Source organism: Photobacterium japonica, from assembly GCF_050337005.1.
GTDB classification, from domain to species: domain Bacteria; phylum Pseudomonadota; class Gammaproteobacteria; order Enterobacterales; family Vibrionaceae; genus Photobacterium; species Photobacterium japonica.
This window is the reverse complement of the sequence record NZ_JAKJSN010000024.1, coordinates 1-57,671: the sequence shown is the minus strand read 5'-3', so window position 1 is coordinate 57,671 and position 57,671 is coordinate 1. Positions and strand designations below refer to the sequence as shown.

Sequence of the window (57,671 nt, the reverse complement as noted above, 5' to 3'; positions counted from 1 at the left end):
CGTCCATACCGTCCGGCACCCAAGAGAAGCTACGCAAAAGCAAGGAATGGGCTTTACGCGATTCAAAGTGCCAGGGATACAAACCTGTGGTACACCTCTGCCAGCAAGAAGTCACCTTCTAGACCAACACCAAATGCACTCGTTTTCCCTCTGCTTTGAATCCTTGCCATCCTGGCGGCGTTTTTCGTATTAATAAAGAAAACGGGGATTCCCACGCAATATGCGAGTGGGCACGCCAATAGCGTGCAATAAAAGCGCGCAAAGGGTAGGAATTTTCCCTTTTAACTGCAAGGTTTTTTGCTAAAAGATCCGCAATTAGGCACCGGATGCACAGAACACCAGCAAACTAATCACGATAAACTGACGTACCGTTTACTTATTTCATCAAATAGTCGTTATCATGAAAACTTCTCACCCATTCCGGCTTGTAAACCACCAGCAAAGTGATCGCCATGCCATTCAGTAATGCCTCTGGGAAAAGCAGCAGCGGTAACAGCAACAGGTAATTGTCGACAATGTACGCCCACGAGTAACCCCCCATTAACCACATCGCCCCGCCCGTCGCCAGTTGGTGCACCACCATCGTCAGGGCACCATTAAAAAACGCAGCGACAAAAAGATAGATAAACAGATGATGCGGCAGGTAGCGATAGGTGAGTTGAAAGACCATAAAGCTCGACAACGCAGGCAACAACACCGTCAGCACCCCGTAAATGCCAGCGTCTGCAACCGGTAATAACCCCATCGCCATCATCAAAGCCATCGGCCCTAATCCCACCCAGCAGGCAATGCGCCAACCATGACAGAGCACCAATACCGTCATGGCCAAGAAATGCACTTGCAACCCATCGCTCAATCCCGCTTCGAGTTGCCACAGCACAAAGATCCCCACCACACTGGCCAGTACCCAATGCTGATACGCTTTCTCGCGCCGAAATTTAGGCCAGAACTCACGGGGAAAGCCCCACGCCAGCACGCCCAACCACCCAATCCAACCGATCATTTGCCATCCAGACATCACACATCCCGCCTCATGTGTTATTAACCCATCCCCCATGTGCTTCAGGGTAGTCATCCTTCCCTTTTCACGCCCAAAATCCCTGTAATAATTAAGAGAGTCTCAGGGCAAGCCCCTAAGCAGACTGACTTCTTCATCACAACGTCATGGGATTGCTGATTTTTAACAAAAAAGAGGGGCAAGCCGTTATCAGATCAATTTTTTTTACCCCTAACCTGATAATCTCAATACCAGCTCAATAGCAAATATAAAGGCCTATCATTATGGAAATGACCAACGCACAACGTCTGATTCTTTCAAACCAGTACTACTTAATGGCTCAGATGGATCCTGAAAACGCAGCAAAATATCAACGCCTTCAAACCATTGTCGAGCGTGGCTATGGCCTGCAAATGCGCGCAATGAGTAAAGACTTCGGCGATCTGCCAGAGCAAGAATGTCGCCAAGTGATCGACTTCATGGAGATGTATCACGCGCTGCAAGAGTCCTACAACATGCTGTCAGAAGAAAACCAAAAGCATGTTGATCACCGTCGACTACAATTCCACGGCTTTGACGCCGCAACAGAAGCACAACTGGTTCACTACGTGCGCTTCCTGACCGCAGAAGAAGGCCTGTACCCGCAGTTTGAACGCTCCGAGCACCACTTCAACAGCCAAGTGCCTATGCACAGCAAATACCAGCGTATGCTGCAAACGTGGCGCAACTGCCCACGTCAGTACCACTTGTCAGCGTCGGAAATTCAGCAAATCCAAAACGCTTAAAACGCATATTTTTATCCACAGCTGGCCTTCATGGGTCAGCTGCTGGCCTACCCTTTATTTTTCTTTTCTTTAAAACCATTCACTTATATCATTTCCCCCCGCACCATAAGTGTGATCTCCATCCAGCAAAGCGGCCATCATGAGTCAAAAACAACTCAGCCCTACGATGAGATCAAAAAAAAGCGCTAACGTCCTAATAAATCAACGTAATGCCGCTAACTTTCGCTATTAAGATCGCGTATTTACTAGTATATAGAACCCTTATTCCTGATTGGCCACTTTTGATATGACGAGATTGCTTCTTGCTGTAGCGCTATTATTTTCAGCATCCTGCTGGGCCAAGCCGACCAATCAGCTCGTTGTATTAACCACGTTTCACCTTGAAGCGATTCAGCCGATCCTCGAATCCTTCAAAAAACACCACCCGAAGATGACGTTCACCATCTTGCACCGACGCGAAACCTCGGGGCTGCGGTTGCTGCAACAAGCCGACCACGATATTGATGTGGTGATCTCCTCTTCCCTGTCGCTGTATGCCACCCTCAGCGAACAAAAACGCTTAGTGCCGCTCAATGAGCTCAATTACGATTCGGCGTTTCAGCAGCAGCAATTTATGCAGCAAACCCTGAAAAATGTCGCCGTCTTTGGTTATTCCGGTTACGGCATCATGTGGAATAACGATTACCTCAAAATGCATGACTTACCGCCACCTGACAGCTGGGAAAGCCTGACGGAGCCGCACTATTTTCGCCATTTGGTGATGAGCAGCCCTGCCCGCTCCGGCACCACGCATATCATGGTTGAAAACATCCTTCAGCAGTATGGCTGGAAAAAAGGCTGGAAAATCTTACTGCAGATCGGCGGTAACTTGTCATCAGTGTCTGCCCGCAGTTATGGCGTCAGTGACACCATTGCCCGTGGGCTGGCAGGCATTGGTCCGATCATCGACAGCTACGCGTATAGCCGACAGAAAACCTTCCCGTTCATTGATTTTAAATACCAAGCCAACAGCCCGCTATTACCGAGCTATGCGGCGGCCGTTGAGAATATTCATCCGTCACCTTACAGTGTGGCGTTTATTCAGTTTTTACTCTCTGATGAGATCCAACAAGACTTGTCCAGTAGCACCATGAACAAGTACGCCTTGAATCAAGCAATGTCTCAACCGTTTGACGTGATCCCCATCAATCAGTTTTTGATGCAACAACGTGCAGCATTGGTCAAGCAACTGTTTGAGCAGACCATTAACCAGCAGTTGATCCGCCTGAATCAGGCTTGGCAGTTGATCCATGAGATCAAAAAACTGCCGCACTTATCACAAGCTGAGCAGCGTCAGTTTAATCTTGCCCTTAAGTTAGCCTCAACCCCGCCGATATCAGAAACCCAAGCCAAAGATCCGCTGTTACGGGAAGCGATCAGCTTGACGAGAACTGACTTTGACACCATGAAGTACACCAATCAATGGCGTCTGCTCATGTCAGAACAACTGGATCAAGCGATTGCCATTTGCGAACGCTTGCTCGATGCCCATGAACGCAGGAGGCGGCCGTAATGCAAAAACGCAATACCATCGGCAACCGCCTGATCGCCTCAATTGCCTTCATGGCGTTTTTGACTATCAGTGTCAGTGTTATCGCCATCGTGAACTGGGAAAGTTTGGATGATCAAATCCAAACCATGGTGGAAAAAAACATGCCCACGCTGCGGGCCAGTTACCTGCTGGAACGTAACACTGCCGGCTTGCAGGCAGCACTGCACTTACTGAGCAGCAACACCGATCCGGTCATGCACGCGGATCTGCGCCAAGACATCAATGACAAGCTGACACAGATCAACACATCCATCGAGCAAACGGAAAAGTTGCGTTTTCACCCCGCGATCAAAACCGAGCTGGATACGCTCGGCAGCAACATCAAGATGTACAGTGATTTGCTCTATCAGCGTAACACGCACCTGTTCGTGCTGGCGCAGACAGAAAACAACATTAAATGGCTGCATCAAGATTTGATTGATGAGTTAACGCCCATCCGCCAAGAAGTGGAGTGGCAGCTCACCCGTATGCTGCCTAACGCCCTCATTTCCAGCACCGTCAATGAAGTGATGACCGAGTTTTCACTGCTTCAGGCCATCACGGTGAAAGAAAACGAATTGCACCAGCTTGTACAGGAAATTGTTCGTCAGCGTAAAGACCGCGATATTCATAACGCGTTCTATTTCATCGGCTACAAAACCGAAGAAGTCAGCAAGATGAGCCAAAACCTGAGCCATTACACCTCAACGGCCTCTTACCGACAGTTGCTACAAGAGCTGATCACCTTGGTCGAGCCCGGCGGCGTACTGGAAGATCAACTGGTGTTGGATAACGAACTGCAACGCCGCATTGGGCTGTACCAAGATAAAATCCAAACACAGCTGAGCTACCAAGAAGCCCTGATCCAATCGTTGGTGGAAGAAGAAGACACCTCTCTGAATGCCCTGAATGATAAAACCCGTGAGGCGATTATCATCAGTAACTTCATCTTGTTTGGCATGATGATCGTGACCCTGTTTTTGTCGGTCATGCTGTCGATTTATTTGGTGGGTCAAGGCATCGTCAAACGCCTGAACATGCTGTCACAAGACTTGTATGCGGTGGCCAATAACCAACACAACGCCACCATACAGGTGACGGGTAACGATGAAATCGGCTTGCTGGGTGACAACCTGCGCCACTTCTGCCGTCAGATGCAGGAAATGCAGCAGAGTAACGCCCTGAACCTGATCAACAACACACAGGCCAGTATCATCACGTGTGATCTGGAAGGGAACATTGAGTCGGTCAACCCCAGCGCGCAGACGCTGTTTGATGGCGTTGACCGTCCCACCACCAAATCGCTGTGGGAACTGTTCAATGCCGCCATGCAACCGCGTTTGCAATCCCTGTTTAGCCAAAACAGCCCTCTGTTCCACCAGCGAGGCTGTAACCTGACCGTGAAACAGCAAACACTGGATAACAATAATCTGTACCTGCGCTTGGATTTCCGCCTGTTCCAACAAGGCACGCAAGATAAAGTCATTATCACCATGACGGACATTACTGAGCAGGAAAATGCCGCCCGTTGGCTGGAAAAAATGGTGCGGGAAAAAACCCACTCACTCACCGGCCGTAACCGTCAGTTGAAAGCGGAAATTGAAGATCGTAAACGGGTGGAAGCAGACTTGCGCGCCACACAGGATGAATTGATCCAAGCGGCGAAAATGGCGGTGGTCGGCCAGACCATGACCTCACTGGCACACGAGTTGAATCAGCCCTTGTCGGCCATTTCCACCCATGTGTTTACGGCCAAATTGGCGCTGGATAAATCGCGCTTAGAGCAACTGCCCGCCAGCCTAGACAAAATTGATAACTTGGCATCACGCATGGGGCGGATCATTGCCAGCCTGAAGAGCTTCTCGAAGAAGCAATCGGCAGACAGCCCGCTCAGAACCGTGAACATGCAGGACTCATTACAACAAGCGATGATGATTGTCGAAAGCCGCGCCAAGGTGCAAAAGACCACCATCGCCAATCAACTCACCCAGCCCATGCACTGTTTTGCTGACCAAGTGCAGCTAGAGCAAGTGTTGGTTAACTTGCTCGTTAACAGCTGTGATGCTGTCGCCGGGTGTGACAAACGCGAAATTACCATTGAATCACTTCACAGTGAGGCCGGCTATTGCCGCCTGGCTGTAAGCGACAGCGGTCACGGATTTGCCGCTGAAATTATCGAAAAACTGTTTATCCCATTTACCACAACCAAAGAAGTAGGTCTCGGACTCGGCCTGAGTATCTGCCGCTCAATTATGAACCGTCTTGACGGGAATATTTTCCTCGCCTCAAACCTTTATGGCGGTGCAATGGTCGTGTTGGAGTTGAAAAATCATGATAATGAATAACGATATTGAAGTCTTAATTATTGATGATGACCAGGATGTCCTCGAGTCTTATCAACAGCTGCTTGAAATGTCAGGCTACAAAGTACAAGCCATTACCGATCCGACCTTGGCGACCTCGATGCTACACCGTAATTGGCCGGGCGTTGTTGTCACGGACATGTACATGCCGGGCCTTAGCGGTATGGAGCTGCTCGAGCATATTCAAGGTCTGGACCCAGAACTGCCGGTGATCATGATCACCGGTCACGGTGATATTCCCATGGCGGTCGATGCCGTCAAACGCGGTGCCTTAGACTTCCTGCAAAAGCCGTTGCAACCTAAAGAGTTGCTGGCCTTGCTCGACAAGCACTTACCGGTCCGTAAAGAAAAAATCGGTATTCGTACCGCGATGACGCAATCTGCCAGCGAAGTGCTGCTGGGCGAAAGCCCATTGATTGTCAAAATTCGTGAGAAGATCACCCAAATCGCCCTGACCTCAAAAGACGTCTTGGTGGAAGGGGAAAGCGGCTCGGGTCGTCATACCGTGACCAAACTCTTGCACCAGCAAAGTACCCTGAACAAAGGGCCATTTGTGGTGACGCAGGGTACCTCGATTTCTTGTACGGCGGATCTACAACGTGCCATGATTTCAGCGCGCAGCGGAACCTTGAGCCTGAGTCAGCCTCAAGAAATGCCGATTGAAACCCAGCAGTGGCTATGCCGTTTCTTGCTGGAACAAGAGCGCCAGAACAAGAAAGAAGTGCGCGTATTAGCGATCACCGGTGCCAACCCAGAAGCCCTTGTGGAACAAGAAATCTTGTTACCTGAGCTGTTTTACTTCCTCAGCCAAGTCCGCTTCCAGTTGCCACCACTGCGCCAGCGCGTGTGTGATATTACGCCGCTGTTTAAGTATTTCTTGAAGCAAAGCTGCCAAAAACTGCACAAGACCCTACCGTCTATCGATAAGGCGTACATCAATACGCTGAACCGTCACGAATGGACCGGTAACGTGCTGGAACTGAAAAACGTGGCCGAGCTGTACGCGATCGGGATCGTGAAATTAACCGGTCAAGATCGTACCAAGCCACTGGAACACATGAGTAGCCCACTGGATGACTTGGTCGACAGCTACGAAAAACAGGTCATTGAAGATGCGCTGTACCTGTTTGCGGGCCGCATTAATGACGTGTCGAACTACTTGCAGATCCCTCGCAAGAAGCTGTACCTGCGCATGAAAAAGCACAGTCTCGACAAAGCGGAATACAAAGCACGCGGCTAACCCATCTGATGCTTCGTGCTAACGAATAGGTATTATGCCTGCACAAACGCAACGCCAGCCGCTATCGGCTGGCGTTGTTTTCTCTGCTACCTGTCGGTGTGTAATGATCCCGGACAGCACTCAAGACTTAGTATTCGTAACGTAGGCCTAAGAAAAAATAATCATCATCGGCATCCCCACTGTAGCCACCAGATGTGCCGTTTTCACCATCGCGGAACACATAACTCGCGAAGGCGGACGAACGCAGCGTTAGGCGGTATTGCGCTTCTAACGTGGTATCACTCAGCTCTAGGTCATCGCCGCCGCTGTTGTCCAACCACCGGTAGCCCAAACGCAGCACCCAGTAGTCATCCACGTCATACACTGCCGTGACTTCTGTCACCTCGTCTTTACTCTTGACGTTATTGCGTTTCACTTCATCTTCGGAGTAAATCGCCCCAAGAGTTAAGTCACCAATATAATAGCGCCCGCCAATCCCCCAAACGTAATACTCTTCGTCCGACTCATTCTCGTCATACTGGTAAATCGCTACCGGTGCCAGTTTGCCGTTTTCACCTAAATCAAAGGTATAGCGCAAGGCAATGTTGTAGCCGGTTTTGAGATCTGAGGTGTTATTACCGATGATGTAGGCCACCGCCACATCCAAGTAGTCATAACTGTTTTGGTATTGTAGCGTGCCGTCTTGACGAAACACTTGGGTTGCCGTCGGATCCACATCCGCCACTTGACGAGCGATCGCGATGTCAGACGCAGCGAACACATCGACAATATCGGTGAACATGATCAGTCCCGAAGCCACACGACCGCCAGTAAACGTCCCGTAATGGGCCGCATCAATCCCCGCCCACACATAACGCGCCGTTAATTCATCTTCATCATTGAGGTTATTGGCATATTCTGCCGCCCCGATTTGGTATTCGGCCCACCCAATCACCGAGACCCAATCATTCACGGTTTGGGAGCCCCCAAGACCGAGACGGGCATCAAAACGTCCTTCCACATCTTCCGAGGCTTTATCGGTCACATTGAACGCCAAACGGCCATACACATCGATGGTAGAGCCATCTTCCCCCTGATAAATCGTGCCCGCCTGCGCGAAGCCCGCCATCAATAACGCCGGTAGTACCACTGCCTGTACTGCTTTTGTCATGCTCAACTCCTGTTGTACATTTTTGTTATTCTCCCTCGCAAACGAGAAGAAAAATGTCACCACACGACTCCATGCTGTTCATTGTTATAAGTGCACTTATTGAGTAATGCGTGAATAAAGAGCATAGCGCAAGCTCACAAAAGCGAAACATTACCGTTACATTATTGATGTTGTGCTGGACTTTTTTAATGTGCTTCATCGCCACGACGCCGGGTTGCACCTTGCAGGTGACTTGGCCGAGCGATTACAATACGTGATCATCTTATTACTCCGGTGCTCCTTTATGTCTTACCAATGCCCTCTGTGCCATCAGCCCTTGCAGCAACACGCAACAAACTGGCGCTGTGCCAATAACCACCAGTTTGATCAGGCCAAAGAAGGGTATGTCAATCTGATGCCCGCGCATCATAAAAGCTCAAAGAACCCCGGTGATAACAAAGAGATGATGCAAGCGCGCCGTCTGTTTTTGGAAGGCGGTCACTATGATGCCCTGCGCACCACTGTGATTGAAAAGCTGAGCCAGTACCTGCCTGAGAACGCCGAGCAACTGCTCGACATCGGTTGTGGTGAAGGGTATTACACCGCAGCATTGACCGATGCGTTGAAAGTGGAACACCCGAACCTGACGGTACACGGTCTGGATATTTCAAAAGTGGCCGTCCGTTACGCCGCAAAACGCTACCCACAGTGTGATTTTTGCGTCGCATCGAGCCATCGCTTACCGTTTGCCGAGCAATTACTGGATGGCATGGTACGCATCTATGCCCCCTGTAAAGCCGATGAACTGCAACGCACGCTGAAAGCGGGCGGGATCTTGGTCGCCGTCACACCGGCACCGCGTCACCTCTACCAGCTAAAAGCGATGATTTATGATGAAGTGCGTCTGCACGATGTGCCGGTAGAAAGCATTGATGGGTTTGAGCTCGTCGAAGATGCCCAGCTGCACTATGACATGACACTTTCAGGGACTGAAGCAACAGCACTGATGCAGATGACGCCATTTGCATGGAAGACCAGTGATGCCGTGTGGCAGCAGCTGGCGAGCAGCGAGCAGCTGCACTGTGAAGCGGACTTTGCGATCCGCGTGTACCGCCGCTTAGCGTAACCGCCGCTCCATAACGCAAACCTGCATCAGCAACACCCGATAGCCGGCACACTCTGCTGCCGGCATATCCCCCTCCCCGTGCATCACACACCTTCGCTATACTTAAGGTTTGGCTGCTTTATGCCTTTTAATGACGGGAAATCACGATGCGAACATCCGTTTTACTGCTCTGTGCCGGGATCACCTGTGGGCTCGTCGGTTGCAGTGCCTCCCCCACCCCGATTAAAGCCACCGCGACGAAAACCACACCGACACCCCAATCTCAGCCCCTACCGTCGACCTTATACGATTACACGATCCACCCGCCGTCTTCCTCTCAACACGCAGAGGTAAAAACAGAAACCAAGAGTCAAGTTCAGGCTCAATACTGGGATGTCACCACATTAAGCCACGCAGTGAAAGACGCCGATATCGTCCTCGTTGGGGAGTGGCACGGCCACCCCGCCGTGCACCTGTTGCAAGCCCAGTTGCTGGCGGCGCTGTACCACTCTGATCCCAACATCACGGTATCGATGGAGCAATTCAGTCGCGACAAACAGCATGTCATCAATCAATATTTGGCGGGAGAGATCGGCGAGGAAACGCTCATTCGACACGGTAAGGCATGGCCAAATTATCGCAGCGACTACCGCCCCTTGATTGAGTTTGCCAAGCAACACCAGCTGGATGTGATTGCCGCCAATGTCCCGCGTAGCATTGTGCGTTGTGTGGGAAAAATGGGCCCCGACTATCTGGATCGCCTACCACCCATTGAACGAACGTGGGCGGCACAGCGACTCACCCTTGAGAGAGATGCGTACCGTGACGCCTTTGAAACGCTCATGGCTCCTGGGGCAAACGGGGCTCACTCACGAACGCAAACCAACAATCACCTGTTTGCCGCGCAAACCACCTGGGATGACACCATGGCAGAAAGCATGGTTAACCACCTCGCGCAATTTCCTTCGCGGCAGATCCTCCATATCGCGGGGCGTTTTCATGTCACCCAAGGGTTAGGGCTCGCGTCACGGATCGCCGCTCGCAATCCTGCCTTGTCGGTGGTGATGATCACCCCGGTAACCACAGAGACGCCCTTGCCTGACGGCGCGCCTGATTACACCTTTACCGTACAAGCCCTGCCTGTGCGCTACATCAACGAAAAAGAAATGCAGCAAGCCATGGGGCAACGGGTTCACCCCACGTCAATCAATGCGTGTCGGGATAAATAATATCGAGGTACAGGATGTGCGAGATGCGAGATGCGAGATGCGAGATGCGAGAAAATGATAGGTCAAAGGACATTGCCGACAAGGCCCCAGATAGAGAGAACCCCACCGGCGGCCAAGCTTGTGGGGCTCAAAGAGAGAGACAGCTATTATCTCTGAAAACCATTATCGCCATCACACCTGACTCTCGCCTGAATAGCGTGAAGGTATACCGTTTCCCCGAAACAACCAGAGAATGCAACGTGAGATTCGCGGCAAGCGAAAATATGAAGTAACATACCCGTATCCCGGCATAATCGGGGTTCTTTTGACTTTAGGAAGACGATGAAAAAAACATTTGCTTTAACTCACCCAAAAAAAGCGGTTCCACGCGTTGTTGAAGCCGTAAAACACGAAGTAAAAAAATACCTTAAGCGTGAGCGCAATAAGCAGCTACCTGCAGGTGCAGATTTTTGGGATTTTGACTGTCGATTTGGCCATACCGAGCAGGAAGCAAAGGTGATTCACGTTAAGGAAATCAACAAACTTATTGATGAAGTTGAAGCGCTTGCTTTGACGTCTTTCTATCTGGAAATCTTGGCAAAGCCAGCTGTTCGCCAGAAGAGACTCGATTCTGAGAGCGATTTCGAGTAATCCACTCGACGGTCTGTCATGCACAAAAAAAGTAGCCTACGGGCTACTTTTTTGTTTTTGGCTCAGAAGAAAGCACACGCGTTTGCATGCGCCGTTTAGCCATCACAATACGTGTATCGTGCTTAACGCCGACAAGCCGGATACTTAAAACCAGCGCTCCAGCGCGCCTTTATCGAGTTGCTTGAAGGCGCGGTTTAAGATCTCCGCCAATTCCACATAGCGCGGTCGAGCACGCAGGGGCTGCAGGGCGTACCCTTCACGAATAATTTTATCGTGAATTTCACGGCACCAGTTCGCCAAGGACGGCGGCAAATCGGTCCGGCTACGCTTACCCAACCACCATAGCCCTTGTAGTGGCATACTCAATGCAAACAACGCCATCGTGATCGCTTGAGGCAACGCATCATAGTTATTGAAGGCCATCTGGCTCAGCACACTCAGCACCGCCACCGCAGGCATCACACGAATCGCAAAGCGTGTCGCTTTGATGTAGCGCTGCTCGGGAAACAACAACGCCAACTCTTTACGCATCGGCCACGTCGCCATGTAATCCTGCCCATGACGAAAAGACTGCCAAATCGAGGTTTGTTGACTCATAACCCACCAAGTATCAAAAAAATCAGTAAAAATTCAAAACGGCCAATAACAAACTTGATTCAAATTAATTTTTTCTAAAAATCTTTTTGTTATATTGCGCCACAATCGCTATCCTAGGCGCGCCTACATGTATTGTTGCCTGTAATTTCTGTTCTGGCAACCGAAGGCACCCTCATGGATTGCCCAAGATCTGGGTTACTCGATCTTTAATTATACGGATATAACACGAATTTGACCCTGAGTAGAACGCACTTTTCAAAGTCGACTATTCTCTTGGGGTAATTTTTATTTAGTTGAATATCAACTTTCAGACAGATTATAGGTAGTCACTCATGTCTAAGCTGGTTTTAGTTCTTAACTGCGGTAGTTCTTCTCTTAAGTTCGCCGTTGTTGACGCAGTAACAGGTGAAGAGCACCTGACAGGTCTTGCAGAATGTCTGCACCTTCCAGAAGCACGTATCAAGTGGAAACTTGATGGCAAGCACGAAGCACAGCTTGGCAACGGCGCGGCTCACGAAGAAGCACTTGCGTTCATGGTTGACTCAATTCTTGCGTCTAAGCCAGAACTATCAGAAAACCTAGGCGCGATCGGTCACCGTATCGTTCACGGTGGCGAGCAGTTCACTAAATCTGCACTGATCACTGATGAAGTGCTTAAAGGTATCGAAGACGCTGCAACATTTGCACCGCTTCACAACCCTGCACACCTAATCGGTATCAAAGCAGCACAAACTGCATTCCCAGCACTGAAAAACGTTGCTGTATTCGATACTGCGTTCCACCAGACTATGCCTGAAGAAGCGTTCCTATACGCACTTCCGTACAGCCTATACAAAGACCACGGCATCCGTCGCTACGGCATGCACGGTACTTCTCACCTGTTCATCACGCGTGAAGTTGCAGGCCTACTGAACAAGCCAGTTGAAGAAGTTAACATCATCAACTGTCACCTAGGTAACGGCGCATCTGTTTGTGCAATCAAGAACGGTCAATCTGTAGACACGTCTATGGGTCTAACGCCGCTTGAAGGCCTAGTAATGGGTACGCGTTGTGGCGATATCGATCCTGCGATCATCTTCCACCTACACGACGCACTAGGTTACTCTGTTGAGCAAATCAACAACATGCTAACTAAAGAGTCTGGCCTACAGGGTCTGACTGAAGTGACTTCTGACTGTCGTTTCGTTGAAGACAACTACGGCCAGAAAGAAGAAGCAACACGTGCAATGGACGTGTTCTGCCACCGTCTAGCTAAGTACGTAGCGGGCTACACTGCTACGCTAGAAGGTCGTCTAGACGCAATCACTTTCACCGGCGGTATCGGTGAGAACTCTGCACCTATCCGTGAGATGGTACTTAACCGTCTAGCTATCCTAGGTGTTGAAGTTGATAGCGAAGCAAACCTAAAAGCACGCTTCGGCGGCGAAGGCATGATCACGACGGCAAACAGCCGTGTTCCTGCAATGGTTGTTTCAACGAACGAAGAACTTGTTATCGCAGAAGATACAGCCCTACTAGCTGAAATCTAATCAACGATAAATGTTGTTCAACGGCTGGCTTCGGCCGGCCGTTTTTTCATGGTGACCATTTTATTGGCTCAACCATGCATCGCTTTTGAGGTGTTGTTCAATAACGGTATCACTACCTTTATTAAACAGCACTGTATGTTCAATAGTTGAGGAATTCACAGTGTCCCGTACTATTATGCTTATTCCGGTTGGCGCCGGTGTTGGTCTTACCAGCGTAAGCCTTGGCGTACTTCGCGCCATGGAGCGCAAAGGTGTTCGCGTTTCTTTCTTCAAGCCTATTGCTCAACCACGTCACGGTGGCGAGCAACCGGATCTGACAACCACTATCATCACTGCTAACAGTGACATGAAAGTGGCAGAACCTTTCTCAATGGCATGTGCTGAAGAACTTATCCGTAACGATAAGAGCGATGTTCTACTAGAAGACATCGTTGCACGTTTCAAAGAAGCGACTGCAAATGCAGAAGTGGCGCTAATCGAAGGTCTAGTACCTACGCGTAAGCACCCGTTTGCAAACCAGATCAACTACGAAATCGCGAAAACGCTAGATGCGGAAATCGTCTTCGTTGTTGCGCCTGGTACTGACAACGCAGCACAACTTAAAGAACGTATCGAAGTAGCATGTTCTAACTTCGGCGGTACTAAGAACAAGCAAATTTCAGGCGTTATCGTTAACAAACTAAACGCACCTGTTGATGCTGAAGGCCGTACACGTCCTGATCTGTCTGAAATCTTTGATGATGCAGAAGGTACTGTACCTTCTCATGTTGAAGTGATGCAGGTATTCAACTCTAGCCCTATCCGTGTACTAGGTTGTGCACCTTGGAGCGCAGAGCTGATCGCAACCCGTTCTACGGACATTGCTAAGCACCTAAACGCTGAAATCATCAACCACGGTGATGTGGCGACACGTCGCATCAAGAGCATCACGTTCTGTGCACGCTCTATCCCACACATGGTTGAACACTTCCGTCCAGGTTCTCTACTTGTGACGTCTGCTGACCGTCCTGACGTTATCGTTGCGGCATGTCTTGCAGCAATGAACGGCGTAGAAATCGGTGCCCTACTGCTAACTGGCGGTTACGAGCTACCTAAGCCTGTTCTTGATCTTTGTGAGCGTGCGTTTGAAACAGGCCTACCTGTTATGACCGCACAAGGTAACACTTGGCAGACGTCTCTGAACCTTCAGAGCTTCAGCCTAGAAGTACCAGCAGACGATAAAGAACGCGTTGAAATGGTTAACGAGTACATGGCTAGCCACATTGATGGCCAGTGGATTGAATCGCTAACTGAAGGTTCGACTAAAGAGCGTCGTCTAAGCCCTCCTGCATTCCGTTACGAACTAACTGAACTTGCACGTAAAGCGGCTAAGCGTATCGTTCTTCCTGAAGGTGACGAGCCACGTACAGTAAAAGCTGCGGCTATCTGTGCTGAGCGCGGTATCGCGGAATGTGTGCTTCTTGGTAACCCAGAAGAAATCCGTCGTGTTGCTGAGCAGCAAGGCGTGGTGCTAGGTGCTGGCGTAACGATCATCAACTCTGATGAAGTGCGTGAAAACTACGTTGCTCGCCTTGTTGAGCTTCGTGGCGCGAAAGGCATGACTGACGTTGTTGCACGTGAAAAACTTCAAGATTCTGTTTTCCTAGGCACCATGATGCTAGAAAACAACGAAGTTGACGGCCTGGTTTCAGGTGCGGTTCACACGACTGCGAACACGATCGTTCCGCCGTTCCAGATCATCAAGACAGCACCTGATGCGTCTATCGTATCATCTGTATTCTTCATGCTACTGCCAGACCAAGTATTGGTTTACGGTGACTGTGCGATCAACCCAGATCCAACGGCTGAGCAGCTTGCAGAAATCGCTATCCAGTCTGCTGACTCTGCGAAAGCATTCGGTATCGAACCACGTGTTGCAATGATCTCTTACTCTACCGGTGAATCTGGTAAGGGTGCAGACGTTGATAAAGTACGTGAAGCGACCAAGCTAGCGCAAGCTAAGCGTCCTGATCTGATCATCGATGGTCCACTTCAGTACGATGCTGCAATCATGGAAAACGTGGCGGCTTCTAAAGCACCTAACTCTCCAGTTGCAGGTAAAGCGACCGTATTCGTATTCCCTGACCTAAACACAGGTAACACGACGTACAAAGCGGTACAGCGTTCAGCTGACCTTGTTTCTATCGGTCCAATGCTTCAGGGCATGCGTAAGCCGGTGAACGACCTTTCTCGTGGCGCACTGGTAGACGATATCGTTTACACCGTTGCACTGACTGCGATTCAGGCAAAACAAGCGGAAGACGCTAAGTAATTTCGATTACTTAGCCGTTGAATAAAAACGCCTCCGCTTTTGCGGGGGCGTTTTTTTATGCTTTTCAAACGCACAGTGCAAAAATCACGCAACGCCCCATCTGTTGCGTGAAATTTTGTTACATCACACTCAAGCACACTTCTGACCCCCTTCACATTCCCTTCTCAATGATTTTGCGAAAACGTTAATTAATTGTATTTTTTGAACGTAACCAGCAATTTCTCAGCATGATATGCTTTATAACCAAAACAGTATTGATTTCATCCATTTTACTTTTTTGTTTATAAACACTCTTCTCAAGGAGGATAATCATGTTCTGGATCCATCTGTTAATGCTGTTGACGGTCATTTTGATCGGTATTCGTTATGGCGGTATCGCCTTTGGTCTGCTTGGTGGCCTTGGCGTGTCGGTCATGACGTTTGTCTTTGATATTGCCCCAGGGAAACCACCTGTCGGTGTGATGCTGATCATCCTTGCGGTGGTGGCCGCGTCAGCCACACTGGAAGCGACCGGTGGCCTAAAACTGATGGTGAAGCACGCCGAGCGTTTGCTGCGTAAACACCCAGAACATGTGGTGTTCTTAGGCCCACTGTGTACCTACACCCTCACCGTGTTGGTCGGTACTGGTCACTCTGTGTACCCGCTATTGCCGGTCATTTATGATGTGGCGTACAAGAAAGGGATCCGTCCAGAGCGCCCAATGGCGATGGCCACCGTCGCCTCACAAATGGGTATCACCGCCAGTCCGATTGCCGCTGCGGCCGCTGTTGTGATGGCCACAGCCATGAGCAATAACATCGATATTAACCTGATTGATGTGTTAATCGTGACGATTCCGGCCACCTTAGGTGGCTTGTTGATGGGCTGTTTATGGAGCCTAAAACGCGGTAAAGATCTGGATAAAGACCCAGAATTTCAAGCACGTCTGCAAGATGAGACCTTCCGCAACAGCCTGATTGATGTAGAACAAGAAACCTCTGCAGAAGAAGAAGCGGCTCAACAGCGTACCGCGACCAAAGGCTTGGCAGTGTTCCTGCTGGGTATTCTGTCGGTCATCATCATCGCCCTGTTCAGCAAACAATTGCTGCCAAAAGGCGTGGGCATGTCGGTAGCGATCCAGTTCCTGATGCTGTCTGTGGGTGCGGTGATCTTGTTGGCGACCAACATTTCACCGAAGAAAATTGTCAGCAGTAACGTGTTTATTGCCGGTATGAGCGCGGTGATCACCATCTTTGGTATCGCGTGGCTCAGTGACACCATCATTGGTCACCATAAACCGTACTTGGTGGAATTGGTCAGCGGCATGGTGAACATCTACCCGTGGTCGTTTGCCTTTGCCATGTTCTTTGTGTCTGCCTTCCTGAAGAGCCAAGCGGCGGTACTGACCATCATGTTGCCATTGGGCTTTGCGCTGGGTATCGATCCGGCGGTACTGATCGGGGTGATCCCAGCGTGTTACGCGTACTTCTTCTTCCCGTTCTACCCAAGTGACTTGGCGGCGATCAGCTTTGACCGCTCCGGCACCACGGCGATCGGTAAGTATGTGCTTAACCACAGCTTCATGATCCCGGGCTTCATCGGCGTCGGTGTCGCCACGGTACTGGGTTACACCATTTCAATGATGGTGAACTGATCCCTCTCACTCAGACTGCGCCACACCGGCGCAGTTATCTGACATTACACGCATAAAAAAGCCGCTGCACAAAGGCAGCGGCGAGAAGAAAGACTCAAATCTTTAAATAATAGTACTAACAAAATACAGTCAGTAAACGTAGAACGCAGTGATAAAACCGAACAATCAAAACAGGGTCATCAAAAGATGGCAGTCAGTCGCTAGCACACTACTGCCCACCGTCTTTTACACACCGATTGTCGATTTACTTACCACGCAAATAAATCATCCAATAGCCCATACCCACAAAGATACCGCCACCGATAATGTTACCGAGGGTCACTGGGATAAGGTTATTGATCACAAAGTTACTCAGGGTGAGATCAGCAAAATCCGCCGGATTCATGCCGCTCATCTGCCAGAATTCTGGGCTGGCCAACGCTTTGATACCGATCGCCATTGGCACTTGGAACATATTCGCAATGCAGTGCTCGAAGCCTGAAGATACGAACATCGCTACCGGCAGGATCATCACTAAAATCTTATCTGTCAGTGTACGGCCACTGAACGTCATCCATACTGCGACACACACCAAGACGTTACACATAATGCCTAGCGCAACGGCCTGAAGAAATTCGTGGTGCAATTTGTGCTGGGCGATTTTCATCGCATTAATACCCACCGCGCCATCACCTGACATGTACTGCTTGGTCATCAACATCAAACCCACCAGCAACAAGGCGCCAATCAGGTTACCGATATAGACAATACCCCAATGTGCCCACAGGCTTTTCCAGCTGATTTTGCCACTGGCACGTGCCACCAAGGTCAATACTGAACTGGTGAACAACTCACCGCCCGTGATCACCACAAGGATCAAACCCAAGCTGAACGCCAAACCACCAATAAAGCGTGACATACCCCAAGCCATATCACCGGCACCGGTCGTCACCGTGGTATAGAACACAAAGGCGATACCAATATGCATACCCGCGGTGATGGCCAAGAGGAGCGATTTCATGGGATCTTTGGTGGCCTTACTTACACCTACCTCTGCCGCTTTTTCCGCCATTTGAGGGGGTAATAAAGAATCAAATTGATTCTGATGCATAATCGTTGATACCTAACACAAATTGAGACATAAAAATGAGGAGGCCGGATAGTGAACCTTATCCAGAGAAAATTCAAGGCTCTGCCAAAGCATAAACTCGAGATATTCGAGGTAAAACCTCGGAAATACCGAATCAACAAAACACGTCATTTTTCAAAAACATTTTACTAACACGAAACAAACGTCATTGATAAAAAATTGCCACACAACATTGCTTTTTGTGACACAAGTCTTAGTCGGTGCATTCAACCGATGAAAACCACCCTAGCCGACTGTCGTCTTTTTACGCTAAGGTAATGCCCTCCGTTGGCATTTTGTACTCACCGGACAGTATATGGATATACTCAGCGCACTCGGGCTTTTCTTTGGTTCTCTGGTTGCCAACACCTTGGCATCGTTATCCGGCGGTGGCGCTGGGCTGTTGCAATTTCCGTTACTTATCTTCCTCGGCCTGCCTTTTACTATAGCCCTTGCGACACATAAAGTGGCCAGCGTCGCATTAGGATTAGGCGCCGCAATCAAACACATCCGTACTGGCAGCTTAGATTGGCGCCTGACAAGCTATGTCATTGCAGCGGGCATGTTGGGCGTCATTGTTGGCGCCAATGTGATTTTATTCGTGCCCAGTCGCATTGCGGAAGCATTACTGGGGGGGATGATTTTAGGGTTGGGGATCTATTCCGTGTGCAAACAATCTCTCGGCCAAACGGCTATTCCCCGTCACCGCAATACGGCCGGATTACTGTTGGGTGGCATCGGATTGGCAGCCATTGGTCTTCTCAATGGTTCGCTAACGGCAGGCACAGGGCTGTTTGTAACGCTGTTTTTAGTGCGTTGGTTTGGGTTTGATTACAAGCAAGCCGTCGCGCTGACACTGGTCAGTGTCGGACTGTTCTGGAACGGTATTGGGGCAGCGGCAATGTATGCCGCAGGCGCGGAGATCTACTGGCCATGGATCCCGGTATTGTTGTTAGGCTCATTATGTGGCGGTTATTTAGGCGCGCATTGGGCGACACAAAAAAGTAATACGGTGATCAAACGCTGCTTCGAAGTGCTGACCTTGCTGATTGGAGTCAAGCTTCTGATCGGGGTCTAAGTTTCGCGGCCGGCATCTCCCATCACGAGCGAGCAACAGGCATAAAAAAGGCGAGCATCGCTCGCCTCTTACAACATTGTGTGGCGACTGTCTGACACTTACGCCGGTAAGTTAACCGAACACAGTACATCACCGTCAAACGTCACCACGTTCAGTGTGTTGTCTTCAAGCAGGCCGTAACTGGCTTTACCGTCACCACGCGGGATCGTCACCGACCCTGGGTTAAACGCGTAATACTCGCCTTTCTGTTCCGCAACCGGAATGTGTGTATGGCCGGACACAATCACGTCTCCCGCACGCAAGCGCGGGTGCTTATCACTGTTGTACAAATGCCCATGAGTCAAAAACAGACGTCGACCGTTCGGCAGCAGTACCAGGTTGTAGTCCGCCATCATCGGGAAATCAAGCAGCATCTGATCGACATCGCTGTCGCAATTACCGCGTACCGCTGTGATATTTTCCGCATACTGGTTCAGCAATTCAGCCACATCAACGGGGGCATAACCGGCAGGTAAGGCATTACGCGGGCCGTGATTTAACGTATCACCCAGCAGGATCAAATGATCCGCACCACTTTGTTCAAACGCAGCCAGCGTGCGACGTGTACTCTCGGCACAACCATGAATATCGGAAGCAAAAAACAGTTTCATGTCAGTCTTACAGTAGTCAATCAAGATACGCGCATCGTACACGGAAGCCTGACACAATGCCACGCTGCCTATGATTCACTGCCCACCGCTCTGCAAATCGGTAGCCAGCATCGGTCTCACCTCCCACTTTACCACACTGAGGTATAAGCACTTTTTTCACAATGCGTTATGATTTCGTCAATCGATCCCTTGGCTATACTCGTATATAGCCAAGTACCTCAGCGTGACACACGGTAAACACCCCGTCGAGGCCACATGAGGAAGTCAGCAGTATTGAGGGGAACAGGATGAAACTATTAGTGACTGGCGGTACCGGCTTTATTGGCTCTGCGCTCATTCATCAACTTCGTGACCATGACATCACGGTATTAAGCCGCGATCCGGCCAACGCCAGCTTATCGCTGGGCGAACAAGTCAACGCCATCACAAGTTTGGATCAATTTGACAACTTGGATGACTTCGACGCGGTGATCAATCTCGCGGGCGAGCCCATCATCAATAAACGCTGGACAGCACGGCAAAAAGACACCATTTGTCGCAGCCGTTGGGGGATCACTCAACAACTGGTCGATAAAATGCAAGCCGGCACCCAACCGCCGCACACGTTTATCAGTGGCTCGGCGGTCGGTATTTATGGCGACCAGCATGACACGGTGATCGATGAAGACTTTGTCATTGAACAGCATGTGTCTACCCACAACTTTGCTCACCATGTGTGTCAACGCTGGGAGAAAATTGCCGGAGAAGCCACCAGTGACGCAACCCGCGTGTGTCTGCTGCGTACTGGCATTGTGCTCGGCCGTCATGGCGGTGCACTGGCCAAAATGCTCCTGCCGTATCAACTCGGAATGGGGGGGCCAATCGGTAACGGCAAACAGTACACCCCGTGGATCCATTTGGATGATATGGTCAATGCCATCGTCTTTCTTTTGCATACCCCCACGGCCAACGGCGCATTTAACCTGACTGCACCTGAGCCCGTGACGAATAAAGCGTTCAGCAAAGCACTGGCACACTCGCTGCACCGTCCACACCTATTGTTTACCCCGCCGTTTGTCCTGAAGTTAGCACTCGGTGAGGCGGCATCCCTGTTGCTGGAAGGGCAAAATGCGATTCCTGCCAAACTGGAAGCCGCCGGCTACATATTCCAGCACCGTGAGATCAACGAAGCGCTACAAGATATTCTGCGCCACGCTTGAACAGGCAATTCCCAATCAATAAAAAACAAAAGCAAAAGCGGCGATGTTCACCGTCTTTCAACAGTTAGCACACCGCCGTTTTTATCTTTTGCATCAAGCTTTATACGTTGCCACCTATCGTTGCAACGGCAACAACAGCTGTCGCAACATAGAGCGGATAATGATCACCACCAGCAACAGGGAAAGCAATGGCACGCCGACCCACACCCACGGATGCGCCGTCACGGGTAATTCAAACCCCCATGTCACTAACGCAGCCACCACCGATTCAGCTCCAATCGCAGCCATGATCCCCGCAATTAAGGCCATAAGGCCGTATTCACCCCACACCGTTGCTGTGATCCGCTTTCGGCTTGCCCCCAAGGTCCGATAAAGCTTAATTTCCATTTTACGCTGCGCCATACTCAGTCGTAACAATGTCATGACTAACAACAGCCCACTCACAACCCCCAGCCCTGCAAGCACCGAGAGTGAGAGGGAAATTTGCTGCATAATGCCCTGAATACGGGTCGCCATGGTGCGCAAGTCAAGCAAACTCACCGTCGGGAAATCACGACCAAGTTGGTTAATCAGCGCTTCCTGTCCGGCTTCAATGCGGAAACTCACCAGCCAGGTGGCAGGCAACGTTGCCATGACATCCGGCGTGAAAATGAAGTAGAAATTCGGCCGCATATTGCGCCATTCCACATCACGAAGGTGTGTCACGTTGGCAGAAAAAACCTGACTATTGACACTAAACGTCAGCTGATCACCGAGTTGGATCCCCAACCGGTCCGCAATACCGCTTTCCACTGACACCCCGCCCGCTTGTCCCCATGTACCGGCCACTGTCGTGTTGTGCACCGGTAAGGTTTCCCGCCAGGTAAAGTTCAACTCACGCCGCAGTGACTCGTCTCTGACCTCTGGCGCCTCAGCCTTCGTCGTCTCTTTTACGCGTTCAGCCTCCTGTCCACTGTTCATATTCTGTGTGTCGGACGCTTTGTCTGCTGCAGTTGAAGGCGATGAAGAAGGTAGTAAAGCGTCATCATTGATATGGGTGATCCGCCCGCGGATCACCGGATACCCGTCAGAACGCATGACCGCATGGGTATCCAACGCCGCAAGGTAATCGGCCTGTTGGTCTGGGCTGATATTTAGCGCAAACACGTTCGGCGCATCGCTAGGCAAGGTTTGCTGCCAATCAGAGAGTAAATCACTGCGCAACAGCCAAATCACTGTCAGTAACATCAACGAACAGGTCAGTGCGGCTAACTGTGCGCCTGTGGCGAAAGGACTACGGCTGATCCGACTCAATGCGAGCTGCATCGACGCCCCCCAACGCCCCCGTTTCAGTAACGCTACCACCATGACACCGAGTAATCCCAGCACGCCCATAAGCACTGCCAAGCCCGCCAGCGTCACCCACATCAGGCCATTGTCCCCAAACCACCACAGTGCGGCGGTAATAGGAAACAATAACAACAAATACCGGCGCGGATTCAATGGCACCGCCACTTGCGGCTGCATTACGGCAATGGCGGGCGCTTCCACCAACTGCCACAACGCGATCCCCATGGCGGGCAACGCCACGAGTAAGGCCACCAGCACACTGACTACAAACGGCGTGATCCCCACGCTAGGCAGCGCTTGTGGCAAGATCTCGCCCAATGGCAAGCGCAATAAATACTCTAACCCACTGCCAATGGCACCACCCGCCACGGCCGCCAACGCAAACAACATCACCAATTGTCGCGATAACCACAACCACAACCAACGGCGACTGGCCCCCAAACTTTTCATCATGGCGACGGTTTCACGCCGCGTCGACACATAGTGCAAACATGTCAGCACCAAGGTGGCGGTCGCCATCATGATGACCAAGATAAGGGTTAATGATAAATATTGGCGGGATTTTTCCAGAATATCCCCAGTGCGCCCCTGCGTGGTTTCACTCAGCCAGCGATCACCGGCAGCCAATGGCACCGTCTCCTGCAAGGCGGTTAATTGTGCCTCATCCCCTTTAAAGTACGCCCGATATTGCACCCGACTGCCCGGCTGAATGGCGCCGGTGTGGGCTAAGTCATCGGCATGGATCAACACCGCAGGCATTTGACTGAAAGGGTTAAACGACAGTTCAGGCTCTTGCACGATCTCGCCGCTGATGACTAAATCCGCATCCCCGATGGCCAGCGTATCGCCCACCTTCACCTGCAGCAGATCAAACAACCGCGCCGCCAACCATAACTCACCAGGTTGCACCTGATGGCGCACCCCGTTCGCCGTTCGCAAGGTCAATTCACCCCGCAGCGGAAAAGCACTGTCGACACTTTTCACGCTCACCAACTGCATGGCGTTATCACTGAAGGCCATGGTGCCAAAACGGGTTTGGACCGAAGTTTGCAGGCCTTGCTGCTGTGCTTGGGTCAGCAAATCAGGCGGTAACGGGTTAGCCGATCGAAAGACCCGATCAGCGGCAATCATCGACCGGCCCTGATCAACCATGACCGCTTCAACCCGCATTACCAACGCGCTCAAGGCAAACACACAGGCAATAATCAAGGTCAAGGCGACGGCCACAGGCCATAGCTGTCCTTGCCACAATTCACGCCAACTCCACTTGGTTAATAACCCACGATAAACCGGTCGGGGCGAGTCGGTCGGGGTACTGATCTCGGTCATGCGGCCACCATGCTCCCACCCTCAAGGGTCAATGTGCGGTCACAGCGTTGTGCCAATTGCGGATCGTGGGTCACCAATACCAAAGTGGTACCATGATCGCGATTTAAAGCAAACAGCAATTCAATCACGGTGGCTGCGGTATGCTGATCAAGGTTTCCCGTGGGCTCGTCGGCAAACAAAATATGGGGACGAGTCATGAAAGCACGCGCCAACGCAACCCGCTGTTGCTCCCCGCCGGATAATTGAGACGGTAAATGGCTTTCTCGCCCCGCTAACCCCACTTGGGCCAATAACGCGTGTGCCCGTGCTTCATCGGCCACCTCCCCCTTGATCAGGGCGGGCAACAACACGTTTTCCAACGCGGAGAGCGAAGGGATCAATAAGAAACTCTGGAATACAAAACCAATAGAGGCACTGCGCAGTGCTGCACGGGCTTCGTCATCCATGCTGGAAATACATTGCCCCAATAATTCAATGCGTCCTTGCGAGGGGGTATCGAGCCCGGCCAGTAACGTCATCAGGGTCGATTTGCCCGCCCCTGAGACACCAACCAACGCAATCGCTTCGCCCTGCTCGACCTCAAGCGAAACATCCTGCAGAATGGTCAGTGACGACGATGCTGTCGTCACCTGTTTGGATACAGAGACCGCCTTAATCACGGATGTAGACATGATACGATTCCTTTCAGTAATGCTTTTTGTGATCTTTTCGTCGCAAAGTGTTGCAGCGACCCTTGTGGTATTGGGCGATAGCCTCAGTGCCGGTTATCGCATGGCCGCAGAACAGAGCTGGCCAAGCTTGCTGCCAGCGCAGCTGCAAAAAAAAGGACACACAGTAACGGTGATCAACGCCAGTATTTCGGGTGATACCACCGGTAACGGGCTGGCTCGCCTTCCCGCCCTGCTCACGACCCATCAACCGGATTATGTGATGATCGAGCTCGGTGCCAATGATGGCTTGCGCGGGTTTCCTCCCTCAACTATACGCAATAATCTGGCCAACATGATCACTCAGATCAACGCGGCAGGGGCCAAACCCTTGCTGATGCAGATAGTTGTACCGCCAAATTACGGCAAACGCTATAGCGCCCACTTTGCCAATGTGTTTCAAGACGTGAGTGACGAGATGTCAGTCCCGCTGCTGCCCTTCTTCCTTGAACACATCATTCTTCGCCAAGAATGGATGATGGAAGACGGCCTGCACCCGAAAGCAGATGCACAACCGTGGATTGCCCAATTCATGGCGACAGAAATGGCGCCGCACCTGTCATCCCATGTTCAATCACGCGCTGCCAGCGCACCGTCTGACTTACCCTAGGAATACACCATGACCACCACGCTTTTACTGACAGGTTGCAGTACCGGGATCGGCTACTATTGTGCCCATGCGCTTCACAAGGCGGGCTATGTGGTGGTGGCCAGTTGCCGTCAACCCGAGGATGTCGCGCGCTTACAAGACGAAGGCTTGCTCTGTGTGCAGCTTGATATGGATGATGAAACCTCCATTGAGCAAGGCTTAGCTGACGCACTGATCCTGACTGGCGGACGACTGGATGTGTTGTTCAACAATGCCGCTTACGGGCAACCCGGCGCATTGGAAGATTTGCCGACCGACGCACTGCGTCAGCAATTCAACAGCAACTTTTTTGGTTGGCACCACCTCACTAAAGCCGTAATCCCCCTGATGCTCAAACAAGGCCATGGCAAGATTGTGCAAAACAGCTCAGTACTGGGACTGGTCGCGATGCGCTACCGCGGCGCGTATAACGCCAGTAAGTTTGCCCTTGAAGGCTATACCGATACCCTGCGCTTAGAGCTGTCAGATACCCCCATTCATGTCAGCCTGATCGAACCTGGGCCGATTGAAAGCCAATTTCGCGCCAATGCAAAAGCCCGCTTTGAGCAGTACATCGATATCAACACCTCACGCCATCACGACAACTATCTGCAGACCTTGTCTCGGCTGGGCAAAGACACCCCGTCCAATGCGTTTACGCTAGGCCCCGAGGCCGTATTTAAACCATTACAAGCGATCATCAACAGTGCCCATCCGGCCCCGCGATACTATGTGACGCAGCCTACTTACCTGTTTGGCTTCTTACGCCGCATTCTCCCTACGCAATGGCTCGATAAACTGCTGAAAAAAAGTACCTAACTCACAGCGTGTCTATTTTTCAATCAAGCCAGCCATTGTGCTGGCTTTTACATAACTGGCTATTAATTAACAATAAACACAGAAGTTCACGATCAAAAAGACAGCATATCACCACGTCTAATTAGCAAAAACAGCGCGTTGATTTCACCCTGTAAGAAATTCCCCGAAAAAACAAAGAAACGTCATATTAGTGTCACATACCAAGGTTATCTTAATCAGGTAAGCTGAAAGCGGTCCCTACCCTGCGTTCACTTGCCCCCTGAACAATAAAAACATTAACAAAACAAAATAAGGTGTAGTCATGACATTGCGCCAAATTAATCTTCTCTGTGTCTGCGTGACACTCGCATTAATGTTGACGTTTCAATAAAAAAGGAGAGCACGTGCTCTCCTTTTTTATTTCCTGATACCGTTCACACCTTCCTCATCACAGATACCTTGAAATCCTGCACGTCTCCCCCCATAACTAGTGATAATACTGACCTTTAGGCATTGTCTATATCGGTTTCCTATTCCATCCACGACCACTGCGCAGGGAGTGAAGATAAATCCATGTACGAGCCACTTGCTATCGAACTGAACGAACAAAACCTTCAACAGGTCATTGAGCAATCAATGCAAACGCCCGTGGTGATCAGCTTCTGGGCGCCATCCATGCCAGAAACCCGGGAAATCAATCATCTGCTTGAAAACATCGTGGCGTCATACCCGGGCATGCTGACGATGGCAACCCTGAACTGTGAAGCACAACCGATGGTTGCGGGTCAATTTGGCGTACAAAGCTTGCCAACAATCGCCCTGTTTAAAGACGGTCGTCCTATTGATGGCATGGCCGGTCCGCAAACCGAACAATCACTGCGTGAGATGCTCAAAAAATACCTGCCAAGTCAGGACGAACTCGCGTTAAAAGACGCCTTAGAGAAAGTCGAAAATCAACAATATACCGAAGCCCTGACCTTACTACGTCCCCTCACCGCGACCTTTGGTGAACACGCGGTAGTCAAACTGGCCGTGGCCGAATGTCTGATTGAAACCAAGCTGTATGACGAAGCGGAAGCCATTCTGGCCACCGTTTTAATGCAAGATCAGGATGCGAAATACAAAGGATTAATGGCGAAGTTAGAGTTGCACAAACAAGCGGCAGATTCCCCTGAGATCCGCTTGTTAGAAGAGAAATTGGCGGCAGAGCCAACCAACCTTACGCTGGCATTTGAATTAGCCGTACAGTACAGCCAAGTGGATCGTGCGGAAGAAGCACTGGAGCTACTGATTGGCCTGCTACGCAAAGACCTGAACTTTGCCGACGGCAATGCGAAGAAAACCATGATGGATATTCTCGCGGCGTTAGGCCAAGGCAATGCACTGGCAAGCACATACCGTCGTCAGCTGTATTCACTGCTGTACTAATACGGTATTAAGCAAAGCAAGCCGCCCCCACTCGGCTCGCTATACATCGGCCGGGAAGCCCGTTCCCGGCCGGTGACAAAATCGGCACAGACGTGATCGCCCACACCGCTATTTTTTGTGTTGGCACAAGCCTTCAATAATGGGACAACTCGCCCCTTCATCACCCGGGCACTGTGCCGTTAATGCTTCCAGCGTTTGCTTCATCTGCAAGAGTTCATTGATTTTTTCATCAATTTCCACCAGCTTCAGCTCCGCTTTTTGCTTCACATCCGCACTGCGTCGCTGTGGATCGCGGGAAAAGGCCAATAATTCTCGGCTCTCATCCAACGTGAATCCCACCAGCCGTGAGCGGCGGATCAAATGCAGTTCATCCACATGTTGCTGATGGTACTGCCGATAACCGTTTGCCGCCCTGTCTGGCGGAGAAATAATGCCTTTTTCTTCATAAAAACGGATTGTTTTGGCGGTCAATCCGGTGCGTTGTGCAATGTCACTGATATTCATAAAACTCGCCTTGCCTTTCACGGCAGGTTACAACCGATACTTTCTTTATTATTTGTGCTTCACGCCGGAACCTCAACCCTTTAGCAATAATCAACGGCCACATTGATAAAAACATTGACCTTCCAGTTGATGGAAGCTTTATTATGAGCCATCTTCGTTATCATGCTTTGTGCATAGAGGCGCTATTATGGCTGAATTTACCCTTTCATTAGGCAAGGTACGGTGTATGAACTGTGCCGGAAAAATCCAAGCAGCACTGACTGCGTTACCCGATGTCACGTCCGTTTCGGTGGATACACAACACGCAGTGATCCACGGCGATCTCGCCCCCGACACCGCGATCAACACGATCGAAGAGTTAGGCTATGAAGCAGGCTTTCATTACGAATTGCCGTTGGCGGGGCTTTCTTGTGGCAAATGCGTGGGCAAGGTTAACGCCGTGCTGGAATCAAATTCCGCTGTCACGGACTTTCATACCACGACAACCCATTTATCTATCACCACCCGCCTGAGTCTGGCCGAAGTGGTTGCCGTGATCACCTCGCTGGGGTTCTCCGTACCAGAAAATGTGCCTGAGCATGCGTCTGTGGCCGCTCCAAATACGATCGAGAACGCCGAGGACGAGGCAGCGAAAGAGGCCATCACCCCGCCGACGGAACAATCGGAAGCCGTATCGGGCACGCAAACCCAGCAGTTTATTTTGTCAGGCATGACCTGTGCCAGTTGTGTGGCATCGGTAGAAAAAGCGATCCGTGCCGTTGACGGTGTGAATACCGCCAACGTGAACTTGGCTGAACGCACAGCCTTGGTCAGCGGCGAGGTGGATGCCAGTGCCATTATTCATGCGGTAGATGCGGCAGGCTATGGCGCCGAATTATCGGAAGACGAACAGACCCGCCGTGAACGCCAACAAGTTCAAAACGCCCAGATTTATCGCCAACACATGCGTAATGCCTATATAGGCCTTGGTGTCGGTATCCCGCTCATGGCGTGGGGCGTGTTCGGCGGCAGCATGATGATCACCTCCACCGCCAGCCAAATCGGCTGGGGACTGGTTGGCATTCTGACATTGGTGTTGTTACTGACCATTGGTCGCCATTTCTTTGTGAATGCCTGGAAAGCCTTCAAGCACCACCGTGCCACCATGGACACCTTGGTGGCTCTGGGCACTGGCGCGGCGTGGCTCTATTCCATGTTGGTGGTCATTGCGCCGGATCTCCTGCCAATGCAAGCGCGTCACGTGTACTTTGAAGCCTCCGCGATGATCTTAGGCTTGATCACCTTGGGCCATGCGTTAGAAGCCCGTGCACGCAGTCGTACTTCAAAAGCCCTTGAGCAGCTTATGGATTTACAGCCGCCTACGGCCGTCATTGTGGAAAACGGCGAAGAACGCGAAGTGCCACTGGCTGACGTTCAAACGGGCATGTCAGTTCGTTTATACCCCGGCAGCAAAGTGCCGGTGGATGGCACCATTGTGCAAGGGCAAAGCTACATTGATGAATCGATGCTGACCGGTGAGCCGCTACCCGCGAACAAGCAGGCTGGTGATACCGTGCATGCGGGGACGATAAACCAACACGGTACCCTGCTGTTCACGGCCGAAAAAATTGGTCGCGATACCATGCTCGCGCGGATCATTGAGTTAGTTCGCCAAGCGCAAAGCAGCAAGCCCGCGCTGGCGCGTTTAGCAGACACTATTTCGTCTATTTTCGTCCCGACCGTGATGATCATTGCGGTACTGACCGCCATGGTTTGGTACTACTTTGGGCCTGATCCATCGTCCAGCTACATGCTGGTCACCGCCACCACGGTACTGATCATTGCTTGTCCGTGTGCATTAGGACTCGCCACCCCGATGTCCGTCACCGTGGGGATCGGTCGCGCCGCAGAGTACGGGGTATTAATTCGTAACGCAGAAGCGCTACAAGTGGCCGCAGACGTCGATACGGTCGTGCTAGATAAGACAGGCACCCTGACAGAAGGCAAGCCTCAGCTCGTGACTCAAACGCACTACCACGGCTTCAGCGCTGAGCAGGTTCTGCAATTAACCGCCAGCCTTGAACAAGGCTCTGAGCACCCGTTAGGCCGTGCAATTATCGACGCCGCCAAAGCGGCAGATTTGCCCCTACAACCCGTCGAGCAATTTCATGCCACACCGGGATTTGGGATCTCAGGGGAAGTGGATGGCCATGCGCTGTTATTGGGGAATAAACGCTTGCTGGAACAGCACGGCGTGGATTTTTCAGCATCCGCAGATGATGCTGACACCATCAGTCATCAAGGGATCACACCGATTTATGTCGCCATTGATGGTCAGTTAGCCGGGATCCTCGGGGTCAGCGATCCACTGCGTCATGACTCCATTGCGGCGATTGAACGCCTGCAAGCCATGGGGCTGGACGTAGTCATGCTGACCGGTGATATTGAAGCCACCGCCAAGGCAATCGCTCAACAAGCGGGGATCACGCAAGTCATTGCCGGGGTACTGCCGGATGGCAAAGCCGCCGAGGTACAGCGCTTGCAGCAACTAGGAAAAAAAGTCGCCATGGTGGGTGATGGCATCAACGATGCGCCGGCACTGGCACAAGCAGAAGTCGGCATTGCGATGGGCAGTGGCAGTGATGTGGCCATTGAAAGTGCGCAACTGACTTTGGTGCGTCACTCGTTACATGGCGTGGCCGATGCGATCCAACTGTCTCGTGCCACCTTGAAAAACATGAAGCAGAATTTGTTCGGGGCCTTTATTTATAACAGCCTCGGGATCCCTATTGCTGCCGGTGTGCTTTTCCCATTTACCGGTGCGCTACTGAGCCCAGTGGTCGCAGGCGCGGCAATGGCGCTGTCTTCTATCACGGTGGTGAGTAACGCAAATCGACTACGGTTATTTACCCCGTCAGGCATTACGTCGCCCAGCCGTACACGTTCATCACAGAAGGATGACTAACATGACAGCAATTCTTGGCTTGTTCCTGATTGGGCTTATTATCTGGTGGTTCTGGTTACACCCTGACAGCAGGAAGTAAGCGCTACTTTACGGTTCTGTCCGGCTATCTGGCCGGACAGGTACTGTACATACCCCCTCACGCATTGAATCACAACGCAGACTGCTATACCTTGAAGACTGAATGGTCTTCGCGTCATGTATAAACGGTGATTATGTCTCTCTCTTTTCTCAAGAAAATATTCGCGCACGCTTTCGTGCTTCTGCCTTTTTTCTCTGCACACGCCGCCGCCGAGCCGATGGTCTGGCTGGCCGAAAAAGGCGATCGCAACTTTACCTTTTTAGGGGCTATCCATGTTGGCTCTGCCGATTTCTATCCGCTACCCTCGGCGTTTTTACAACGCTGGCAACAGGCGGATGCGCTGGTGGTAGAAGCAGATATTCTGCAACCGTTCACCCCGACGCTCGACCCCACCATTCCCGCCACACAACGCTTATTGTCATCCGCAGAGCAACACAACCTGAGCACACTGGCGAATAAGCTCTCCCTGCCCAGCGAGCCACTCTTGCAATCACCCCCTTGGCTCAGTGCCATTACCCTGCAAATGACCATGGCGACACAAGCGGGCCTCTCCGCAGACAAAGGCATTGATGTCACATTGCTTAAACGCGCCAAAGCCCAGAAGTTACCGGTAATGGAACTCGAAAGCCTCGCGCAACAAATTCGCCTGCTGGAAACGCTGGACGATCACGGTAAAGATTTACTGTTAAGCACCATCAATGAATGGGATGACATGCAATCGCAACTCAACTGCTTGTTAGCGGCCTGGAAAGCCGGTGATGAGCAACAACTGCTAGAGTTAGTCGATGACAGCCAATATGACGCGCACACCGACGATGTATTGATCAAGAAGCGTAATCACGACTGGGCGACACAGTTAACCCATGCGCCCGCGTATCAACACGGGAATTTTGTTGTCGTCGTCGGCGCCATGCACCTGTTCGGCAAGCAAGGCGTGCCTGCTCTGTTGGCACAGCAAGGGTTTGACGTTTCCTTGCTCACTCAGGGCACAAACGTTCACTGTAAATAACACGCGACCATCAGACAGCGAGCACCACCATGACGTTATTGGATACACTCGACGATAGACAACGCGGACGGGTTTACACCCTACTCGGGGTCATGATTTTAAGTTTCGACAGCCTGCTCGTGCGCCTCATTGATGGCCACGAGTGGACCTTGATATTCTGGCGCGGTCTGTTGCCTGCCATCGTGCTGTTCACCGTGCAATGGCACCAAGATCGCACTGTCATCATCAAGCATGGTTTGCGTCCGGCCCTCAGCACCCTGCTGGTCGCACTGCTGTTTTCTGCCTCCACCATCTGCTTTGTGTTTTCCATCGACAGTACCGAAGTCACCAGTACCTTGGTCATCGCCAATACCGCGCCGATGATCACCGCCATTCTGGCGTTTTTCTGGCTGGGAGAACGATTAGATAAAGCGACGATGTTGGCCATTGTTATCGCGGTCGGCGGCATCTGGCTCGTATTTGCCGGTCAAGCCAGCCCTGCCGAATTAAAAGGAGATACCTTCGCACTGGTCACCGCCGTTTCCATGTCGGTGTATCTCATCATGCTCCGCAAGACAAAAGCCCAATATGCAAACGTCTTTTTGATTTACGCCGGCTGCTTTACCGCAATCATTTCGCTATTGGCTGGCGCTCAACCCTTTTCACTCTCATCCTCCGAAGCCCTTTACACCGTCTTACTGTGTGCGGGTGTCGTGCCATTTTCACTCTTGCTGATCTCCCTTGGCCCCAAATACCTGCCAGCGGCTGAAGCCAGTTTGATCTTGCTGCTGGAAATCCTCTTCGGCCCATTACTGGTCTGGTGGTTTCTCGGCGATGCCCCTTCCAAAGAGGTCGCGATGGGCGCGGCAATCATTGTTGTGACCTTGGCTGGCCACACCTTGTGGATGTCGCGGCAAAGCCCAAAAGCGTAATAAATCAGTAAACACCAACACCCAGAAAGCAAAAAGCCTCGTCATTTCTGACGAGGCTTTCATGTAAAAAGTGGGCAGAGAATAAGGGATATATCCTAAACGGCGTAACTCACCGACATACATAACGATTTTTGCAAATAACAGATGTAAAAAAGCCCCAGTCTTTCGACTGAGGCTTCGATTAAATATTTGGGTGTATGTTCGGTGAAGAGGCCGCGCTCGAAATAAATCAGGACCCCCCGACCCTCTGGTCCGCCTCTACCCAAGATCAGAGATGCGCAACCACACTCCGCTACTCACCGACAAACATAACGCTTTTCACAAACCACTTTCTGACAAACGTAAAAAAGCCCCAGTCTTTTGTCGGGGGCGCCCAGCCTGGGCTTCAATAGTATTTTCAAGGTTGTGCTCGGAGAAGAGGCCATGCTCCGAATCAATCAGGAACCCTTGACCCTCTGGTCCACCTCTACACACGATCAGAGATGCGCAACCAAACGACGCTATTCACCGACATCCGTAACGGTTTTCAAACGCCCTTTCGACAGACGTAAAAAAGCCCCAGTCTTTCGACTGAGGCTTCTAATAGTGGTCGGTGAAGAGGGATTCGAACCCCCGACCCTCTGGTCCCAAACCAGATGCGCTACCAAGCTGCGCTATTCACCGACATACATAACGGTTTTTRCAAACCACTATGTTTAATAGTGGTCGRTGAAGAGGCCAAGAAGTTCAAGGAATAAGAAACTCCCGACCCTCTGGTCCGCTGTTACCGAAAAGCAGAGATGCTCTTCCTAACTGCGCTATTCACCGACATACATAACGGTTTTRCAAACCACTATGTTTAATAGTGGTCGGTGAAGAGGGATTCGAACCCCCGACCCTCTGGTCCCAAACCAGATGCGCTACCAAGCTGCGCTATTCACCGACATACATAACGGTTTTTRCAAACCACTAYGTTTAAATAGTGGTCGGTGAAGAGGGATTCGAACCCCCGACCCTCTGGTCCCAAACCAGATGCGCTACCAAGCTGCGCTATTCACCGACATACATAACGGTTTTTTCAAACCACTACGTTTGATTCTGCGTCGATGATGAGGCCAATTGAAGTTCAAGGAATAAGAAACTCCCGACCCTCTGGTCCGCTGTTACCGAAAAGCAGAGATGCCCTTCCTAACTGCGCTATTCACCGACTTGCGTAAAAAGTTATTAAAACTGATTACTTGCCGACAACATCAACGTTGCCGAGGTCGCTTATATTACTCAGCCGTAGAAATTTGGCAAGTGTAAAACCCGTTTTTTTCCATTTCACGATTCAATTGCTCGAAGAAGCACCAATGAAGACGAAAAAACGATCAGCGCCACACACGCAAACACCAAATCGCTACAAACTCACCACCATTGATCCAGATCATCGCAACAAAAATGCATCATTCGTTATGATTGCCCTCATTGTCGCGTACCAAAGGAGTTATTATGGATTTTTGGCTAGACCTGCTTTTCGGCAACGCCGTGGGCCTTTCATCAATGATCGTCATCTTTGGGGCGTTAGGCTTAATGCTATTTTTTGGCGGTTTCTTTGTCTACAAAGTGCTGTCTGCTCCGTCTCCTCACTAGCACCATTTCGTCAAGCCACCTGCTTGCGCCAGGGTCAACCTGCCAGTGTTGATTCTGGTTTTATTTTTTCTATCTTCAAGAAATGGGTATAATTACAACCCTGTACACCCACACCTTGAATGATCATGTCTGATAATGATGAACGCGATATCTTTCGTGAAATGATGGCGGATGTCGCTCCTATCCAACAAGATACCGTCACACTTTCTGCTCAACACCACACCACAGAGGCACAGCTTGCGCGTCGTTTGGCAGCGCAAACACTCTCTGACAGTGATTCTGACTATTTATCGCTGGATTATGCCAACATGGTCAAACCCGATGCGTTGATTGAATTCAAACGTGACGGTGTGCAAGAGGGGGTATTCAGAAAGCTGCGACTGGGGAAATATGACATCCACGCGCGGCTTGATTTACATCGTAAAACCCTGAGAGAAGCGCGCGATGAAATGCTTCACTTCCTACGCCAATGCCAGCGTATGGATATTCGTACCGTGATCATCGTGCACGGTAAAGGCGAAAAATCCAATCCCCCCGCAATGATGAAAAGCTATGTCAGCACATGGTTGGCGCAAATCGGGGATGTCATGTGTTTCCATTCCGCCTTACGCCAACATGGGGGCAATGGTGCGTTGTATGTCATGCTAAAGAAGAGTCCAGAAAAGAAGCTGGAAAACCGAGAGCGCCACAGTAAGCGCCAAGGCTAGCGTACAGCGAGAACTAATCGACAAAAAGGAGCCTGAGGCTCCTTTTTTGATTCCAATGCCGAAGCCGCCAATCGACGCTATGCCTGCATCACGACACGTACAGCCAATAAAATCAAGACAACGCCAGAAAGGCGATCAATCAACTGGGCTTTGGTGCGTAATTTATCGAGCACGCGTGGGTTAGACAGCACAAACGCAATCAAGGTGTACCATAAACCGTCCACCAACAATGGCGTGGCGACAATAATGGCACGGCTACTGAACTCGGTGCCAACCGCCACAAACTGGCTGAACAAGGCCAAAAAGAACAGCGCCAACTTCGGGTTCAGCAATGAAATCATCACGCCATCACGCGCGGCTTCAAGTAAGGTGCTTGGCTGACCCGCCGCTAACTTCGCAGCGACACCGCCTTTTGAACGCAATGCATTCACGCCTAAATACGCCAGATAACCCGCACCGGTATAAGTGATCACATCAAATAACATTGGGGACTGCTGCAGGACTAAAGCTAGCCCGAGTAAGGTCAGTAAGGCATACACGCCCACACCCATCGCGTGTGCCCATGACGTGACCAACCCATGAACGCGTCCCCCCGATAAACTGTGCTTAGCAACCACCGCCAAACTTGGCCCGGGTGACATTGCACCGAGCATACAAACCATTAATAACGAAAGCCAAACCGTGAAAGTCATTGCCGTTCTCCTTAAGTAATGGCGCTACTGTAGCAATGACGCACTATTCGTGGAAATCAAAAGAAATCATCGTGGCAATGCATTAAAATCATAGCCTATAGATAGGATTTACATGGAATACATAGAATCGCGCAATACCGTCAGAATTTGTTCCCGCGACCAGCGGTGTGCGGGGTCGGCATCATAACGCGGGTGCCATAGCAACCAATAGCGGTGCTCTGTCGTCACCAGTGGCATAGGTTTATAGCTCAGGGGAAAATGTGCTTGCATGTTATGGGCAATATGCTGCGGGATCACCATCAACATATCCGTTCGGCAAACCGTATTAAACGCGGCACTGAAAAACGGGACGGATAAACGTACCTCTCGCTGCAAACCCAGTGCGCGCAATGCACCGTCTACAAAGCTGTCTTTATCCCCACCTGCAGACACCTTAACATGAGGGTACAAAGAAAGATCACTAGCCGAAAGCGCCGGTAACGTCGCCAGAGGATGCTGATTGTGCATCACCACCACCGGAAAATCCGCCCCAATCTGAGCGCCACACAAGCCATCCGGAATAGCAGGCAGCATCGTCGATACCAGCTGAATGTTCAGCTCCGCTAACTGACCAATTTGTGCCGGTTGCCAAAGCTGATAATGCAAGGTTAACGCGGGCGCCTGCTGTCGTAATTGCACCACAATATCCGGTAAAATATATTGTGCCACGTAATCTGACGAGGCCATCACCATTGCCCCTTTCCAGAGTTCAGGACTGAATGTGGGATCCACCAGCAAATCACCGCAATCTGTCAATATCTGATCAATACGCGGTTTAAGCTGGCTGGCTTTTACCGTTAACACCAAGCCATTGCCTTCACGGATCAACAAGGGGTCAGCAAACATTGCCCGCAACTGCGTCAATTGCCGGCTGACCGCTGACTGTGTCAGGCACAAGCGCTCAGCACTGCGACTCACATGACGCTCTTCCAGCAAGATCTGCAGTGTCCGCAATAAATTCAGATTGATGTGATCCATCACTGTCCCTCAGCCACCTTACTCGGTTTGCTATTTAGCAAGTGCAGCAAACTTACCGCCCGTCAGCGTCAGTAAGTCAGCCGGTGCCAATTCGATTTCCAGACCACGACGCCCCGCACTGACACAGATAGTTTCAAGCTGCTCAGCGCTGCTGTCCAAAAATGTTGGCAGACGTTTCTTCTGGCCTAATGGGCTGATCCCCCCGACGATATAACCGGTGGTTTTCTCAGCCAAATGGGGATCGGCCATGTCGGCTTTCTTCCCCCCCGCTGCTTTCGCTGCTGCTTTCAAATCCAGCAGGCCAGCCACAGGTACAATCGCCACGGCCAGTTTCTTTGGATCGCCGTTCAAGGCAAACAACAAGGTTTTAAATACTTTTTTCGGATCTTGTCCTAATGCCTCTGCCGCTTCTAACCCAAAATTGGTGTTCGCCGGATCATGTTGATACTGGTGAATGGTGTGGGCAACTTTCTTTTTCTTCGCAAGGTCAATAGCAGGCGTCATAACAGATCCACTTCTCTATCAAAAAGCCAATATAGCCTAAGCACCTGTTAGCCCCAATATAAAATACCCGCCATATAATCAAAGTAAGGTTACTCACATAAAAGAAATGGACAAACAAAAACGCCTCGGTTAACCCGAGGCGTTTTCTTAGTCGTTACTCTTGCAACTGATGCATGACTTAGCGATACGTCATCTCACCACGAGGCGCAAACGCATTCACGTCAATTGGGCTATTGGCTTCCAAGTATTCTTTCAACACTTCCGCATCCACAAAGCCGGTATTCACATACCCAGGGTGATCGCTCAGTTTCGGATAACCGTCCCCACCAGCCGCATTAAAACTCGGAACAGTCAGTCGATACGTTTCTGCCGGATTCAGTGCTTCATCACCCATTGTCACCTCACTGACTTTCCCATCGTTCACCGTCATCGAAATACCGTAGAACTGCGCATACGCCCCTGAATCCACCGGCTTGGTGGCGACAACATTCAGGTAATCCAACACTTCTGCGCCGGTCATGTCGGTATAAGTCAGGATGTTGCCAAACGGCTGAACGGTCAGCACATCTTTATAAGTGATATCTCCTCCTTCAATGGAAGCTCGGACACCACCGGAGTTCATGACGGCAAAATCCGCTTTTGCGCGCGCCATGTGCGAAGCCGCAATCAAGCGACCTAAATTGGTCTGCTCAAAGCGCACGACATCGCGATCCCCTTCCAACTTCCCGTTAGACTGGGCAATCTTCACATTCAACTGTTCTTGGCCTTGTTCCTGATACGGTTGCAAGAAGGTTTTTACATCGGCATCTTGCGCAATTTCGTCTTGAATAAACACACGCTGTTTAGACCCATCCGGCAAAGTCACTTTCTTCTTCAGGTTCACCGGGATCAGATCATAGCTGACCATGCGCAACTCGCCGTTTTGGAATTCAAAGTCGGCACGGCCGACGTACTTACCCCACTCGTGAGCCTGTACAATCCACGTGCCGTTTTGCTGATCCGGCTGGCAAGCATCGCCTGGTTTAAAATTCTTGTTGTACAGATTCGGGCCTTCCATACACACCGGCTCTTGTGAGTGACCACCCACAATCATGTCCAGCTTACCGGGCTCCATAAAGCGCGCTAATGCCACATCGCCAGGGGCATTCACACCACGCTGACCATCAGCATAGTGACCCATGTGGGTCGCGGCGATGATCACATCTGGCTTTTCCGTTTGCTCTAATTCAGCGATAAGAGCTTTGGCTTCCACTTTCGGATCGCGGAACTCCACGCCGCCGATGTATTCCGGGTTACCGATTTTCGCTGTGTCTTCGGTCGTCAAACCGATCACCGCAATCTTCAGCCCTTGCTGCTCAAAGATTTGGTACGGCTGGAATAAACGTTTACCGGTGGTTTTGTCATAAATGTTGGCTGACAGCATCGGGAACTCCGCCCATGCTTCTTGCTTACGCAACACGTCTAACGGGTTATCAAATTCATGGTTACCCAAGGCCATCGCATCGTAACCCAGCAGGTTCATCCCTTTAAAATCCGGCTCAGCATCTTGCAAATCCGACTCAGGCACACCGGTATTAATATCGCCCCCAGACAGTAACAATGACGTCCCCCCTTCGGCAGCGATCTCGGTACGCAACTGATCCAATAAGGTTTTTCTAGCCGCCATACCATACTCACCATGGTTGTTCTGCCAAAAGCGGCCGTGATGGTCATTGGTATGCAAAATGGTGAATTTATAGGTTTGATCCGCTTGCCACACAGGTGCCGTAACATCAGCGGAGCCCGCACACCCTGTTAATCCCGCCAAAATGGCTGCTGCCAGCCCTGCTTTAATCCAAAAATGCTCTGCCATGAGTGGCTTATCCTTATTGTTTGAACGTTGCTTTTTATTATTTATTCTATTTTACGTAACAGTGCCAATCGCACTAAACAGCATCCGAGATTCTGTTATCGGGATCACCTTCCCACTCTATCCACAACGAAAAAAGCCCCCACTTCGACGCCGGTATCTTTTCTATCGACGTAAAAAAGCCCCACCGAAGTGAGGCCTCTTGCTTTTTCAAACGTAGCTTCAAACGTGACGTAAGGATGAACCATTACGCAGCAGCAAGCTTACTCGATGGGTGCTTCAAGAAAATGGCAACAATGGCTGCCACGGCCAAGAACAAGCAGTAGTAAGAGTGCGAGACCACCTCAAGCGGTGACAAGCTGAAAACGGATCCCAGCAACAACGCTTGTGCTCCGTAAGGCAACAGCCCCTGTACCACACAAGAGAAGATATCCAACAAACTGGCTGAACGACGCGGCGTGACGCCATTTTCTTCCGCCAATTCACGTGCCACACCACCCGAGACAATGATCGCAACGGTATTGTTCGCCGTACAGCAGTTGGTCATACTCACCAAGCCCGCAATACCCAATTCACTCGCACGTAGATTCTGACCTTCACTGTGCTGCTTACTGAACAGGCGGATCACACGGCTCACCAATTGTGTCAGGTACGCCAAGCCACCCTGACGGCGCATCAGCTCACCCATACCACCGATCAGCATCGATAACAGAAAGATTTCCTGCATGTTGCCAAAGCCTGCATAAATGTCTTTGCCGTAGGTGGTCAGATCGTACGTTTCAGTCGCAATCAGACCGATACCACCAGCAAGGACAATCCCCAAGCTCAACACAACAAACACGTTCATACCCGATACCGCCAACACCAAGATGGTGATATATGGCACGACTTTTAGCCATTCAATCTGGGTGGTCGCTGGCAAGTCCGTTGGTGTGCTGCTGAACAAGAATAGCGCCATCGCGGCGATCGCGGCAGGCAACGCGATACGGATATTCTCGCGGAACTTGTCTTTCATCTGACAACCTTGAGAACGGGTTGATGCAATGGTGGTATCAGAGATAATAGAAAGGTTATCACCAAACATAGCGCCACTCAGTACCACACCCGCAGTAAGAGCGACGTCCATTCCTGCGGTTTGGGCAATGCCCAACGCCACAGGTGCCACAGCCGCAATCGTCCCCATTGAGGTGCCCATTGCGGTGGCAATAAACGCAGAAATCACAAAGATCCCCGGCAGGATCATGCTCGCAGGCAACATGGCAAGGCCAAGGTTCACCGTGGCATCCACACCACCGGTCGCTTTCGCGACTGAGGCGAAGGCACCTGCAAGCAAGTAAATCATACACATCGCAATGATGTCGCTATGACCGACACCACGCAAAAATTGCTCAATCGCTTTATTGAGTTTTTCTTTACTCAACAAAATCGCCACGACCACAGCAGGCAATACGGCGACTGGCGCGGGCAATTGATAAAAGGCAAAATCAACGCCTTGTAATGTCAAGTAAACCCCTACACCAATAAAGAGTGCAAGGAATATTCCCAGAGGGAGTAAGGCCAAGGCCGACGGCGAAGGCTCTGTTGCTGATGGTTGTGTTTTGTTCGACATGATGACTACAGGACATCTATTGTAAATTGATGGCTTAGACTAATTGTTGCTGCTATCGCAGTCAACTTATAGACGTCTAAACATCTAAAAAAGACAATCCATTCCAACCATTTTCACTTCAACATTGTGCATTTCTTCTACCAAAAAATGACTGATTACACGCTACAGAAAAAAACGATAAATGTGTCTTCGATCACACTAACATGAAAAGTACACATGCATACAAGGAATACCTAGCACTTACCCGTGCGAAAATCCCTACAAGACTATACCATCCAGTGCAAAATTCCCCACAAGGATAAAAAAGAAGCTATGACGCTGACCTTAAAACAAAAATTGATCGGTGCAAGCCTGTCCGCTGTGGTCATTATGGCCTCAGCTCTGACTTGGATCGCAGCGGGTCAACTGTTTGAACAAAACCGTAATGGTATTTATGCCCGCGCAGATAGCCTGGCCGATGCCGCCAGTGCTGGCATCACGGATTGGGTGAAAATTCGCCGTAATATCGCCTCTGCGTTCAATCCTTATAGCCAAGCCACTGACAAAGTGCCTTACCTGCAACAGGCACGTAATGCCGGTGGCTTTGACGACATCTACTTCGGCACACCCGCTGGTGACATGTACCGCTCTCACCCAGAACGTAACCGCGCCGACTACGATCCTCGTACCCGCCCGTGGTACCGTGATGCCCAAAGTGCCCGTGAGCAAATCATCACCAACGCTTACCAAGATGCCATCACCAACGCGCTGTTGATCACCATTGCTGAGCCACTATATAAAAACGGCAATCTATTGGGTGTAGTCGGTGCTGACGTATTGATCGATCAACTGATCAACGATGTGATCAACCTAGATGCCGGTAAAAATGCCTATGCGATGCTGATCAACAAGCAGGACAGCACTTTTCTTGCCCATCCTAATCAGTCCCTGCTACTGCAACCGCTCAACCATCTGAGCAATGAGCTCAATATCGGCATGATTGAAAAATCGACGCAAACTGGCAGCATCGAAATCGCCCATGTCAACAACCAAGAAAAACTGTTCTATTTTGCCAATGTTCCCAATACTGACTGGGTACTGGGTATTGAAATGGATCGCGCGACAGAAGAAGCCAGCCATGCCTCCCTGTTACGTCAGCTGATCATCACCTCTATCGTGATAACCCTGATCGTCATCGGTGCGGTGGCACTGTTGGTGAACTACCTATTCCAGGATTTGACTCGCGTGTCTGATGCACTGGCAGAAATCGCCACTGGCGAAGGGGATCTGACACAGCGCCTTGACCCACGCAGTAACGATGAAGTCGGCTTGCTCGCCCACAACTTCAACCGCTTTGTGGGCAACATGCATGCGATGGTCATGAAGCTTAACGACGTCTCTCTTGCACTCAGTGCACAAGCACATCAAACCGCATCACAGGCGGAAGTGCGCAGTAAACGCATTCAGCAACAACAAGATGAAATCAACATGGTCGCTACCGCGATCAATGAAATGGCTGCGGCGACACAGGAAATTGCCGGTAATGCTGACAACACCGCGCGTACTGCCGGTGATACTGTCAACGTATCTGAGCATGGCGCGACACAGGTTAACCAAAGCCAACAGTCGATCTCGAGTCTGGCTGGTGAAGTGGATAGCGCAACGGGCGTGATCCGTGAACTCAATACCCATGCGCAAAGCATCAATACAATTCTGTCGACCATTCAGGGCATTGCAGAGCAAACCAACTTGTTGGCACTGAACGCGGCGATTGAAGCGGCCCGTGCGGGCGAGCAAGGCCGTGGCTTTGCGGTCGTTGCTGACGAAGTGCGTATCTTGAGTCAGCGTACCCATGCGTCGACCCAAGAAATTCAGCAGATGATTGAGACATTACAGCAAACCACGGGGCGCGCGGTCGGCATCATGGAAGACAGTCGCCGCCTGGCTGAAACCAGCGTGGACGATGCTAACTCCGCTTCTACCAGCCTGTCACAAATCAACAGTGCGGTGACCAACATCAGTGATATGGCCACACAGATTGCCTCTGCCGCGGAAGAGCAATCTTCCGTCACCAGTGAGATCACCCGCAACACGGAAGGGATCCGCGACGTGTCAAATGCATTAGCCCAAGAAGCCGATGCTGCCGCACGACAAGCCGCAGAACTGTCTGAGCTGTCCAACCAGCTACAACAAGAAATCAACCGCTTCAAGTTGTAAGCGCTGAACGTCAGACGTTAAAACGCAAAAAGGCGATATCTGCAAAGATATCGCCTTTTTTATTCACGACAGTCGCGCAATGCTACCAATGATTAAGACCCGTTAAGCGGTGTAATGGTCACACCAAAATCCGATGCCTGATTCGTACCCACAACAAAAAAGGCCATCTCTCCCGCCGTCTTCACCATGACAGGCAAATCACTTGCCAAGACTGAAACCATCCATTGCTTCGTCTTCGGGTCAAAGTATCGCACTAATAACTCCCGGCTCAGCAAAGAGTCGCGGCGGTTCATGCCTCCCTCTGACAAGGTGTTTCCAAGCTCCACCGCTGAAACCGCATACACCACGCCCGGTGCCACCTGATGATGTAAACGCTCACGCCCTAAGACATATCGACGGCTATCAACCCTAAGATCATAAGCGTCTTTTTCTGCTTCAACCGGTTGTGCAACCAACGTTGCTTTGATTTTCTTAATATGTAGTAATTCTGTCGATCCGGTACGACCAATGCCTAACGTCACGCGTCCTTGCCGTAAAGCATCAAGGTATACCGGATCATTGAGCGATAAGGTAATGTTCATACCTTGCGCTGTCGTCGCTTCTGCCGACACAGGCACACCTTTCAGCAGCCCTGTAAATGACTGGTCTTCTGTCAAGGCATTCGCCAACGTGATCTCAACCGTAAAAGATTGAGGATGCTCAATCGCAAGATGCTTAAAATCGAAAAACACCTTGTGTACATCTTCCCACGCCACCGAATCATAACCCACAGGCACAGGCGTCACATAAGCCACCGTCTCAACGAGCGATTCAGTCACTGGCGGCGTAACCGGAGGAGGTGTTACTGGCGGCACAACACTCTCCGATTTATCATCCCCACATCCTAGTAACGTCAGCCCTAAGCCCACGAAAATGAGACAACGTAAGCAAGCAGCCCAACGCACACGTAATGTCGCCATACCATAAGTCATGACATTCTCCTTATGGTATTAGTCCAAATTCACACGTTTAAGCACAACCGTATGACCACCAATGTTTTCCTGTGTATCCGTCACATAGAAAAAACGTACGTGGCCATCGGTATGAACAAACGTTTCTTTACCTTCCACAATGGATTGCACATGGCGGGTACGAGAACGCGGATCCACATAATCCACATTCACGCCGTCAAAGGCTTGATTATCACCATCTGCAGCTGAACCCAATACCGTAAGCGAGTAAGTCACGTCTGCATCAACCGCTTGCGTTAACATTTCGCCCCAACCATTACCCATGGCATGCTTGTTTGCCTCAACAAACACCTTTTCACCGACAACAACGGGCTCACCACAAAAACGGGCGGTAATGTTCTTGAGATACAGCACTTCATCAGAGCCTGTTCGCGCCAATCCTAAATGAATACGCCCTTCAGCCAAACGATCAAAATACTGCTTATCATTCAGGTTCATATAGAAGCCCTGACCAGGATTTAAGCTACTACCATTTGCACTATTTGACCCCTTTAATCGACCAGAAATACTTTGCTTTTCTGTTATTGGGGATACCAATTCCGCTTCCACCCTAAATGAACGAGGGTTCAGTATTTCTTCATAACCAAAATCAAATTGAAAATGGTGGATGTCATCCCAGTTGCGCGTGTTGTAATCCAACTTCAAAGGTGATGAAAACGTAATGGTATGCTCGATCCACTCCGAATCATCCGTTTCCCCCATAAAACAACCCGCCACGGCGGGTAACGACAACACACCACACAGGGGCAATACCCACATCCATTTTTTCATTTTATTCATTCCCAATATGATGAGTGCGTCCTCATCTTTTTATATCGACATTCCATCCCTGCTATTAGCATAAAAACAGAGAGAAACCGTTATTTACGGCCGCCTATAATAATGATCATCACCGAAGCCAAAAAGCACAATTAATCATAGCGTTATCAATAATAAAAGCAGGGCAAATTAAAGCCCGGAAAGGAATATCGAATACCAAAAAGGCATTGAACAATGAACAAAAAAGGCTCACCTTTCGGCAAGCCTTTCTTTATTCAACTCAGGAAAGAGAGGTGATATTAGATCAAACCAAACACAATCGCCGATACGGCCAGTACACCCATGACCAAGACAAAGTAGGTGCTCATATGGCGGCGATACACTTTCAATGCATCAACCTTAAGAACCGCAATCATTGGCATAAGGAACAAAATCATTGCAATCACAGGACCCGAGAGCACTTCCATCATCCCCAGAATGCTTGGGTTCATCACCGCAGCAAACCAGATAGCAAAGAACAAGAAAGCAATGCCCAGCTTATCAATCGCACGTGGTGACAAAGACACCTGCTTTTGCATCATGCCATTCAGGCTTTCACGCGCGCCCATGAAGTGACCCAGGAACGAAGACGAAATCGCAATAAAGGCAATGAATGGCCCCAGCAGCGCAATAAACGGACTCTCGTAGATGTTGGCGAGGTAAGACAGTACAGACACGTTCTGCTGTTTCGCTTCCAGCAACTGCGCTGGCGTCATGCTCAAAACACACGAAAATACGAAGAACAGAACAAACGCGATCAACATGATCGAGGTGCGCTTCAGAATCAGTTCTGATTTCACGCCTGCCTGCTGGCCGTAATGACGACGTTGCGCATGGACAAAGCTTGAAATTGCCGCCGCATGACTAAAGGCAAACACCGACACAGGGATCGCTAACCACAGCGACAAGGTAAAAGCAGGCACGCTCATGCCTAGAGACAGATCTGGCCACTGCCATGATGGGATCAAGTAAAAAGAAAGACCAGCCAAAATCGCCGCCAATGGGTACACAATGATTTCAAAGGCACGCAACATCACACGCTCACCCGCCATCATCACCGCAATCATCAAAAACACCAACAGACCTGACAGCGCGATGCGTGACGGGCTTTCCCAACCGAGCTGATTAACGATAAAACTATCCACGGTATTGGTCAGTCCCACACCGTAAATCAGAAGAATCGGGAAAATAGACAGGAAGTACAACAAGGAGATCAAACGGCCCGCTTTCTGACCAAAGTGTTCTTCAACCACATCGGTAAAATCCGATTCAGGACGAGAAGACGACAGCACAAAACGCGCTAAACCACGGTGAGCAAAATACGTCATTGGACCGGCTAACAATGCCATGATCACCATCGACCAAAAGCCACCCATACCGACGTTAATCGGCAAAAATAGGATCCCGGCCCCGACCGCCGTACCGAAGAGACTCAGCATCCAACTTGTATCGTGCTTGTTCCAGCCGACTGTTTGCTGCGTTTCGCAAACAGGCTGAGTTTCTTGAGATAATGACACGTGACCACCTAGCTATACAAAATAATAATCGGTGGTGAGTATGCATAGTCAGCAGGAAATACTCAAAACGCAGCTGGCAGACTTACGACTTAATACCGGTAGACTCTCTGGGGGTAAAAACCACGCTATCAGTAAAAAGTTAGGTTTAAATATAAAAATAAAGCACAAATGAAGAATAAAACACTGAAATTTTAATTTTAGCGTTTTTTTATAAAAGGAGGGAAATTACTCAATATTGCTCAATAAAACAACACCTCGGCAATCACTTACCGAGGTGCTCATCACTTCTCTGCTGATATCAGCCCACGATGCGGGATGATAGCCAAGCCTGATCAGTTAATTTCAATGGGCTCGAAGCCTTTGATCAAGTCATCCAGTTGCTTCAACTGACGCAAGAACGGCTCAAGTTTATCCAGCGGGAAAGCCGATGGACCATCACAACGTGCAAGATCTGGCGTTGGGTGTGCTTCCATGAACAAGCCCGCAATACCGGTAGCAAGACCAGAACGCGCCAAATCAACCGTTTGCTCACGTCGACCACCTGATGCGGCACCGTTTGCTTCACGACACTGCAGTGCGTGCGTCACATCAAAAATGATTGGGCTACCTTTCGATGCCTTTTTCATCACATCGAAACCTAACATGTCTACGATGAGGTTATCGTAACCGTGCAGGACACCACGCTCACACAGAATGATTTGGTCGTTACCGCATTCTGCAAATTTCTCAACGAGGTTACCCACTTGACCTGGGCTCATGAACTGCGGTTTCTTCACGTTGATCACCGCACCGGTTTTGGCCATGGTCTCGACCAAATCCGTTTGACGCGCTAAGAAAGCCGGCAACTGAATCACATCGACAACATCAGCAACAGGCTGTGCTTGGTGATGTTCGTGGATGTCAGTGATGATTTTCACACCAAAGGTATCTTTCAGTTCTTGGAAGATCTTCAATCCTTCTTCCATACCCGGACCACGGTAGGAATGCACAGAAGAACGGTTCGCCTTGTCAAAAGAAGCCTTAAATACATAAGGGATCCCGAGTTTATCGGTCACTTCCACATACTTCTCACAGATCTGCATAGCAAGATCACGAGATTCCAGTACGTTCATGCCACCAAACAAGACAAAGGGCTTGTCATTGGCTACATCAATATCACCAACGCGAACAACTTTTTGTTCCATCATCTTCTCTCTTTAGATTGTCATCGCCGCTATCAGTGGAAAACCAGCGGCGCTTTGTGGAGTTCTTCGACCTGAATTTTCAACAGCTCTGCTGCGGGATCTTCAGGGCATTGCTCGATAAAATATTCGTAGTCCATGATCGCAGCATGGCTGCAATCCAACTGTTGATAAATATAGCCGCGATCGCGAATTTCATGGGGGTCGCCGGGGCGAAAAGCATCCAACGCCACATCACTGCAGCGTAAGGCTTCAGCAAATTGGTTTTCACGCAAGAACGCACTTTTCATCACCGTCAGCCAACGCGCCAAAATGTCGGTATTGTCTGAGGTCAGGAAATATTCATCCCGCAACTCAGTAAACGGGCCATGGTGACCTTTCAACCACGCGCCCATCATGCGCTTGCTCAGATACTCGCCATCAAACGGGTTGATGTACTGTGTCTCTGCGTCAAACCATTCTACCTTAAGCACAAACTGGGTCGGGAAGCCTACGCCGAATACCGGCAGTTCCAAGCGTCGCGCCAGATACAGAAAAATCGCCCCCAGACTGACTGGGATCCCTTTTTTGCGTTCAAGCACGCGATCGAGATAGATATTCTCTGACGAGAAATATTGCTCGTGATCCCCTTGGAATCCCCACTCACGGTAGAACAGGCGGATCAGCCCCTCAAGGCGTAATTGTGCATTCGGTTCATCCATTAACGCATGCTCAGCCTCTTGGGCTAAACGCGTCAATTGAAGACGCACCCATTCATGGGGGAAGCTCGGCTCAACCGCCGCGGTCATCGCTAATGCGCCTTCAACCAGCGGCATTTCATCCCAGTCTTGTTCGGCAAAATGTAACATGATTATCCCAAGAACGGTGTTTTGGTCATGGCGATCTTGGCAGCGGCCATCAGCCACCCCAACGCACCAAAGAACGCAAAAGTTTTAAAGACTTTATTGCTGCCCATTTTCAGGGTAAAGAAGCCCAATGCAACATAAGCCAACACACAGCTGAGTTTTTGCGTCAGCCATGAACCGGCTTCCGTAAACGGCATAAAACCGGTGATGAAGATCAATGCCACACCGCTTAACAGCAGCACGGTATCCACAATGTGTGGGGTGATTTTCAGAAACTTTTTGTCGTTCAGCGGCGAATTAGCCATCATCAGGCCGTAGCGCACCACAAAAAGCAGCACACTCAGCGCGATCGCTACAAGGTGTAGGTGTTTCATTGCAAAATACATATTCATGTTTTTTATCCCTGCCAGCAGCCCATTGATACACGATCAAGGCCTGCATAATCCTGTGCGGTAGACACCTGCTGGTAACCTAGCGCGTGTAAAATTTCTCTGACAGCAGGCCCTTGTTCAAAGCCATGCTCCATCAACAACCAGCCGCCCGTCTGCAGATGCTCACGGCCTTGCTCGCTGATAATGCGAATATCCGCCAAGCCATTGTCATCCGCCACCAGCGCACTCTTGGGTTCAAAGCGTACATCGCCTTGATCCAGATGCGGGTCAGCTTCATCAATGTACGGCGGGTTACTCACGATCACAGCAAAGCAATCGTCGGCAGTCAGCGGGCTATACCAGCTGCCCGCCATAAAACGCGCATTGGGTATGTGTAAGTGCGTGCGGTTTTCTTCGGCCAGTGCCGCGGCTTCAGGGCGTAAATCAATCCCTGTTACCGCAATATCACGGCGTTCAGAAGCCAATGCCAACGCAATGGCACCGGTGCCTGTACCTAAATCCAGCACCTCACACGGGCCAGCAGGGATTTTATCCAACGCCAGCTCCACCAAACGCTCGGTGTCCGGACGGGGGATCAAGGTGTGCGGTGCCACTTTCAATGGCAGCGACCAAAACTCACGTTCGCCGACAATGTACGCCACCGGCTCCCCTTGCAGACGGCGCGCCATGACGGCGTCAAACGCGGTCAATTGCGTGTCATCCAAGTTTTTTTCGGGCCACGTCAGCAAATAGCTTCGGGGCTTATCAAGCACATGGCACAACAACACGGCGGCATCAATGTGCGGGCTCTCAGAGCCCGCGGCATTCAATTGCTCCACCGCATGCTTTAGCTGGGCGTCAATTGAATGTGTCATTAGTGTTGCTCAGCCATCGCAGCTAACTGATCGGCCTGGTGCTCTTGGATCACTGGCTGAACGAGCGTGTTCATGTCACCTTCCATCACCTCATTTAGACGATAAATGGTCAGGTTAATACGGTGATCCGACACACGGCCCTGTGGGTAGTTGTACGTACGAATACGGTCTGAACGATCGCCAGAACCCAACAGGTTACGACGCGTACTCGCTTCCGCTTCGTGACGACGCTCTTCTTCCGCTTTGATAATACGTGCCGCCAGTACCGCCATCGCTTTGGCTTTGTTTTTGTGCTGTGAACGCTCATCCTGACACTCTACAACCGTACCGGTTGGTAAGTGCGTAATACGGATAGCAGAGTCGGTGGTGTTAACGTGCTGACCACCCGCGCCTGACGCACGGAAGGTGTCAATTTTCAAATCTGACGCTTTGATTTCTGGCAGATCCGCTTCTGGGATCTCAGCCATAACGGCAACGGTACAAGCAGAAGTATGTACACGGCCCTGTGATTCTGTCGCAGGGACACGTTGTACGCGATGACCGCCTGATTCAAACTTCAAGACGCCGTAAGCGCCATCGCCGTTCACTTTCGCGATCATTTCTTTATAACCGCCTTGCTCAGAGCGGTTTTCACTGACCACTTCAATACGCCAGCCCTGACGTTCAGCAAATTTGCTGTACATACGGAACAGGTCGCCCGCGAAGATACCCGCTTCATCACCACCGGCACCGGCACGGATTTCCACGAAGCAGTTACGCTCATCGTTAGGATCTTTCGGGATCAGTAGAACTTGAAGTTCGTCTTCCAGACGCTCGATCTCTTTTTTCGCTTCCTTCACTTCTTCCTGCGCCATTTCACGCATTTCAGGATCGTCTTCATTGGCCATTTCCTCAGCCGTCGCCAAGTCTTCCTGAGCTTGTTGATAAGCCTTGAAACACTGGGTTACTTCCTCCAGTTGTGAATATTCACGGGAAAGCGCACGGAATTTATTCTGATCGCCAATCACCCCTGGATCACTCAGCAGGTGCTGAACTTCTTCATAACGCTCAACCAGCGTTTCTAATTTCACTAAAATTGAAGGTTTCATATGAGTTTCTACTGTGTTCCACTTAGGGCAGAAAACGCTTTTCTGCCTGATTTATTATGAATAACGGATGGGGCTTCCATCAGTTTTTAATGACATCCAACCCTAACGTTTCACGGATCACGGCCAGTTTTTCCGGCTCGCCATTATGGGCGGCTTGTTGCATGGCGCGTGTAGGGGCGTGGATCAGTTTATTGGTGAGTTTATTGCTCAACTCAATCAATACTTTTTCAGGATCCCCGCCATTGGCTAGCGCCTGTAAACTGCGCGCCAACATCTCCGATTTGATCGCATCCGCCTGGCAACGGTATTCACGAATACTGTCTACCGCTTCTAATGAACGCACCCAACTCATGAACGCCGCACTTTCTTCGCTGACAATCGCTTCCGCTTGGATTGCCGCGACTTTGCGTTGCTCACGGTTTTTTTCCACAATGCTGTGGAGGTCGTCCACGCTATACAGGTAAGCGTCTCTGATCTCCCCCACCTCTGGCTCAATGTCCCGCGGCACGGCAATGTCGACCAGCAACATCGGTTGGTAACGGCGGGCTTTAATCGCCTTTTCCACCATGCCTTTACCGATGATAGGTAACGGACTCGCGGTCGAACTGATCACAATATCCGCGCGATGCAAATGCTCGGGGATCTCCGGTAAGCTAATCACTTCCGCGCCAAACTCACGTGCCAAGTTTTCAGCACGTTCCTTCGTACGGTTAGCCACAATCAATCGATTACAACCCTGCTCGACCAGATGACGCGACACTAACTCGATGGTTTCGCCCGCGCCCACCAGCAACACGGTGGCTTCAGACAATGATTCAAAAATTTGTTTCGCGAGTGTACACGCAGCAAAAGCGACAGAAACAGCATTGCCACCAATGTCGGTTTCGGTGCGTACACGCTTAGCGACAGTAAACGTTTTGTGGAACAGTTTTTCTAACATGCCATGGGCAATGTCACGCTCACGGGCATCCGAATAGGATTGTTTCACTTGGCCTAAAATTTGGGGTTCCCCCAAAACCAGTGAATCTAACCCACACGATACCCGCATGAGGTGGCGAACTGCCGCTTGTTCTTCATGGAAGTACAGACTTGGCATGAGCGCTTCTGTACTGATGTTGTGAAATTGGGTCAGCCAGTCGATCATGATACCGGGGCCCGACTGCGCAATATCACAATACAACTCTGTGCGGTTACAGGTCGACACGATCACCCCACTGTTGATCTCGGGGTGTGCAGCTAATTCGGTCAGTGCCTGCTCCATCTTTTCTGGCGAAAACGCAACCCGTTCACGCAAGTCCACAGAGGCTGTTTTATGGTTGATTCCTAGTGCAAGCAATGTCATGGAGACGGTGTACCACTTCGCCGATGAAAAAAGGGTTAAGGGCGGATTTTACTTGATGCCCCAACTTAATTAAAGAACGCAAACCTAATCAATATGGCATAACTCAGTAATTGTTGAGCCATCCCAGGCTCGCGCTGGCCTGAAATAATGTAAAAAAATGCTCATCGCTCAACGTCAAGACATTGGAAATCTGACGCTTTTACCGCTATTGTTTGGCGACAATACCTCATAAAGAAGTGATGCCGATGACGCCACATTTACGGCCTTTCCGCCGCTCCCCTTGGGCGGGTAAACGCCATTTTTACGTTCTTCCTGTCTTAGTGGCGCTCTTGAGTGGGTGTGCAACCCAACAAACCGCCCCGCAACCCACCCAATGGGAAGATCACGAACAAGCGCTGCGTCAACTCGATCACTATCAAGCCAACGGCAAGCTGGGCTACAAAGGCCAACAACGCTTTGGCGCTAATTTGATCTGGGCCACTAACCCCGGTCATGATCATCTGCTGTTAACCAATTTTTTAGGCAGCACCTTGCTCAAATTGGATGCGCGTCCGAATCAGGTCACACTGGTTAACAATGAAGGGAAAACCTTCCAAGGCACCGATGCCGATCGCTTGGTGCAACAACTCACCGGCATCGACTTGCCTGTCACCCAAATGCGCGATTGGCTGATCGGTCTGCCAACGGCGGCTGACACGTTCCAACTCAATCAGGATGGACGCGTGAGCTATCTGGCTAAGCAGATCAATGACAAGCTATGGCAACTCGACTACAACACGTATGATTATTCCACGTCGCCCGCCTTGCCAACCCGCATGGTACTCAGCACCACGGGCGTCAGTATTACCCTTGTTATCCATACTTGGTCTATCAATTAGAGCGCATTATGATCACCCGCACGACAACTTGGCCAGCACCGGCAAAACTGAATTTGTTTCTCTACATCACCGGCCGTCGACCGGATGGCTACCACGAATTACAGACCCTGTTCCAATTTTTGGATCACAGCGACACCTTGACCATTACCGCCAATGCCAGTGACGACATTCACTTGAGTCCGGCAATTGAAGGTGTGGCAACGGAAGATAACCTGATCTACCGCGCGGCCGACCTGCTGCGCCGAAAAGCTGGGATCCAAGCGGGTGCCGATATTCACATTGATAAGATTTTACCGATGGGCGGCGGACTCGGTGGCGGGTCGTCCGATGCCGCGACGACACTGGTTGCCCTGAATTATTTGTGGCAAACCCACCTCAGCACCGACACATTGGCCGAACTCGGCTTATCGTTAGGGGCCGATGTGCCGGTTTTCGTGCGTGGCATCAGTGCATTTGCCGAAGGTGTGGGCGAGAAATTGCAACCTGCAACACCTGACGAAAAATGGTATCTGGTGGTAAAACCTGACGTAAATATCGCGACTGTTGATATTTTCACCCATCCTGGACTAAAACGAGACAGTGAAAAAAAGCCGCTAAAGGCACTAATGACGGGGGTTTACGAAAACGATTGCGAAAAAATCGTCAGATCACTGCACCCCGAGGTTGATAAGGCACTTTCGTGGCTGTTAGAATATGCGCCGTCAAGATTGACTGGCACTGGTGCTTGTGTGTTCGCCGAATTCGGTACGCAACAAGAAGCCAATGCGATATTGAATACATTACCTAACTGGCTCCAGGGATTTGTCGCAAAAGGTGTCAACACGTCTCCTCTTTTGACAGCCTTGAACACACATTCTACGGATAGTCAGTAACTACAACTTGGACGCAACCTGAGGTTTCCACCGTGCCTGATATGAAGCTGTTTGCTGGTAACGCGACACCAGAACTAGCGCAACGCATTGCTGATCGTCTTTACATTTCTTTAGGCGACGCAACAGTTAACCGTTTTTCCGACGGTGAAGTCTGCGTTCAGATTAATGAGAACGTTCGTGGTAGCGACGTATTTATCATTCAATCTACTTGTGCACCGACAAACGACAACCTAATGGAATTGGTTGTGATGATTGATGCGCTTCGCCGTGCTTCTGCTGGCCGTATCACTGCTGTTATCCCTTACTTCGGTTACGCTCGCCAAGACCGCCGTGTGCGTTCTGCACGTGTGCCAATCACGGCAAAAGTCGTGGCTGACTTCCTGTCAAACGTTGGCGTTGACCGCGTTCTAACGGTGGATTTACACGCAGAGCAAATCCAAGGTTTCTTCGACGTACCTGTCGACAACGTATTCGGTAGCCCTGTACTGCTTGAAGACATGCTAGCGAAAAACCTTGAAGATCCAGTTGTAGTTTCTCCAGATATCGGTGGCGTTGTGCGTGCCCGTGCTATCGCTAAGCTACTTGACGACACTGACATCGCCATCATCGACAAGCGTCGTCCACGTGCAAACGTGTCTCAGGTAATGCACCTGATTGGTGACGTTGAAGGCCGTGACTGCATCATCGTTGATGACATGATCGACACCGGTGGCACATTGTGTAAAGCCGCTGAAGCCCTAAAAGAGCGCGGCGCGAAGCGTGTATTTGCTTACGCAACGCACCCAGTTTTCTCTGGCAGCGCAGTGCAAAATATCCGTGAATCAGTGATTGATGAAGTGATCGTAACCGACTCCATTCCATTGACACAAGAAATCATGGATACGGGTAAAGTATCTGTACTTACTCTGTCTGGTATGCTGGCTGAAGCCATTCGCCGTATCAGCAACGAAGAATCTATCTCTGCCATGTTTCAGCACTGATCGCTGAACCGGTAACGAGTATTAACGCCCCGCCTTTGTGCGGGGCGTTTTGCATTCCGCCGACGCCTGCTTCCCTGCCGCTTGCCGTCAACAGGGGTTAAGATATCAATCTCACAACTTTTGGTATAATATGGCGCGCGTTTTAAGCCCCTAAGACTTGAGAGACTAGCGTGAGTAACAACATTCGCTTATTAGTCGGCCTGGCCAATCCCGGTGCCGAGTATGCTAAAACCCGCCATAATGCGGGGGCATGGGTGGTTGAAGAACTGGCCCGTGTGCACAATATTAGCTTACGAGAAGAATCGAAATACTTTGGCCAAACCGGCCGGATCGTCGCCAATGGCCAAGATCTTCGCTTATTGATCCCGTCCACCTACATGAACCTGTCTGGTAAATCCGTGGCGGCACTGGCTAACTTCTTCCAGATCAAGCCAGAAGAGATCTTAGTGGCACATGATGAGCTCGACCTGCCTCCAGGTGTTGCCAAATTCAAAAAAGGCGGCGGCCATGGCGGTCACAACGGTTTGCGCGACATCATCAGTAAAATGGGTAACAACAAAGATTTTTACCGTTTGCGGATTGGTATTGGTCACCCTGGCGACAAAAACAGAGTCGCTGATTTTGTTCTCGGTAAAGCACCAACAAAAGAACAAGACCATATTGACGCCGCCGTGGATGAAGCTGTTCGCTGTATGGATATGTTACTTAAAGACGGCTTAAGCAAAGCGCAAAATAGACTACATTCATTCAAAGCTGAATAACTGTAGCCATATCGAATTTATCTTTTCGGCACGAGCTGCCGGAATGTTTCACCGAATAATCACCAAAAGGGTTTCACACCATGGGTTTTAAATGCGGAATCGTCGGCCTACCTAACGTCGGCAAATCAACACTTTTCAACGCTTTGACTAAAGCGGGCATCGAAGCGGCGAACTTCCCGTTCTGTACGATTGAACCAAATACAGGTGTTGTACCTGTGCCGGATCTTCGTTTAGACGCGCTTGCTGACATTGTTAAGCCTGAGCGCATCCTGCCAACGACCATGGAGTTTGTTGACATCGCGGGTCTTGTTGCGGGTGCATCAAAAGGTGAAGGTCTAGGTAACAAATTCCTAGCTAACATTCGTGAAACCGATGCAATTGGTCACGTTGTGCGTTGTTTTGAAAATGACAACATTATTCACGTTGCTGGCCGTATTGATCCGCTTGAAGATATCGACATCATCAACCTTGAATTGGCAATGGCTGACTTAGATGCGTGTGAGCGTGCTATTTTCCGTCTTGCTAAGCGTGCAAAAGGCGGTGATAACGATGCAAAATTTGAAATCAAAGTACTAGAGAAAATGCTGCCTGTACTAACAGACGGCGGCATGGCGCGTTCAATTGACCTAAGTAAAGAAGAAATCGCAGCGATTGATTACCTGCATTTCTTAACACTTAAGCCAACCATGTACATTGCTAACGTGAATGATGATGGTTTTGAAAACAACCCATTCCTTGACAAAGTAGCGGCACGCGCAGCAGAAGAGAATGCCATCGTTGTTTCAATCTGTGCGGCAATGGAATCTGAAATCGCTGAGCTGGAAGATGCTGACCGTGAAGAATTCCTTGCTGATATGGGCATTGAAGAGCCAGGCCTAAACCGTGTTATCCGTTCAGGCTACGAACTGCTTAACCTACAAACTTACTTCACCGCTGGCGTGAAAGAAGTACGTGCATGGACAATCCCTGTCGGCGCAACGGCACCAAAAGCCGCTGGCGTGATCCACACTGACTTTGAGAAAGGCTTCATCCGTGCTGAAGTGGTTGGTTATGACAACTTCATTGAGTACCGTGGCGAAAGCGGTGCGAAAGATGCAGGTAAATGGCGTCTAGAAGGTAAAGAATACATCGTTCAAGATGGCGACGTGGTTCACTTCCGCTTTAACGTATAAGTCTTTTCGCTCAAAACTTCACCTTTTGAGTCCGTAATCTTCATAAGCCAGCCTTCCCGCTGGCTTATTTTTTACCTATCACCATTCTCACTCACATAACGCATCCCCCTTCCAACCCCTTATTTGCCTAGGTTTTCACCAGCAACACCCTCAGCCAGCATGGCATTCGCCCAGTTCGTCCAAATAAGCACCGAACAAGCGAGTTTTCTCAAGATATTCAAAAAAACTGTTGACGGTTTTGGCTGGGATAAGCATAATGCGCCCCGTTCCCAAGACAACAGCCACTACGGCAAACGGCTTGGAAAACAAGAAAATTTGGCTACGTAGCTCAGTTGGTTAGAGCACATCACTCATAATGATGGGGTCACAGGTTCGAATCCCGTCGTAGCCACCATTATTCTTTTAGGATAATGGCACTGTTTAAATACAGTAAAATGCGGAAGTGGCGAAATTGGTAGACGCACCAGATTTAGGTTCTGGCGCCGCAAGGTGTGAGAGTTCAAGTCTCTCCTTCCGCACCATTCTCTCGATTGAGAGCAGCTTTGAAGAAAAGCAATCTGCAGGTCTATCGCCAAGCGGTAAGGCAGCGGCTTTTGATGCCGCCATTCCCTGGTTCGAATCCAGGTAGACCTGCCACTTTTATTGGTGTTGATTATCATGTATAGTCAGCAACCCATAATGGCTACGTAGCTCAGTTGGTTAGAGCACATCACTCATAATGATGGGGTCACAGGTTCGAATCCCGTCGTAGCCACCATCTTCCTCCTATTAGGAAGATAAAAAAGACTGTTTAAGTACAGTGCAAAATGCGGAAGTGGCGAAATTGGTAGACGCACTAGATTTAGGTTCTAGCGCCGCAAGGTGTGAGAGTTCAAGTCTCTCCTTCCGCACCATTCTCTCTGAATAAGAGAGCTCAGTTTAAGTGCGCTTAAATTGAAAAGTAATCAGCAGCATCCGAATGCGGAAGTGGCGAAAT

General features: G+C 50.4%; 48 protein-coding genes and 8 tRNA genes. 31 read left to right on the top strand and 25 right to left on the bottom strand.

What is annotated here, in order from left to right; all coding sequences use genetic code 11:
* Nucleotides 1-376 precede the first annotated feature (376 nt).
* Nucleotides 377-1,018, bottom strand: a complete 642-nt coding sequence (locus L4C36_RS10885; protein WP_428477824.1) for a hypothetical protein — start codon at nucleotides 1,016-1,018, stop codon at nucleotides 377-379.
* A 263-nt stretch (nucleotides 1,019-1,281) separates the two neighbouring features.
* Between L4C36_RS10885 and L4C36_RS10880 the strand changes: the two genes are divergently transcribed.
* The 4 genes from L4C36_RS10880 to L4C36_RS10865 all read left to right on the top strand — a co-directional run bounded on the left by L4C36_RS10880 (nucleotide 1,282) and on the right by L4C36_RS10865 (nucleotide 6,955).
* Nucleotides 1,282-1,782: a YfbU family protein gene (locus L4C36_RS10880; RefSeq protein WP_428477823.1), complete on the top strand. Its 501-nt coding sequence runs from the start codon at nucleotides 1,282-1,284 to the stop codon at nucleotides 1,780-1,782.
* A gap of 286 nt (nucleotides 1,783-2,068) precedes the next feature.
* Nucleotides 2,069-3,334, top strand: a complete 1,266-nt coding sequence (locus L4C36_RS10875) for an ABC transporter substrate-binding protein (protein WP_428477822.1) — start codon at nucleotides 2,069-2,071, stop codon at nucleotides 3,332-3,334.
* A complete protein-coding gene (locus L4C36_RS10870) occupies nucleotides 3,334-5,697 on the top strand; it encodes an ATP-binding protein (protein ID WP_428477821.1) in 2,364 nt (787 codons plus the stop codon). The genes L4C36_RS10875 and L4C36_RS10870 overlap by 1 nt, the downstream gene beginning before the upstream one ends.
* Nucleotides 5,684-6,955, top strand: a complete 1,272-nt coding sequence (locus L4C36_RS10865) for a sigma-54-dependent transcriptional regulator (protein ID WP_428477820.1) — start codon at nucleotides 5,684-5,686, stop codon at nucleotides 6,953-6,955. The genes L4C36_RS10870 and L4C36_RS10865 overlap by 14 nt, the downstream gene beginning before the upstream one ends.
* 127 nt (nucleotides 6,956-7,082) lie before the next feature.
* Here L4C36_RS10865 and L4C36_RS10860 read toward each other — a convergent pair whose 3' ends face one another.
* Nucleotides 7,083-8,105, bottom strand: coding sequence for a porin (locus L4C36_RS10860; protein ID WP_428477819.1), 1,023 nt, complete (start codon nucleotides 8,103-8,105; stop codon nucleotides 7,083-7,085).
* A gap of 283 nt (nucleotides 8,106-8,388) precedes the next feature.
* On the opposite strand from L4C36_RS10860, the gene rlmA reads away from it, so the two are divergent.
* The 3 genes from rlmA to L4C36_RS10845 all read left to right on the top strand — a co-directional run bounded on the left by rlmA (nucleotide 8,389) and on the right by L4C36_RS10845 (nucleotide 11,048).
* Nucleotides 8,389-9,210 (top strand): 23S rRNA (guanine(745)-N(1))-methyltransferase, encoded by an 822-nt coding sequence (gene rlmA / locus L4C36_RS10855; protein ID WP_428477818.1) that lies wholly within the window; start codon nucleotides 8,389-8,391, stop codon nucleotides 9,208-9,210.
* Between the two features lie 146 nt (nucleotides 9,211-9,356).
* Nucleotides 9,357-10,418: a ChaN family lipoprotein gene (locus L4C36_RS10850; RefSeq protein WP_428477817.1), complete on the top strand. Its 1,062-nt coding sequence runs from the start codon at nucleotides 9,357-9,359 to the stop codon at nucleotides 10,416-10,418.
* Between the two features lie 321 nt (nucleotides 10,419-10,739).
* Nucleotides 10,740-11,048, top strand: a complete 309-nt coding sequence (locus L4C36_RS10845; protein WP_428477816.1) for a DUF6172 family protein — start codon at nucleotides 10,740-10,742, stop codon at nucleotides 11,046-11,048.
* 144 nt (nucleotides 11,049-11,192) lie between these two features.
* Here the strand turns inward: L4C36_RS10845 and yfbV are convergent, their stop codons facing one another.
* Nucleotides 11,193-11,645, bottom strand: a complete 453-nt coding sequence (gene yfbV, locus L4C36_RS10840; protein WP_428477815.1) for a terminus macrodomain insulation protein YfbV — start codon at nucleotides 11,643-11,645, stop codon at nucleotides 11,193-11,195.
* 332 nt (nucleotides 11,646-11,977) lie between these two features.
* On the opposite strand from yfbV, the gene L4C36_RS10835 reads away from it, so the two are divergent.
* From L4C36_RS10835 to L4C36_RS10825, 3 genes are all read left to right on the top strand, one after another.
* Nucleotides 11,978-13,174 carry an acetate kinase gene (locus L4C36_RS10835; RefSeq protein ID WP_428477814.1) on the top strand — a complete coding sequence of 399 codons (1,197 nt, stop codon included), beginning with the start codon at nucleotides 11,978-11,980 and terminating at the stop codon, nucleotides 13,172-13,174.
* Nucleotides 13,175-13,334: 160 nt separating this feature from the next.
* Nucleotides 13,335-15,485, top strand: coding sequence for a phosphate acetyltransferase (gene pta, locus L4C36_RS10830; RefSeq protein WP_428477813.1), 2,151 nt, complete (start codon nucleotides 13,335-13,337; stop codon nucleotides 15,483-15,485).
* A 311-nt stretch (nucleotides 15,486-15,796) separates the two neighbouring features.
* Complete coding sequence (locus L4C36_RS10825) at nucleotides 15,797-17,119, top strand: anaerobic C4-dicarboxylate transporter (protein WP_428477812.1); 1,323 nt, start codon at nucleotides 15,797-15,799, stop codon at nucleotides 17,117-17,119.
* 244 nt (nucleotides 17,120-17,363) lie between these two features.
* On the opposite strand, the gene focA is transcribed toward L4C36_RS10825, so the two are convergent.
* Nucleotides 17,364-18,209 (bottom strand): formate transporter FocA, encoded by an 846-nt coding sequence (focA, locus tag L4C36_RS10820; protein ID WP_428477811.1) that lies wholly within the window; start codon nucleotides 18,207-18,209, stop codon nucleotides 17,364-17,366.
* A gap of 334 nt (nucleotides 18,210-18,543) precedes the next feature.
* Between focA and L4C36_RS10815 the strand changes: the two genes are divergently transcribed.
* On the top strand, nucleotides 18,544-19,305 hold the full coding sequence (locus L4C36_RS10815) for a sulfite exporter TauE/SafE family protein (RefSeq protein ID WP_428477810.1): 762 nt from the start codon (nucleotides 18,544-18,546) through the stop codon (nucleotides 19,303-19,305).
* A 98-nt stretch (nucleotides 19,306-19,403) separates the two neighbouring features.
* On the opposite strand, the gene yfcE is transcribed toward L4C36_RS10815, so the two are convergent.
* Nucleotides 19,404-19,955 carry a phosphodiesterase gene (yfcE, locus tag L4C36_RS10810; RefSeq protein WP_428477809.1) on the bottom strand — a complete coding sequence of 184 codons (552 nt, stop codon included), beginning with the start codon at nucleotides 19,953-19,955 and terminating at the stop codon, nucleotides 19,404-19,406.
* A gap of 287 nt (nucleotides 19,956-20,242) precedes the next feature.
* Here yfcE and L4C36_RS10805 point away from each other — a divergent pair, with 287 nt between their 5' ends.
* Nucleotides 20,243-21,154 carry a TIGR01777 family oxidoreductase gene (locus L4C36_RS10805; protein ID WP_428477808.1) on the top strand — a complete coding sequence of 304 codons (912 nt, stop codon included), beginning with the start codon at nucleotides 20,243-20,245 and terminating at the stop codon, nucleotides 21,152-21,154.
* A gap of 114 nt (nucleotides 21,155-21,268) precedes the next feature.
* Here the strand turns inward: L4C36_RS10805 and L4C36_RS10800 are convergent, their stop codons facing one another.
* Nucleotides 21,269-23,812, bottom strand: coding sequence for an ABC transporter permease (locus L4C36_RS10800; RefSeq protein WP_428477807.1), 2,544 nt, complete (start codon nucleotides 23,810-23,812; stop codon nucleotides 21,269-21,271).
* A complete protein-coding gene (locus L4C36_RS10795) occupies nucleotides 23,809-24,483 on the bottom strand; it encodes an ABC transporter ATP-binding protein (protein WP_428477806.1) in 675 nt (224 codons plus the stop codon). Before L4C36_RS10795 ends, L4C36_RS10800 begins: the two co-directional genes overlap by 4 nt.
* On the opposite strand from L4C36_RS10795, the gene tesA reads away from it, so the two are divergent.
* The 3 genes from tesA to L4C36_RS10780 all read left to right on the top strand — a co-directional run bounded on the left by tesA (nucleotide 24,482) and on the right by L4C36_RS10780 (nucleotide 27,373).
* Nucleotides 24,482-25,129: a multifunctional acyl-CoA thioesterase I/protease I/lysophospholipase L1 gene (gene tesA, locus L4C36_RS10790; protein ID WP_428477805.1), complete on the top strand. Its 648-nt coding sequence runs from the start codon at nucleotides 24,482-24,484 to the stop codon at nucleotides 25,127-25,129. The genes L4C36_RS10795 and tesA overlap by 2 nt on opposite strands.
* A 9-nt stretch (nucleotides 25,130-25,138) precedes the next feature.
* Nucleotides 25,139-25,966 (top strand): SDR family oxidoreductase, encoded by an 828-nt coding sequence (locus tag L4C36_RS10785; RefSeq protein ID WP_428477804.1) that lies wholly within the window; start codon nucleotides 25,139-25,141, stop codon nucleotides 25,964-25,966.
* Between the two features lie 552 nt (nucleotides 25,967-26,518).
* Nucleotides 26,519-27,373 (top strand): co-chaperone YbbN, encoded by an 855-nt coding sequence (locus tag L4C36_RS10780; protein ID WP_428477803.1) that lies wholly within the window; start codon nucleotides 26,519-26,521, stop codon nucleotides 27,371-27,373.
* Between the two features lie 108 nt (nucleotides 27,374-27,481).
* Here the strand turns inward: L4C36_RS10780 and cueR are convergent, their stop codons facing one another.
* The gene (gene cueR, locus L4C36_RS10775; RefSeq protein WP_428477802.1) at nucleotides 27,482-27,877 is read right to left on the bottom strand and encodes a Cu(I)-responsive transcriptional regulator; all 396 of its coding nucleotides are present in this window, start codon (nucleotides 27,875-27,877) and stop codon (nucleotides 27,482-27,484) included.
* Nucleotides 27,878-28,064: 187 nt separating this feature from the next.
* Here cueR and L4C36_RS10770 point away from each other — a divergent pair, with 187 nt between their 5' ends.
* From L4C36_RS10770 to L4C36_RS10760, 3 genes are all read left to right on the top strand, one after another.
* The gene (locus tag L4C36_RS10770) at nucleotides 28,065-30,821 is read left to right on the top strand and encodes a heavy metal translocating P-type ATPase (RefSeq protein WP_428477801.1); all 2,757 of its coding nucleotides are present in this window, start codon (nucleotides 28,065-28,067) and stop codon (nucleotides 30,819-30,821) included.
* A 212-nt stretch (nucleotides 30,822-31,033) separates the two neighbouring features.
* On the top strand, nucleotides 31,034-31,909 hold the full coding sequence (locus tag L4C36_RS10765) for a TraB/GumN family protein (RefSeq protein ID WP_428477800.1): 876 nt from the start codon (nucleotides 31,034-31,036) through the stop codon (nucleotides 31,907-31,909).
* A gap of 29 nt (nucleotides 31,910-31,938) precedes the next feature.
* Complete coding sequence (locus L4C36_RS10760) at nucleotides 31,939-32,820, top strand: DMT family transporter (RefSeq protein WP_428477799.1); 882 nt, start codon at nucleotides 31,939-31,941, stop codon at nucleotides 32,818-32,820.
* Between the two features lie 586 nt (nucleotides 32,821-33,406).
* On the opposite strand, the gene L4C36_RS10755 is transcribed toward L4C36_RS10760, so the two are convergent.
* The 3 genes from L4C36_RS10755 to L4C36_RS10745 form a co-directional block, all read right to left on the bottom strand.
* Nucleotides 33,407-33,483: transfer RNA gene (locus tag L4C36_RS10755), tRNA-Pro, on the bottom strand.
* Nucleotides 33,484-33,665: 182 nt separating this feature from the next.
* Nucleotides 33,666-33,742: transfer RNA gene (locus tag L4C36_RS10750), tRNA-Pro, on the bottom strand.
* A 40-nt stretch (nucleotides 33,743-33,782) separates the two neighbouring features.
* Nucleotides 33,783-33,859: transfer RNA gene (locus tag L4C36_RS10745), tRNA-Pro, on the bottom strand.
* Nucleotides 33,860-34,290: 431 nt separating this feature from the next.
* Here L4C36_RS10745 and L4C36_RS10740 point away from each other — a divergent pair.
* Together L4C36_RS10740 and smrA are read left to right on the top strand one after the other, a co-directional pair.
* Nucleotides 34,291-34,431: a DUF3149 domain-containing protein gene (locus L4C36_RS10740; RefSeq protein ID WP_428477798.1), complete on the top strand. Its 141-nt coding sequence runs from the start codon at nucleotides 34,291-34,293 to the stop codon at nucleotides 34,429-34,431.
* Nucleotides 34,432-34,556: 125 nt separating this feature from the next.
* The gene (gene smrA / locus L4C36_RS10735) at nucleotides 34,557-35,138 is read left to right on the top strand and encodes a DNA endonuclease SmrA (RefSeq protein ID WP_428477797.1); all 582 of its coding nucleotides are present in this window, start codon (nucleotides 34,557-34,559) and stop codon (nucleotides 35,136-35,138) included.
* Between the two features lie 77 nt (nucleotides 35,139-35,215).
* Here smrA and L4C36_RS10730 read toward each other — a convergent pair whose 3' ends face one another.
* From L4C36_RS10730 to L4C36_RS10710, 5 genes are all read right to left on the bottom strand, one after another.
* On the bottom strand, nucleotides 35,216-35,830 hold the full coding sequence (locus L4C36_RS10730) for a LysE family translocator (RefSeq protein ID WP_428477796.1): 615 nt from the start codon (nucleotides 35,828-35,830) through the stop codon (nucleotides 35,216-35,218).
* 108 nt (nucleotides 35,831-35,938) lie between these two features.
* Nucleotides 35,939-36,847 (bottom strand): LysR family transcriptional regulator, encoded by a 909-nt coding sequence (locus L4C36_RS10725; RefSeq protein ID WP_428477795.1) that lies wholly within the window; start codon nucleotides 36,845-36,847, stop codon nucleotides 35,939-35,941.
* Nucleotides 36,848-36,877: 30 nt separating this feature from the next.
* The gene (gene ybaK, locus L4C36_RS10720; protein WP_428477794.1) at nucleotides 36,878-37,351 is read right to left on the bottom strand and encodes a Cys-tRNA(Pro) deacylase; all 474 of its coding nucleotides are present in this window, start codon (nucleotides 37,349-37,351) and stop codon (nucleotides 36,878-36,880) included.
* 178 nt (nucleotides 37,352-37,529) lie between these two features.
* On the bottom strand, nucleotides 37,530-39,203 hold the full coding sequence (ushA, locus tag L4C36_RS10715) for a bifunctional UDP-sugar hydrolase/5'-nucleotidase UshA (RefSeq protein ID WP_428477793.1): 1,674 nt from the start codon (nucleotides 39,201-39,203) through the stop codon (nucleotides 37,530-37,532).
* Between the two features lie 244 nt (nucleotides 39,204-39,447).
* The gene (locus L4C36_RS10710; protein ID WP_428477792.1) at nucleotides 39,448-40,809 is read right to left on the bottom strand and encodes a Na+/H+ antiporter NhaC family protein; all 1,362 of its coding nucleotides are present in this window, start codon (nucleotides 40,807-40,809) and stop codon (nucleotides 39,448-39,450) included.
* 312 nt (nucleotides 40,810-41,121) lie between these two features.
* Here L4C36_RS10710 and L4C36_RS10705 point away from each other — a divergent pair, with 312 nt between their 5' ends.
* Nucleotides 41,122-43,005, top strand: coding sequence for a methyl-accepting chemotaxis protein (locus tag L4C36_RS10705; RefSeq protein ID WP_428477791.1), 1,884 nt, complete (start codon nucleotides 41,122-41,124; stop codon nucleotides 43,003-43,005).
* Nucleotides 43,006-43,097: 92 nt separating this feature from the next.
* Here the strand turns inward: L4C36_RS10705 and L4C36_RS10700 are convergent, their stop codons facing one another.
* The 9 genes from L4C36_RS10700 to hemA all read right to left on the bottom strand — a co-directional run bounded on the left by L4C36_RS10700 (nucleotide 43,098) and on the right by hemA (nucleotide 52,032).
* Nucleotides 43,098-43,976 carry a hypothetical protein gene (locus L4C36_RS10700; RefSeq protein WP_428477790.1) on the bottom strand — a complete coding sequence of 293 codons (879 nt, stop codon included), beginning with the start codon at nucleotides 43,974-43,976 and terminating at the stop codon, nucleotides 43,098-43,100.
* A gap of 18 nt (nucleotides 43,977-43,994) precedes the next feature.
* Nucleotides 43,995-44,786: a hypothetical protein gene (locus L4C36_RS10695; RefSeq protein ID WP_428477789.1), complete on the bottom strand. Its 792-nt coding sequence runs from the start codon at nucleotides 44,784-44,786 to the stop codon at nucleotides 43,995-43,997.
* A 287-nt stretch (nucleotides 44,787-45,073) separates the two neighbouring features.
* Nucleotides 45,074-46,330: an aromatic amino acid transport family protein gene (locus L4C36_RS10690; RefSeq protein WP_428477788.1), complete on the bottom strand. Its 1,257-nt coding sequence runs from the start codon at nucleotides 46,328-46,330 to the stop codon at nucleotides 45,074-45,076.
* A 332-nt stretch (nucleotides 46,331-46,662) separates the two neighbouring features.
* A complete protein-coding gene (gene kdsA, locus L4C36_RS10685; protein ID WP_428477787.1) occupies nucleotides 46,663-47,517 on the bottom strand; it encodes a 3-deoxy-8-phosphooctulonate synthase in 855 nt (284 codons plus the stop codon).
* Between the two features lie 29 nt (nucleotides 47,518-47,546).
* On the bottom strand, nucleotides 47,547-48,359 hold the full coding sequence (locus L4C36_RS10680) for a SirB1 family protein (protein ID WP_428477786.1): 813 nt from the start codon (nucleotides 48,357-48,359) through the stop codon (nucleotides 47,547-47,549).
* Nucleotides 48,360-48,361: 2 nt separating this feature from the next.
* Nucleotides 48,362-48,742 (bottom strand): SirB2 family protein, encoded by a 381-nt coding sequence (locus L4C36_RS10675; RefSeq protein ID WP_428477843.1) that lies wholly within the window; start codon nucleotides 48,740-48,742, stop codon nucleotides 48,362-48,364.
* Between the two features lie 11 nt (nucleotides 48,743-48,753).
* Complete coding sequence (prmC, locus tag L4C36_RS10670; RefSeq protein ID WP_428477785.1) at nucleotides 48,754-49,602, bottom strand: peptide chain release factor N(5)-glutamine methyltransferase; 849 nt, start codon at nucleotides 49,600-49,602, stop codon at nucleotides 48,754-48,756.
* Nucleotides 49,602-50,690: a peptide chain release factor 1 gene (gene prfA, locus L4C36_RS10665; RefSeq protein ID WP_428477784.1), complete on the bottom strand. Its 1,089-nt coding sequence runs from the start codon at nucleotides 50,688-50,690 to the stop codon at nucleotides 49,602-49,604. Before prfA ends, prmC begins: the two co-directional genes overlap by 1 nt.
* Before the next feature lie 79 nt (nucleotides 50,691-50,769).
* Nucleotides 50,770-52,032 (bottom strand): glutamyl-tRNA reductase, encoded by a 1,263-nt coding sequence (gene hemA / locus L4C36_RS10660; protein ID WP_428477783.1) that lies wholly within the window; start codon nucleotides 52,030-52,032, stop codon nucleotides 50,770-50,772.
* A gap of 245 nt (nucleotides 52,033-52,277) precedes the next feature.
* On the opposite strand from hemA, the gene lolB reads away from it, so the two are divergent.
* From lolB to L4C36_RS10610, 10 genes are all read left to right on the top strand, one after another.
* Entirely contained in the window at nucleotides 52,278-52,910 is a 633-nt protein-coding gene (gene lolB / locus L4C36_RS10655; protein WP_428477782.1) for a lipoprotein insertase outer membrane protein LolB, read from the top strand.
* A gap of 8 nt (nucleotides 52,911-52,918) precedes the next feature.
* On the top strand, nucleotides 52,919-53,782 hold the full coding sequence (gene ispE / locus L4C36_RS10650) for a 4-(cytidine 5'-diphospho)-2-C-methyl-D-erythritol kinase (protein ID WP_428477781.1): 864 nt from the start codon (nucleotides 52,919-52,921) through the stop codon (nucleotides 53,780-53,782).
* 32 nt (nucleotides 53,783-53,814) lie between these two features.
* Nucleotides 53,815-54,762, top strand: a complete 948-nt coding sequence (locus L4C36_RS10645) for a ribose-phosphate pyrophosphokinase (RefSeq protein WP_428477780.1) — start codon at nucleotides 53,815-53,817, stop codon at nucleotides 54,760-54,762.
* 170 nt (nucleotides 54,763-54,932) lie between these two features.
* A complete protein-coding gene (gene pth / locus L4C36_RS10640; RefSeq protein WP_428477779.1) occupies nucleotides 54,933-55,523 on the top strand; it encodes an aminoacyl-tRNA hydrolase in 591 nt (196 codons plus the stop codon).
* An 80-nt stretch (nucleotides 55,524-55,603) separates the two neighbouring features.
* The gene (ychF, locus tag L4C36_RS10635; RefSeq protein ID WP_428477778.1) at nucleotides 55,604-56,695 is read left to right on the top strand and encodes a redox-regulated ATPase YchF; all 1,092 of its coding nucleotides are present in this window, start codon (nucleotides 55,604-55,606) and stop codon (nucleotides 56,693-56,695) included.
* Nucleotides 56,696-57,012: 317 nt separating this feature from the next.
* Nucleotides 57,013-57,089, top strand: a tRNA-Met gene (locus L4C36_RS10630).
* A 42-nt stretch (nucleotides 57,090-57,131) separates the two neighbouring features.
* Nucleotides 57,132-57,216: transfer RNA gene (locus L4C36_RS10625), tRNA-Leu, on the top strand.
* 40 nt (nucleotides 57,217-57,256) lie between these two features.
* Nucleotides 57,257-57,331: transfer RNA gene (locus tag L4C36_RS10620), tRNA-Gln, on the top strand.
* Between the two features lie 44 nt (nucleotides 57,332-57,375).
* Nucleotides 57,376-57,452 (top strand) — tRNA-Met (locus L4C36_RS10615).
* A 51-nt stretch (nucleotides 57,453-57,503) separates the two neighbouring features.
* Nucleotides 57,504-57,588, top strand: a tRNA-Leu gene (locus L4C36_RS10610).
* Nucleotides 57,589-57,671: the final 83 nt, after the last annotated feature.

Excerpts from the sequence above, each read along its gene's own strand:
- L4C36_RS10885 (WP_428477824.1), bottom strand. The coding sequence starts at position 1,018 with ATGTCTGGATGGCAAATGATCGGTTGGATTGGGTGGTTGGGCGTGCTG.
- L4C36_RS10880 (WP_428477823.1), top strand. The coding sequence starts at position 1,282 with ATGGAAATGACCAACGCACAACGTCTGATTCTTTCAAACCAGTACTAC.
- L4C36_RS10875 (WP_428477822.1), top strand. The coding sequence starts at position 2,069 with ATGACGAGATTGCTTCTTGCTGTAGCGCTATTATTTTCAGCATCCTGC.
- L4C36_RS10870 (WP_428477821.1), top strand. The coding sequence starts at position 3,334 with ATGCAAAAACGCAATACCATCGGCAACCGCCTGATCGCCTCAATTGCC.
- L4C36_RS10865 (WP_428477820.1), top strand. The coding sequence starts at position 5,684 with ATGATAATGAATAACGATATTGAAGTCTTAATTATTGATGATGACCAG.
- L4C36_RS10860 (WP_428477819.1), bottom strand. The coding sequence starts at position 8,105 with ATGACAAAAGCAGTACAGGCAGTGGTACTACCGGCGTTATTGATGGCG.
- rlmA (WP_428477818.1), top strand. The coding sequence starts at position 8,389 with ATGTCTTACCAATGCCCTCTGTGCCATCAGCCCTTGCAGCAACACGCA.
- L4C36_RS10850 (WP_428477817.1), top strand. The coding sequence starts at position 9,357 with ATGCGAACATCCGTTTTACTGCTCTGTGCCGGGATCACCTGTGGGCTC.
- L4C36_RS10845 (WP_428477816.1), top strand. The coding sequence starts at position 10,740 with ATGAAAAAAACATTTGCTTTAACTCACCCAAAAAAAGCGGTTCCACGC.
- yfbV (WP_428477815.1), bottom strand. The coding sequence starts at position 11,645 with ATGAGTCAACAAACCTCGATTTGGCAGTCTTTTCGTCATGGGCAGGAT.
- L4C36_RS10835 (WP_428477814.1), top strand. The coding sequence starts at position 11,978 with ATGTCTAAGCTGGTTTTAGTTCTTAACTGCGGTAGTTCTTCTCTTAAG.
- L4C36_RS10825 (WP_428477812.1), top strand. The coding sequence starts at position 15,797 with ATGTTCTGGATCCATCTGTTAATGCTGTTGACGGTCATTTTGATCGGT.
- focA (WP_428477811.1), bottom strand. The coding sequence starts at position 18,209 with ATGCATCAGAATCAATTTGATTCTTTATTACCCCCTCAAATGGCGGAA.
- L4C36_RS10815 (WP_428477810.1), top strand. The coding sequence starts at position 18,544 with ATGGATATACTCAGCGCACTCGGGCTTTTCTTTGGTTCTCTGGTTGCC.
- yfcE (WP_428477809.1), bottom strand. The coding sequence starts at position 19,955 with ATGAAACTGTTTTTTGCTTCCGATATTCATGGTTGTGCCGAGAGTACA.
- L4C36_RS10805 (WP_428477808.1), top strand. The coding sequence starts at position 20,243 with ATGAAACTATTAGTGACTGGCGGTACCGGCTTTATTGGCTCTGCGCTC.
- L4C36_RS10800 (WP_428477807.1), bottom strand. The coding sequence starts at position 23,812 with ATGACCGAGATCAGTACCCCGACCGACTCGCCCCGACCGGTTTATCGT.
- tesA (WP_428477805.1), top strand. The coding sequence starts at position 24,482 with ATGATACGATTCCTTTCAGTAATGCTTTTTGTGATCTTTTCGTCGCAA.
- L4C36_RS10795 (WP_428477806.1), bottom strand. The coding sequence starts at position 24,483 with ATGTCTACATCCGTGATTAAGGCGGTCTCTGTATCCAAACAGGTGACG.
- L4C36_RS10785 (WP_428477804.1), top strand. The coding sequence starts at position 25,139 with ATGACCACCACGCTTTTACTGACAGGTTGCAGTACCGGGATCGGCTAC.
- L4C36_RS10780 (WP_428477803.1), top strand. The coding sequence starts at position 26,519 with ATGTACGAGCCACTTGCTATCGAACTGAACGAACAAAACCTTCAACAG.
- cueR (WP_428477802.1), bottom strand. The coding sequence starts at position 27,877 with ATGAATATCAGTGACATTGCACAACGCACCGGATTGACCGCCAAAACA.
- L4C36_RS10770 (WP_428477801.1), top strand. The coding sequence starts at position 28,065 with ATGGCTGAATTTACCCTTTCATTAGGCAAGGTACGGTGTATGAACTGT.
- L4C36_RS10765 (WP_428477800.1), top strand. The coding sequence starts at position 31,034 with ATGTCTCTCTCTTTTCTCAAGAAAATATTCGCGCACGCTTTCGTGCTT.
- L4C36_RS10760 (WP_428477799.1), top strand. The coding sequence starts at position 31,939 with ATGACGTTATTGGATACACTCGACGATAGACAACGCGGACGGGTTTAC.
- L4C36_RS10740 (WP_428477798.1), top strand. The coding sequence starts at position 34,291 with ATGGATTTTTGGCTAGACCTGCTTTTCGGCAACGCCGTGGGCCTTTCA.
- smrA (WP_428477797.1), top strand. The coding sequence starts at position 34,557 with ATGTCTGATAATGATGAACGCGATATCTTTCGTGAAATGATGGCGGAT.
- L4C36_RS10730 (WP_428477796.1), bottom strand. The coding sequence starts at position 35,830 with ATGACTTTCACGGTTTGGCTTTCGTTATTAATGGTTTGTATGCTCGGT.
- L4C36_RS10725 (WP_428477795.1), bottom strand. The coding sequence starts at position 36,847 with ATGGATCACATCAATCTGAATTTATTGCGGACACTGCAGATCTTGCTG.
- ybaK (WP_428477794.1), bottom strand. The coding sequence starts at position 37,351 with ATGACGCCTGCTATTGACCTTGCGAAGAAAAAGAAAGTTGCCCACACC.
- ushA (WP_428477793.1), bottom strand. The coding sequence starts at position 39,203 with ATGGCAGAGCATTTTTGGATTAAAGCAGGGCTGGCAGCAGCCATTTTG.
- L4C36_RS10710 (WP_428477792.1), bottom strand. The coding sequence starts at position 40,809 with ATGTCGAACAAAACACAACCATCAGCAACAGAGCCTTCGCCGTCGGCC.
- L4C36_RS10705 (WP_428477791.1), top strand. The coding sequence starts at position 41,122 with ATGACGCTGACCTTAAAACAAAAATTGATCGGTGCAAGCCTGTCCGCT.
- L4C36_RS10700 (WP_428477790.1), bottom strand. The coding sequence starts at position 43,976 with ATGACTTATGGTATGGCGACATTACGTGTGCGTTGGGCTGCTTGCTTA.
- L4C36_RS10695 (WP_428477789.1), bottom strand. The coding sequence starts at position 44,786 with ATGAAAAAATGGATGTGGGTATTGCCCCTGTGTGGTGTGTTGTCGTTA.
- kdsA (WP_428477787.1), bottom strand. The coding sequence starts at position 47,517 with ATGATGGAACAAAAAGTTGTTCGCGTTGGTGATATTGATGTAGCCAAT.
- L4C36_RS10680 (WP_428477786.1), bottom strand. The coding sequence starts at position 48,359 with ATGTTACATTTTGCCGAACAAGACTGGGATGAAATGCCGCTGGTTGAA.
- L4C36_RS10675 (WP_428477843.1), bottom strand. The coding sequence starts at position 48,742 with ATGTATTTTGCAATGAAACACCTACACCTTGTAGCGATCGCGCTGAGT.
- prmC (WP_428477785.1), bottom strand. The coding sequence starts at position 49,602 with ATGACACATTCAATTGACGCCCAGCTAAAGCATGCGGTGGAGCAATTG.
- prfA (WP_428477784.1), bottom strand. The coding sequence starts at position 50,690 with ATGAAACCTTCAATTTTAGTGAAATTAGAAACGCTGGTTGAGCGTTAT.
- hemA (WP_428477783.1), bottom strand. The coding sequence starts at position 52,032 with ATGACATTGCTTGCACTAGGAATCAACCATAAAACAGCCTCTGTGGAC.
- lolB (WP_428477782.1), top strand. The coding sequence starts at position 52,278 with ATGACGCCACATTTACGGCCTTTCCGCCGCTCCCCTTGGGCGGGTAAA.
- ispE (WP_428477781.1), top strand. The coding sequence starts at position 52,919 with ATGATCACCCGCACGACAACTTGGCCAGCACCGGCAAAACTGAATTTG.
- ychF (WP_428477778.1), top strand. The coding sequence starts at position 55,604 with ATGGGTTTTAAATGCGGAATCGTCGGCCTACCTAACGTCGGCAAATCA.